Origin of the sequence: Brucella cytisi (assembly GCF_038433355.1) — a bacterium.
Taxonomy (GTDB): Bacteria; Pseudomonadota; Alphaproteobacteria; order Rhizobiales; family Rhizobiaceae; genus Brucella; species Brucella cytisi.
This window is the reverse complement of the sequence record NZ_JBCAUP010000002.1, coordinates 1-56,009: the sequence shown is the minus strand read 5'-3', so window position 1 is coordinate 56,009 and position 56,009 is coordinate 1. Positions and strand designations below refer to the sequence as shown.

The following is a 56,009-nucleotide window of genomic DNA, read 5'->3' as shown; positions in this document are numbered from 1 at the left end:
CCGGTTCAGTTGAGTAGATAAAATGATCAAGAAAATTCTCATTGCCAATCGCGGCGAAATCGCATGCCGTGTGATCAAGACCGCAAAGAAGATGGGCATTGCGACGGTCGCGGTTTATTCCGACGCCGACCGCAATGCCCTGCATGTCAAAATGGCTGACGAAGCAGTCCACATCGGACCAGCGCCGTCCAATCAGTCCTATATCGTCATCGACAAGATTCTGGCTGCGATCAAGGAAACCGGCGCAGATGCCGTGCATCCCGGCTATGGCTTTCTGTCGGAAAATCCGCGTTTCGCTGAAGCACTGAAAGCCGCCAACGTCACCTTCATCGGCCCACCGGTGAACGCAATTGAGGCCATGGGCGACAAGATCACCTCGAAGAAGCTTGCCTCCGAAGCCGAAGTTTCCACCGTACCTGGTCATATGGGTTTGATCGAAGACGCCGACGAGGCGGTTCGCATTTCCACATCCATCGGGTACCCGGTCATGATCAAGGCTTCAGCCGGCGGCGGCGGTAAGGGCATGCGTATCGCGTGGAACGACGACGAAGCCCGCGAAGGTTTCCAGCTTTCGCGCAATGAGGCCAAGTCTTCTTTCGGCGACGACCGCATCTTCATCGAAAAATTCGTTACCCAGCCGCGCCATATTGAAATTCAGGTTCTGGGTGACCAGCACGGCAATGTTGTCTATCTCGGCGAACGCGAATGTTCCATCCAGCGCCGTAATCAGAAGGTCATTGAAGAAGCACCTTCGCCATTCCTTGATGAAGCCACCCGCAAAGCCATGGGCGAGCAGGCAGTGGCTCTCGCAAAGGCCGTTGGTTATTACTCTACAGGCACGGTGGAATTTATCGTTGATGGCAGCCGCAACTTCTACTTCCTTGAAATGAATACGCGTTTGCAGGTTGAGCATCCGGTGACGGAGCTCATTACCGGCATCGACCTCGTGGAAGAAATGATCCGCGTTGCATCGGGTGAAAAGCTCCGTTTCGACCAGAGCGACGTGAAGCTCAACGGTTGGGCTATGGAAAGCCGCCTCTATGCGGAAGACCCATATCGCAACTTCCTGCCCTCTATCGGCAGGTTGACCCGCTATCGCCCACCAGCCGAAGGCCGCAATTCGGATGGTACGATCGTGCGCAATGACACTGGCGTGTTCGAAGGCGGCGAAATTTCGATGTATTATGATCCGATGATCGCAAAGCTCTGCACCTGGGGGCCGGATCGCACCAGCGCCATCGATGCGATGGGAGATGCTCTGGACGCATTCGAGGTTGAAGGCATCGGTCACAACCTGCCCTTCCTGTCGGCAGTAATGGATCATCCGCGTTTCCGCGAAGGTGCACTCACAACCGCATTCATTGCCGAGGAATATCCGGACGGCTTTGTCGGCGTCCCGGTTTCGGAAGATGATGCGCGGGTGCTTGCTGCGGTTGCTGCCCAGATCAATCTGGCGATCGAACAGCGCAACATGCAGATTACCGGACGGATTTCCAGCGAAAAGCAATCGGTCGCGACTGATTGGGTGGCGACACTTGGCGGGTTCACCCTGCCGGTTCGCATTGTGGAAGGCGAAGGCGGAACGACGATCAATTTCGTGGATGGCGGTAGCCTGCCAGTTGCCAGCGACTGGCATCCCGGTAGCCATCTGGGCTCATTTACCGTTGGCGGCAAGCCCATTGCCATCAAGGTTTCGCGCGTGGGCACTGGCTGGCGCCTGCGCTGGCGCGGCATGGATATGGTCGCTCACGTCCGCAAGCCACGTGTCGCAGAACTCGCAAAACTCATGCCGGTAAAGCTGCCACCAGATACGTCGAAAATGCTGCTCTGCCCGATGCCGGGCGTCATCACATCGATCCTCGTCAAGGATGGTGAAACTGTCGAAGCCGGTCAGCCACTGGCCACCGTAGAAGCCATGAAGATGGAAAACGTGCTGCGTGCGGAACGCCGTGCTACCGTAAAGCGCATCACAGCGGAGGCTGGCTCCAGCCTTGCCGTAGACGAACTGATTATGGAATTTGAGTGAGGTCGATATGAGCGAGCGCCCCACAACCCGAGCAGACTGGGAAGCATTGGCCGAGAAGGAACTGAAGCGGCCAGCTGACAGCCTCATTTGGCAAACGCCAGAAGGCATTGACGTCAAGCCGCTCTATACGGAAGATGACCTTCAAGGCATCGACCATCTGGGCACCCTGCCCGGCTTCGAGCCTTTCTTGCGCGGTCCTCGTGCGACCATGTATGCGGGTCGTCCATGGACGATCCGGCAATATGCGGGATTTTCGACGGCCGAAGAATCCAACGCCTTCTATCGCAAGGCTCTCGCTGCCGGTCAGCAGGGCGTTTCGGTTGCCTTCGATCTTGCCACGCATCGCGGCTATGATAGCGACCATCCGCGTGTTGAAGGCGATGTGGGCAAGGCTGGCGTTGCCATCGATTCCGTCGAGGATATGAAGATCCTTTTCGACGGCATTCCGCTGGAACAAATTTCCGTTTCCATGACCATGAACGGCGCGGTGATCCCGATCCTCGCCAATTTCATCGTGGCGGGCGAGGAACAGGGCGTGCCCCGCGCCCAGCTTTCCGGCACGATCCAGAACGACATCCTCAAGGAGTTCATGGTCCGCAACACTTATATCTATCCGCCGGAACCCTCCATGCGGATCATTGCGGATATCATCGCCTATACGGCAGGCGAAATGCCGAAGTTCAACTCGATTTCCATTTCCGGCTACCATATGCAGGAAGCGGGCGCGACACTGGTTCAGGAACTCGCCTTCACGCTTGCCGATGGGCGTGAATATGTGCGTGCCGCCCTGAACAAGGGCCTGAATGTCGATGAATTTGCGGGACGACTGTCATTCTTCTTCGCCATCGGCATGAATTTCTTCATGGAAATCGCCAAGCTGCGCGCCGCGCGCCTGCTCTGGTCGCGCATCATGAAGGAATTCGATCCGAAGAAGCCCGGCTCGCTGATGCTACGCACGCATTGCCAGACTTCGGGCGTATCGCTTCAGGAACAGGATCCCTACAACAATATCGTCCGCACCGCATTCGAGGCCATGTCAGCTGCTCTTGGCGGTACGCAATCGCTGCACACCAATTCCTTCGATGAAGCCATTGCTTTGCCAACCGAATTTTCGGCTCGTATCGCTCGCAATACGCAGCTCATCCTCCAGAACGAAACCGGCGTAACCAAAGTGGTCGATCCGCTGGCAGGTTCTTATTACATCGAAAACCTCACCAACGAGCTGGCCGAAAAGGCCTGGGCGCTGATCGAGGAAGTCGAAGGTCTGGGCGGCATGACCAAGGCGGTCGAAAGCGGCCTTCCGAAGCGCCTCATCGAAGAAGCAGCGACCAAACGGCAGGCGGCGGTCGATAAGGGCGAAGAGATCATTGTCGGGGTCAACAAGTTCCGGCTGGAACAGGAAGACGAAATCGACATTCTGGAAATCGACAATTCGGCTGTTCGCCAGTCGCAAATTGCACGTCTCAATCGCATCAAGGAAACGCGCAACAAGGCAAAAGTCGAAGCAGCTCTGGCAGAACTGGAAAAAGTTGCAAAGACCGGCGAAGGCAATCTTCTCGCCGCCGCTGTTGAAGCCTCCCGTGCTCGCGCCAGCGTCGGAGAAATTTCCGACGCCATGCGCCGCGCATTCGGCGATCATGCTGCAGTTCCGAAGGTCGTCAAGAAGGTTTACGGCGCGGCCTATAAGGACGAGCCCGAATATCAGACGCTGGTTGAGCGGCTTGGCGATTTTTCAAAGCAGATCGGCGAAACGCCGAAAGTGATGGTGGCAAAGCTCGGCCAGGACGGGCATGATCGCGGTGCCAAAATCATTGCGTCAGCCTTCGGCGATATCGGCTTCGAGATACTGGCCGGGCCACTGTTCCAGACGCCGGATGAAGCTGCCGATATGGCGATCAAGTCCAAGGTGCATGTTCTTGGAGTTTCGTCGCTAGCAGCCGGTCACAAGACACTTCTGCCTCAGCTTGTGGATACGCTCCGCAGGAAGGGCGCGGAAAATATCATTGTCGTCTGTGGTGGCGTCGTTCCCCGTCAGGATTATCAGTATCTGTTCGACCACGGTGTGGCGGCGGTTTTCGGCCCCGGCTCGAATGTGCTTGATTGTGCCCGCGCCGTGCTCGACCTGATGGAAGGCAAACGTCGTAATCTGTAGTATTCTCAGATGGATATGCCCTTTACAGGACTCATTTTCTGAACAACTTCAGAAGCCGGGTGAATAGCCCGGCTTCTTGCGTGGAGCATTTCCAGCAAAAGTGCGAAGCGTCTACGCGGGGAAATCAGTTCACTGGACTGATTTCTGATCCCGCCTCGATGCGTCACATAATGCGACGCAACAAATACACAGAACGGTTCCAGCGACTCCGTTTTAACCGAAACCGCTCTAGGACCATCATTCAGTTTTTCGGTCCGGCAAAACCGGCAATCGTGGAACTGGTAACCGAGACCGGATCGCTGGCCGGGAACGTATCTTCCAAGCCCTCTTCAAGCTGGCGCTCCAGCTCTGCCCGGTCACCCGCGCGGCGCGCGCTGGGGCGTGTCAACAGGTTTTCAGGCTGAATGCCGCATTCCATACATGCAACGCCCAGCGCTTCGCCGAGCTTGATCGCGGCACGACGTATCACTTCATCGCGCGCCAGTTCCGCTTCCGTCTCGTTCTCAACCTTGACAGTGATCTTCTCTTCGCCCTCGGTGACGAACTCCACCATATAGAGCTTGAAGCCCCCAACCGAACTGATGCGGGTTTCGACAATTTCCATCGCTTGACCTCCGCGTTTTCTATGAGGATCAAACGTCGACCAGCGCCTGAAAGTTCCGCATATCTATGCAATTACGGAACCCCGCCCCTCCATCAAGCGTTTCTCGCCTGTCGTCTGGAGGTTGCGATGTCACAGTTCTTCACAAAGCTCAGCGAAAAAGCCGCCGAACTTGCAGGCCATTATCTGGCATTCGGGCTGGCAACCTTGTTCATCCTGTTATGGGGCATTAGCGGGCCTTTCTTTGACTTCTCGGATACTTGGCAACTGGTGGTGAATACATCGACCACAGTCATCACATTCCTGATGGTGTTCCTTATCCAGAACGCACAGGATCGCGAAGCAAGCGCGACACAGGCAAAACTCGATGAAATTTTGACCATCGTCTCAACAGCCAGGAGTGAGACCATAGGTGCGGAACACCTTCCTCTCGACAAGCTGAAGGCAATCTTGAAGCACCTTGAAGAGCAGAGCAAAAAAACCTCGACCGAAGAACCAGAATAAGCAACCCGATCTTTCCGGTGGAATGTTCACGCCTATATCCCCTCCGGAGAATTCTTATCATTAGCAGAAAGGATGTCCCATGGCCGTCACCAAGAAGCAGGAAGCTCGCGCTCTCAATGCCGACGAAAAAGAGCTGGTGGAAAAGTCGCACCATCCTTTTTTGCAGAACGTCCCCGACGAAGAACTTTCTCATCTGGCGAAACTGATCCGCGAACGCCGCAAGAAGGCAAAAGATCAGGCCCACCAGCGCAGGCGCGAAGTGCGCGGAAAGGGAGCCGCTCGTGGCGCGACACCCTCCAAGGCGGATGAAGGTTCACATCTGAAAGTATCCGTTCTGGCTATGGCGGTGCGTCGCATCAACACCGAAGTTGAACGCCGTCGTCGCATGTCAGCCAGCGCCGAACTGATCGCCAATGCCCGAAAAGCGCTTGCGACCAAGGAAGCAAACGAAAAGAAAGGCAAGGATTTCAACACGCGTCATGCGCTGAACGGCATGCGTAACATCCCGAACGAGAAATACGACAGCCTTGTCCGCCCTGCAGAGCGTGGACGACTCCGTAAGGCCGCAAGTGTCGCTCAGGCGAAGAAGGACACTCGCCAGAAAGACGCGGGTTAGAGCATTTCCAACGCCGTCTTTCGGGATGGGGGTGCGAAAGCCCGGTCCAGACGTTTCAATTGATCTTCGGAAAGCCGCAAGTCTGCGGCTTTTCTGTTATCCCGCACATGATGCAGGTTGGACGACTTTGGAATTGCTATGACATTGCCGCTGCGCATTGCCCACGCAAGCGCAACTGAGGCTGGCGTTCCTCCCGTCTCGCTTGCAATTTCCGCCAGTACGGAATTGCCCAGCAATCGACCTTGCTCGATAGGCGAATAAGCCATCAGCGGAATTTTACGCCCGGCACACCATGGCATCAGATCAAATTCTGGGCCGCGCCGCGTCAGATTGTAAAGTATCTGGTTCGTTGCAACGGCATTGCCGCCAGCTATACCGACGAGTTCTTTCATGTCATCCGTATCGAAATTGCTGACGCCCCAGCTCACTATCTTTCCAGCATGCTGTAATTCATCGAACGCAGCGACAGTCTCCTCAAGCGGATATCGCCCACGCCAATGCAGCAAATACAGATCAATGTGATCCGTGCGAAGGCGCTGCAGGCTCCTCTCGCAGGCCTCGATTGTACCCTTCCAGGACGCATTGAACGGCAATACCTTGCTGACGAGAAACACATCATCGCGACGGCCCGTAATGGCTTCGCCAACAACGTCTTCCGCCTCTCCATCAGCATACATTTCCGCCGTATCGATCAGCGTCATCCCGAGATCGATGCCGCTTCTCAGTGCTTCGATTTCATAGCGGCGTTGCGTGCTATCCTCACCCATATACCAAGTGCCCTGCCCGAGCGCTGGAACCGTCTGGTCCGAAGGCAGGGTGATCTGTGATATGGTTCCCGTCATTGCATCTTCCCCTATGAAACGACCATTGCCATGATCGCTACATAGCCGGAAAATTCAAGACCTTGAGAACAAGGGCTCAAGCAAAATGCAGACCGAAACCCTGCATGAGCCTGCGGATGGCATAGTCCGGATTGCGGGATGTCACGACCGCCAGATCGTTGTGATGATGCAGCTCTTCATCGGCGCAGCGTGGTTTCAGCAGCGAGACGGTACGCCGGGCGATCGCTTCCGCAGGATCGAGCCAGTCAACCGGCCATGGCGCAAGACGGCGAAACACATTGGCAAGGAACGGATAGTGCGTGCAGGCCAGCACGACAATGTCGGTCCGGTTACCATCCTGCTCAATGAAGCAGGGAGCGATCTGTTCCACGATCAGCGCCTCGTCGATCTTTTCGCCGCGAATATGGGCTTCCGCTACTGTCGCAAGCTGATCGGCACCAACGAGACGAACATGGCACTGGGTGGCGAAAGATTGAATGAGATCGCGCGTATAAGCACGCCTGACGGTACCGGGGGTCGCCAGCACGGAAACAAGTCCCGACGATGTTCTTTCGGCAGCGGGCTTGATTGCTGGCACTGTGCCGACAAACGGCACCGAAGGATAGGCTTGCCGCAAATCATCCAGCACCAGCGTGGAGGCCGTATTGCAGGCAATGACCGCGATCTCGGGGTCATAGGCGGCAATGAGCTTGCCGAACAGCTCGACAATCCTCTCCCTCAACGCATCCTCTTCCCATCCGCCATAGGGAAACCCGGCATCGTCGGCAACGTAGACAAAGCGGCGATCCGGCATAAGCACCCGCGCTTCGCGCAAAACCGTCAGGCCTCCGATACCGCTGTCGAAAACCAAAATAGGTCTTTCGACATCGGCAGAAGGCATGGCGGCAAAGCTTACAGCGGGTGCGTTTTTCATTCGTCCTCGTCCTTCATTGCCGGAGCCTCGCTCGCAGGCTTACGCGCACGTCCTTCCGGGGCACCGGAACCGCGTGGTTTCTTCGGCGTGAACACGTCAAGCGACGTGACAACACCGCGCAGCAACTTGAGTTCTGCGGATGCGAAACCAGCACGCGTCAACACGGCGCGCAGATTGTTGACCATGATTTCCTTGCGGGCTTCCGGACGGAAATATCCCCGAACATCAAGGGCTTCTTCGAGATGATTGAAGAGCCCCTGCAACTCCTGTTTTGGCGCCATCTCAAGCTCCGGCCCGCGGAACACGGTCTCCGTTTCCGTCTCAAGGCCCGACTTCATCCATTCATAGGACATCAGCAAAACGGCCTGAGCGATATTCAGCGATGCGAAAGCCGGATTGACCGGAAACGTCACCAGTTCATCCGCAAGACCGACCTCTTCATTGCTGAGACCGAAGCGTTCACGGCCAAACAGGATGCCGGTCTTCTCACCAGTCCGGAAACGACGGCGCAGTTCGCCCCCCGCTTCCACGGCGCTGCGAACCTGCTTGAAGCCATCACGTTCACGTGCCGTCGTCGCATAGACGAAATTGAGATCGGCGATAGCGGACGGCAGGTCGTCATAGACTACCGCATTGTCGATCACATGATCGGCCTTGCTGGCTGCCGCCCTTGCCTTCTCACTCGGAAACTCTTCGCGCGGATTGACGAGGCGCAATTCAGCCAGACCAAAATTCGCCATGGCGCGCGCCACCATGCCGATATTCTCCGGCAATTGCGGCTCCACCAGCACGATTGCCGGTCCTTCCGCGATGAAGGGGCGCTGTTTATCTGTTCCTGCCATGATCTCTTCCGCATTAGCTATCGTATCGTGGCGTTTCCCTTACATAATTGACGCAGAATCGCAAAGATTCCCCTTACGTGTTTTAGGGAAAAGCCTGTGTAGTAGCCCGATAACACCTATTTGCTGCCCATTCATGCCAGACTGTCCACCAGATACAGGATCAAAGGGAGGAAACCATGTCCGGTAAGAAGATACTCATGCTTTGCGGCGACTTTGGTGAGGACTATGAAACCATGGTCCCGTTCCAGACGCTTTTGACTGTTGGTCATACGGTTCATGCGGTCTGCCCCGGCAAGAAGGCTGGCGATCATATCGCGACAGCCATTCACGACTTCGAAGGCCACCAGACCTATACAGAAAAGCCCGGCCATAACTTCACGCTGAACGCGACCTTCACCGATGTTAAGCCTGAGAACTATGACGCTCTGGTCATTCCTGGGGGTCGGGCACCGGAATATCTGCGTCTCGACGATAAGGTTATCGCCGTGGTGAAGCATTTCTTTGAAGCGAACAAGCCAGTCGCTGCAGTCTGCCACGGCGCGCAATTGCTGGCCGCAGCGCGCGTTCTGGAAGGTCGCACCTGTTCTGCCTACCCGGCCTGTCGCCCGGAAGTTGAACTCGCCGGTGGCAAATATGCTGATATTCCGGTTGATCAGGCGGTTACGGATGGCAATCTCGTCACGTCGCCCGCATGGCCCGCCCATCCGGCGTGGCTGTCACAGTTCCTTACTGTGCTCGGCACCAGGATCACCCACAGCTGATCGCAACGCCCTGCCTGTTTCCCAACAAGGTTGCAGGCAGGGCGAAACTGCGCGACAGTAAGTTTGGGAGAATGATCCGGAGGAAATCATGTGCAGGCTGTTCATCGGTGCCGATCCTGAGCTCTGGCTGAGCGTAACACGTTCGCTGCGCATCGATGGCGTCGTGACAAGCGTCCGGCTTGAGAATTTCTTCTGGTGGGCTCTCGAAGATATTGCAGCACGCGATGATCTCACGGTCAGCCGTCTTATCGGCAAACTTTACGATGAATCCCGGAATGAGGGGCACGACCTCGACAATTTCGCGTCGTTCCTGCGGGTCTGCTGTGGACGTTATCTTTCGTTGCAGCTGAACGGCCTTGTTCCCACAGACAAGTCGACCGCCATCTCTACACTGGATGCAGACACCATTCTGGTCAGGGAACAGGAAAACTATCGCCAGCGGCAATCTTCCTGGGAGAAATCTCGTGATGACAATCGCACTGCACACCGCGCCGCATAATCGGTGCCGTCAAAAGCCATTTCACGCTTTTCGCAAGTCTCTCCCGAAATTTTGACCGCCTAAACGCTCTATAGGCCAAAGAATAAGCCTCTTACGCTTTGCCTTATTCGTCGTGAGTGCTATACGGGCGCGACGCATTGAAAAAGAGGCTTCATCCATGGCAAAAATCAAGGTTGCGAACCCGGTCGTTGAACTCGACGGCGATGAAATGACCCGCATCATCTGGCAGTTCATCAAGGACAAATTGATCCATCCCTACCTCGACATTGATCTGAAATATTACGATCTGTCAGTCGAGCACCGCGATGCCACCAATGACCAGGTTACCATTGATGCGGCTAATGCCATCAAGGAACACGGCGTTGGCGTAAAATGCGCAACCATCACCCCGGACGAAGCCCGCGTTGAAGAATTCAAGCTCAAGAAGATGTGGAAGTCGCCAAACGGCACGATCCGCAACATTCTCGGCGGCGTGATCTTCCGCGAGCCGATCATCTGCAAGAACGTTCCGCGCCTCGTGCCGGGCTGGACCCAGCCGATCATCGTTGGCCGTCATGCTTTCGGCGATCAGTACCGCGCGACCGATTTCAAATTCCCGGGCAAGGGCACGCTGTCGATCAAGTTCGTCGGTGAAGATGGCGAGACCATCGAACACGAAGTCTATCAGGCTCCGGCGGCTGGTGTGGCAATGGCCATGTACAACCTCGACGAATCGATCCGCGAATTTGCCCGTGCTTCGCTGAACTACGGCTTGCAGCGCAACTACCCGGTCTATCTCTCGACCAAGAACACTATCCTCAAGGCTTATGACGGTCGCTTCAAGGACATCTTCGAAGAAGTTTACCAGACCGAATTCGCTGACAAGTTCAAGGCTGCAAAGATCTGGTACGAACATCGCCTCATCGACGACATGGTCGCTTCGGCGCTCAAGTGGTCCGGCGGCTATGTTTGGGCTTGTAAGAACTACGACGGCGACGTGCAGTCGGACATCGTGGCTCAGGGTTTTGGCTCGCTCGGCCTGATGACCTCGGTTCTGATGACGCCGGATGGCAAGACCGTTGAAGCAGAAGCTGCACACGGCACCGTTACCCGTCACTACCGCCAGCATCAGAAGGGCGAGGAAACCTCGACCAACTCGATCGCTTCGATCTTCGCATGGACGCGTGGTCTCGCACACCGCGCCAAGCTCGACGACAATGCCGAGCTTAAGCGTTTTGCCGACACGCTGGAAAAGGTCTGCGTCGACACCGTTGAAAGCGGCTACATGACCAAGGATCTGGCTCTGCTCATCGGTCCAGATCAGCCTTGGCTCTCGACCACCGGTTTCCTCGACAAGATCGACGAGAACCTTCAGAAGGCCATGGCCGCCTGATAAAATATTCGACGCTTATCGTCGATATGGAAAACCCGGCAGCCTCGCTGCCGGGTTTTTTCATTTCCTTTTCAAGGGAAAAAGCGCATCCTGCCACCGCTTACAGGGAGGATGAAATGGCTGAGTTGAAGCTCTATACCAACCCGATGTCGCGCGGACGCATCGCGCGCTGGATGCTGGAGGAGATCGGCAAACCCTATGATGTGGAAATTCTGGATTTCGGGCCACCGATGAAGGGGCCTGACTACTGCACAATCAATCCGATGGGCAAAGTTCCTGCCCTGCGCCACGGCGATGCGGTGGTGACGGAAGTGGCTGCAATCTGCGCCTATCTGGCAACAACATTTCCCGAAGCTGGTCTGGCGCCTCACCCCAATGAGCGCGCGGATTTCTTCCGCTGGCTGTTCTTTACATCTGGTCCTGTGGAAGCCGCCTTGTCCAACCATGCGCTCGGCTTTGAAATCCCCGCAGACAAGCAGGGAATGGTCGGCTACGGCAATTACGATACAGTGGTCAACACATTGGAGAAAGCGGTTTCGCACCATCCATACATCACCGGCGACCGCTTCACGGCGGCTGACGTTTATGTCGGCTCGCACATCGGCTGGGGCCTGCGCTTCGGCACGTTGCCGGCCAGAGGAGCGTTCGTCGCCTATTGGGACCGACTAAAAGATCGTCCTGCCATGAAGCGCGCCACGGAACTGGACGAGGCAGCAGCCGCAGCCACACAGCATTAACAACATAATGCTGGCTGTTCAGGTCACGTAATCTGGCCAGCCAGCTCAAACGTGTGTGAGAATGCCTGTGCACCTTTTGGCGAGAACGCGATGACACGCCCCGCTTCGCGGCGTGCCCAGCCCTTTGAAATGAAATGGTTCAACAGCGCTGCACCGAGCGCTCCGCCCAGATGGTTGCGACGTTCACTCCAGTCGAGGCAGTGACGACAGACCGGGCGCTTGCCCTGCTCCAGAGTGGTCACATCAACGCCAAGGCAACTGAAAAACGACTTGCCCTTTTCTGTCAGCACCGGCTCATTGTCATCAACAATCAGCCCGAGCCGATGCGAGGCATCAAGCATTTCCACCCCACGCTCACCGGCCAGATGGTCATAGCAGATGCGTGCCTTGCGTAGTGCCTGATCTTTCGGGCCGGTCCGCACCCGCACAGCGCCGGTGCGTTGCGCAAGCCCCATCAAACCTTCCAGGACCTGCGCCACATCTGTTCCTGAAAGCCGGAAATAGCGGTGGCGCCCCTGCTTCTCCGCGACCAGCAGATTGGCCGCATCGAGCTTTGCAAGATGCCCGCTGGCGGTTTGCAGCGTCACGCCTGCGGCTGACGCGAGTTCACTGACAGTCAGCGCACGACCATCCATTAGCACCGTGAGCATGTTTGCACGCGCCGGATCACCAAGGAGCGCGGCAACAGAAGCTATGATCGGGCCATCTTTCATACTTCGATACTAACCGAACTATGGAGAAATTTCAATTGCTACATTGTCAGCATCGAAGACATGCTTTTGAAGGAGACACGCATGATTACCTGTTTCATCCGCTATCAGATCGACCCGTTCAAAGCGGATGCCTTTGCAGAATATGCACGCAATTGGGGACAGGCGATTCCGCGCTGCGGCGCTGATCTCATCGGCTATTTCGGGCCGCATGAAGGTTCGTCGACCACAGCCTACGGCGTCTATTCAGTCGAAAACCTTGCCGCGTATGAAGCATATCGGGCACGGCTTGCCGCCGATCCGCTGGGACGCGAGAATTACGAGTTTGCGCGCAGAGAACAATTCATCCGATCCGAAGACCGCATCTTCCTTAAACTCCAATCCGCACCGCATGAGGAGTTCATCAAGCCATGATTGCCGTCATATTCGAAGTCTGGCCAGCCGATGACAACAGGCGTGAACAGTATCTGGATATTGCCGCAAGCCTGCGCGAAGATCTTTCCAGGATTGACGGTTTTCTGTCGATCGAGCGTTTTCAAAGCCTGGCCGATCCCGACAAATTGCTTTCGCTCTCGTTCTGGCGCGACGACGATGCGGTGCGTGAATGGCGCAACCTGCCATCTCATAGGGTAGCACAGGGGCAAGGCCGCAATGGTGTTTTTGAAAACTACCGTTTGCGTGTAGCCAGCGTCATGCGTGACTATGGTCTGGATGAACGAAGCGAAGCGCCTGACGACAGCCGCACAATTCATGCGGCTTAATTCCACCGATAAAAAAGGCCGGGTTAACCCGGCCTTTTGAATTAGATGATCAGTGCCTTGACTGCTGCAATCGCGGCGTCGGCCTTATCGCCATCCGGCCCGCCGGCCTGCGCCATGTCCGGGCGACCGCCGCCACCTGCGCCACCGAGGGCCGCAGAAGCAGCGCGAACCAGATCAACCGCACTAAAGCGACCAACCAGATCTTCCGTCACCGCGGCCACCGCGCTGGCCTTGCTATCTTCGCCGATACCAATGAACAGCACCACACCGGAGCCGACCTGCTTCTTGCCTTCGTCGGCAAGCGGCTTGAGATCACGCGGGGAAACGCCAGTTACGATCTTGCCGAGGAAGTTGACGCCATTCACAGCTTCAACGGCGCAGCCGCCATCTGCCGAACCACCGCCAAGCGCAAGCTTCTTGCGCGCATCAGCAAGTTCGCGTTCCAGCTTCTTGCGTTCATCAAGCAATGCGTTGACACGTTCCAGCGCTTCAGACGGTGTCGTCTTCAATGCACCGGCGATGGCCTTTACGCGCTCGTCCTGCTCTTCAAGGTAAAGACGTGCTGCCTCACCCGTCAGCGCTTCCATACGACGAACGCCAGCGGCAACCGCGCCTTCCGAAACAATGCGGACGAGACCTATATCGCCGGTCTGGCGCACATGCGTACCGCCGCAAAGTTCCACCGAATAGGCCTTGCCTTCCTTCGAACCGTGCTTGGCGGTGCCCATGGAAACAACACGAACTTCATCGCCATATTTTTCACCGAACAGTGCCATGGCACCCTCGGCAATGGCATCGTCAACGGCCATCAGGCGGGTGCTGACAGGAGCGTTCTGCAGAATGATTTCGTTGGCGAGAGTTTCCACCTGCGTCAGCTCTTCAGCCGAGATCGGCTTCGGATGCGAAAAGTCGAAACGCAGACGATCCGGTGCAACGAGCGAACCCTTCTGTGCAACATGACTGCCGAGCGTTTCACGCAGCGCCTCATGCAGAAGGTGCGTCGCCGAATGGTTAGAGCGGATGCGCGTGCGGCGTACCGAATCCACTTTCAGCTCGACCGCATCGCCGGTCTTCGCCGTCCCCTTGGTGACTTCGCCGATGTGAACGAAGACGCCCTCGCCCTTCTTCTGCGTATCCTTGATTGCGATAGCAAAACCTTCTCCGGAGATCGTGCCGGTATCGCCCTGCTGGCCGCCGGATTCTCCGTAGAACGGGGTCTGGTTGACTACGACCGAAACAACATCGCCTTCAGCAACGGACGGTACTTCCGCGCCATCGCGGACAAGCGCAGTGATAACGCCTTCGGCAACCTCAGTCTCGTATCCGAGAAATTCCGTCGCACCGACCTTATCCTTGATACCGAACCATATCGTTTCGGTTGCAGCTTCACCAGAACCAGCCCAGTTCGCACGGGCCTCGGCCTTCTGGCGCTCCATGGCGGCACTGAAGCCATCCGTATCGACGGCAATACCGCGCTGACGAAGTGCATCCTGCGTCAGATCCAGCGGAAAGCCATAGGTGTCGTAAAGCTTGAAAGCGGTTTCGCCGTCGAGGCGATCCCCTTCAACAAGGCTTTCCGTCGCATCCGACAGGAGGCCAAGACCGCGATCCAGCGTCTTGCGGAAACGGGTTTCCTCAAGCTTGAGCGTTTCGGAGATCAAGGCATCGGCGCGGATCAGTTCCGGATAGGCCTGTCCCATCTCGCGGATCAAGGCTGGCAGCAGGCGCCACATCAACGGCTCTTTGGCGCCCAAGAGCTGGGCATGACGCATTGCGCGGCGCATGATGCGACGCAACACATAGCCGCGACCTTCGTTGGACGGCAGAACACCGTCAGCGATCAGGAAGCTCGAAGCGCGCAGATGATCAGCAATCACACGGTGGCTGGCGCGGAATTCGCCCTCAGCCTTCACGCCGGTTGCTTCTTCCGAAGCGCGGATCAATGCCTTGAAGAGATCGATATCGTAATTGTCGTGCACGCCCTGCAGAACCGCAGCGACGCGCTCCAACCCCATTCCGGTGTCGATAGACGGACGCGGCAGGTCGATGCGCTGTTCGGGCGTAATCTGCTCGAACTGCATGAAAACGAGGTTCCAGATTTCGATGAAACGGTCACCGTCTTCGTCAGCCGATCCGGGAGGTCCGCCCCAGATATGGTCGCCGTGGTCGAAGAAGATTTCAGAGCATGGACCGCACGGGCCGGTATCGCCCATAGCCCAAAAGTTATCACTTGTAGCGATGCGGATAATGCGGTCATCGGAAAGACCAGCAATCTTTTTCCAGTAATTCGCAGCGTCGTCGTCCGTGTGATAAACGGTGACGAGCAATTTGTCCTTCGGAAGTCCGAATTCCTTCGTGATCAGGTTCCAGGCGAAGCTGATGGCATCTTCCTTGAAATAGTCGCCAAACGAGAAATTGCCGAGCATTTCAAAGAATGTATGGTGACGAGCGGTATAGCCGACATTGTCCAGATCGTTGTGCTTGCCACCGGCACGCACGCACTTCTGGGAAGTCGTCGCGCGATTGTAGGAACGGTGTTCAAGACCCGTAAAAACGTTCTTGAACTGAACCATACCCGCATTGGTGAACATCAGCGTCGGATCGTTGCGTGGGACAAGTGGGCTCGATGGAACGACCTCATGCCCGTTCTTGCGGTAATAATCGAGGAATGTGGACCTAATCTCGTTGACGCCAGCCATAAGTCACCCTTGGGCTTTTTTGCCCTGCACGGATACAGCTCTGCAGAAAGCTGTATCAATTATCCTGTTCAAACTCCCATAGCCGCCAACCGTTATTGAAGGCCCGAGGCTCTCCCGCACTGCCAGGAGGTGAAGTGGAGTTTTCGGTTGACCGCTTTTAGCGGTGCCTTGCTTTTCTGTCCAGATAAGTACGCTGCGCCATAAAAGCAATTTCTGCCGGAAAGCGATAAAACCAGCACCATTCACTTCGCAAAAACACCCACTGCTAAACAAAAAGCCCCATGCAATTGCACGGGGCTTCGATAATTCATTCGATGCTGGCGATCTTACATTTCGGCAGCGTCACTCGCATCGTCTTCTGGTCCGCCATCTTCGAGGAACTGTTCGGCAATCAAACCGGCATTCTGACGAAGCGTGGTTTCGATCTCGCGGGCCACTTCCGGGTTGTCCTTGAGATATTGCTTGGCGTTTTCACGGCCCTGTCCCAGTCGCTGTGAATTATACGAGAACCACGCACCGGACTTCTCGACGACACCGGCCTTTACGCCAAGATCGACCAGCTCGCCGGTCTTGGAAACGCCAGCACCGTACATGATGTCGAATTCGACCTGCTTGAAGGGCGGCGCAAGCTTGTTCTTGACGACCTTCACGCGGGTCTGGTTGCCAACAACTTCGTCGCGCTCCTTGATCGAACCGATACGGCGAATATCGAGACGAACCGAAGCATAGAACTTGAGAGCGTTACCGCCAGTCGTCGTTTCCGGCGAACCGAACATCACACCGATCTTCATACGAATCTGGTTGATGAAGATCACCATACAGTTCGACCGCGAGATCGAAGCAGTAAGCTTGCGCAGCGCCTGGCTCATGAGACGAGCCTGAAGGCCAGGCAAGGAGTCACCCATTTCGCCTTCGATTTCCGCACGTGGCGTCAAGGCTGCGACGGAGTCGACGACGAGAACGTCGATGGCGCCCGAACGCACAAGCGTGTCGGTGATTTCAAGTGCTTGCTCACCCGTATCTGGCTGCGAAATCAGCAGGTTTTCCAGATCGACACCCAGCTTGCGTGCATAGACAGGATCAAGCGCATGTTCCGCATCGACGAATGCACAGATACCGCCCTTCTTCTGTGCTTCCGCAATCGTGTGCAGCGCGAGTGTCGTCTTACCGGAGCTTTCCGGTCCGTAAATCTCAACAATACGTCCTTTGGGCAAGCCGCCGACACCCAGCGCGATGTCCAGAGAAAGCGAGCCGGTCGGAACAGTTTCGATCTCGATAACCGGGGCATTTTTCCCCAGACGCATGATCGAGCCCTTACCGAACGCCCTTTCGATTTGCGACAATGCCGCATCGAGAGCCTTAGTCTTGTCCACTGAATTTTCCTCAACAAGTCGCAATGAATTCTGAGACATCTTACACCATCCTCTTGTCTCGCTAGAAGCCCGGCAGGCTCGTTGCTATGATCTATTTGTATTCGTTTTGTTCTCATTTGACAATAGGGCTAACTCATTGATTAAAAACAGTTCCGAAATTTTGTTCTATAATCGTTCTCTAACATCAGCAATTACGAAAATAATCGAACTATCCACGAATTAACTTAATTCAAACCAAACTGCCCATCCACCGATTCGGAAAAGCAAAGAAAAACGCAGCCCTTCTATCGAAGAACTGCGTTGTTTGAAGCCTATTAACCCTTGGAAGGGAATCAGCTGGCGGCGCGAAGCGGAGAAATCTGGATTTCCACGCGACGGTTCTGCGCACGGCCTTCCGATGTTGCGTTAGTGGCAACGGGCTGGCTCGCGCCATAGCCGATAACGGCGAAGCGACGCGGATCGATACCCTGCGAACCGAGATAGCTCGCGACCGACGCGGCGCGGCGCTGCGAAAGAGCCTGATTGTGGCTGACGCTACCGGTCGAATCGGTGTGGCCATAAACGTCCACAAGTGTCTGGTTGAATTTGCGCAGTACAATCGCGACCGAATTAAGCGTCGGGTAGAACTGGCTCTTCACCTGATCCTGATCGGTATCGAAAGTGATGCTGGACGGCATATTAAGGATGATCTGGTCGCCGTTACGGGTCACAGACACGCCAGTGCCCTGCAACTGTGCACGGAGCTCGTTTTCCTGACGATCCATGTAATTGCCGATTGCGCCGCCGCCAAGTGCACCGATACCGGCACCAATCAGAACGGCATTGCGCTGTGCACGGCTGGAACCGCCGACCATCAGGCCACCAAGAGCGCCCACAGCCGCGCCAATCGCAGCACCACCTGCGGTGTTCGACATCTTCTGTTCCCCGGTATAGGGGTCGGTGGTGCAGCCTGCCAGAAATGTGGCGGCGAAAAGGGCAATACCGATCTTCTTCAGCATGAAATGGTCATCCTCAATTAGCGAATCCGTCGCATGATAATAGCGATTAAGGCCGGATGGTGTCTCAAATGCGAGTTTGAATCCAGCCTTTCGCTTTTTAACTGAAGCCTCCGCAACTGCGCAACTGCGTGGCGTAACGATTGGCCATGGATTGGGCACGTTTTGCGCCATTGAGCGCTGTAGCATTCCCGCGCCAGACACCACGAGCGTAACCGCCGTGACCCGAATAGTAAGCGAGATAAAGGCTATATGCATCGGCGCGATTGATGCCGTTTTTCAGATAGCTTTGATAGTGATACCAGCCAATGAAATGGATAGCGTCCGCGAAATTGGTGCGCGATGCAGTCCAGCGACCGGTTTCCCGCTTGTAACGATCCCACGTGCCGTTCAGCGCCTGGGAATAGCCATAGGCGCTGGAAGCCCGCTTCCACGGTATGATCCAGAGAATCTTGGTCCGTGGCGGGCGTGCATAGGGCTGGAAGCCGGATTCGGTATAGATTGTGGCCATCAGAACCGGAACCGGCACGCCGAACTCGCGCGAAACCCGCGTGGCAGCCGTCTGCCAGTTATTGAACCAACCGTCGCGTTGATCGAAGACCGCACACACATTGTTGACCTGCCGTGGGGCAGTCGCGCAGCCTCCTAGGATCACGAGCGCGACGAGAAACAAAACGCGCATCATGGAAAACCTCGTCTCTTTGCAAAGATTGATAAAGCGTAAAAATTAAGAAGACCTTTCTAACGACAGGTCACCCCTTTCCGGGGCCTTCAAACTCGCGTGAAGAAGCAAAGTAAAAGCCGCTGCCAACACTACAGCGGCCCGAACTGTGGATGAATGTGGATAACTATGGGGATAGCGCATTTTCAACGGTCGAAACTGCGTGAAAACCAATGGTTAGAGCGATTGCGCCGGAACAGAACTGCTCCAAACTTCAACGGCGTCCCTGGCGCTCCTGTCGCAACCGCGCCCAGTATTCGAGGCGCTTGCGGATATCTCGCTCAAAACCCCGCTCCGGCGGATCATAGAATTTTTGCCTGCCCATGCTTTCCGGGAAATAATCCTGTCCTGAAAACGCGTCTGGCTGGTCGTGGTCATAGGCATAGCCATCGCCGTAGCCCTCGTTCTTCATAAGCTTGGTTGGCGCGTTGAGAATATGCTTCGGCGGCAGCAGTGAACCGTTCTCCTTGGCCGCACGCATTGAGGCTTTATAGGCCACATAGACGGCGTTCGATTTCGGAGCCGTTGCAAGATAAACACAGGCCTGTGCGAGCGCCAGTTCGCCTTCCGGCGAACCAAGATAGTCATAGGCATCCTTGGCGGCGTTGCAGATGACCAGTGCCTGCGGGTCAGCCAAGCCGATATCTTCCACCGCCATGCGCACCAGCCGCCGCCCAAGATATAACGGATCTTCGCCCGCATCGAACATACGAGAAAGATAGTAGAGCGCTGCGTCAGGGTCCGATCCCCGCACGGATTTATGCAGCGCCGAAATCAGATTGTAATGCCCGTCCTGCCCCTTGTCATAAACCGGGGCGCGACGTTGCACGACATCCTGCAGCTTTTCGGCAGTAAACACTTCATCGGGACGGGCCGCACGCCAGACTTCCTCGGCAAGCGTCAGCGCAGCACGTCCATCGCCGTCAGCCATGCGAACAAGGCTTACCCGTGCTTCCTCGTCCAGCGGCAATGGACGTTCTTCTTGCTCTTCGGCACGGGTCAGAAGTGTTGCAATGCTCTCGCCATCATGGGGATGAAAAGTAAGCACCCTCGCCCGGGACAAAAGAGCAGCATTGAGCTCGAAAGACGGGTTTTCCGTCGTGGCGCCGATCAGGATAACAGTGCCGTCTTCCATGACCGGCAAAAACGAATCCTGCTGGGCGCGATTAAAGCGATGAATTTCGTCTACGAAAAGCAGTGTCTGCCGGCCCGACATACGCCGCGCACGAGCAGTCTCGAAAACCTTCTTGAGATCGGCAACGCCGGAGAAGATCGCCGAAATCTGCTCAAACGCGAGATCAGTTTCTCCGGCAAGCAGGCGGGCAACGGTCGTCTTGCCGGTTCCCGGAGGTCCCCAGAAGATCATGGAACCGAGCGAACCGGATGCAATCATGCGCGTCAGCACACCTTCTGGTCCGGTCAAATGTTCCTGACCGGTTACTTCCGACAAATGCTTCGGGCGCAGACGGTCAGCAAGCGGCCGGTTGCGGTCCGCGTTCGGGTCTGCCGCTGCTGAGAAAAGGTCGCTCATTTCATTCGCTCGATCGATAAATTAAATGCCGCTTCAGGCATAATCCTACCCGAAGCGGCATGCAACTTTTGGCGATATACTGGCCGACAGTTTTAACGCACGAACTGACGCAACAACGTTCCGTTGCGTTCCACCTCAAGCCGCCAGGCAAGACCACGTCCCCCATCCAGAATCGCGGTCATCTCCTCCACGGAGCGGATAGGATTTCCGTTGATGCTTCGAACAATGTCGCCCGGGCGCAATCCGAGCCGTGCCGCCGGCGAGCCGGAATAGACGTCAACAACGACCACCCCCTGGCTTTCACTCTTGAGACGCAGCTTTTTAGCGGTGGATGGCGTCAGCACAAGAACAGCTGCACCGGCGAAGGGATTATCGCCCTTGATCACCTGCGGCGCAGTTTCCTTGACTTCAGGCGCTTTGGAAAGCTTCACCGGAATGGTCTGGTTCTTTCCATCCCGCATGATTTCGACCGACACGGTGTTACCAATGCCAGCCGTCGATAGACGATAACCAAGCACATCCTGATTATCGACACGAACGCCCTGAACGGACAGAACCACATCGCCGATCTTCAGCCCTGCGGCTTCTGCAGGACCACCTTTTGCAACTGCCGTGATCAGGGCACCGTAGGGCTTTTCCATTCCAAGCCCTTCGGCCAGATCGGAGGTGACCCCTTGGAAAGTCGCGCCGATATAGGGGCGCTCGAAACTTTTGCTGCCATTCTGCGCAGCTTCCACGACAGCGCGGACCATATTGGACGGAATAGCAAAGCCGATGCCCACGGAACCGCCAGAACGTGAATAGATCGCTGTGTTGATACCTATCAGGCGTCCGCGCATGTCAATCAATGCGCCACCGGAGTTGCCGGGATTGATAGCCGCATCCGTCTGGATAAAGAAATCAAAATCGGAAATGCCAACCTGTGTTCGGGATTGCGCCGACACGATACCGCTCGTCACAGTCTGTCCGACGCCGAACGGATTGCCGATGGCCAGCACCAGATCGCCAACTTCGACTTCGTCGGAATTGCCGAGGCCCAACACTGGAAACTTGTCCTTGGCTTCAATTTTCAACACGGCAAGGTCCGTGGTTTCATCACGCAGAAGCAGCTTGCTTTCGAACTCGCGACCGTCCGACAAGGCGACTTTGATTTCGTCGGCATCCTTGATGACGTGATTGTTCGTCACGACAATGCCTGAACTATCGACAATCACGCCGGACCCGAGCGACTGCTGGATACGTGGCTTGCTTTCCCCGAACTGCCGCCCGAAAAACTGCTCGAAGAACGGATCGCCTGCAAATGGCGATTGTGCCCGTGCCTGCACCTGTCGCGCCGCATAGACATTCACAACAGCTGGTGTCGTCTCTTTCACGAGAGGAGCGAAGGAAAGTTGCATATCAGCGCGGCTGAGCGGCACTTCTTTGGGAGGTGTTGCAGGCGCATCCTGCGCCATTGCCTGCGGCATAACCAGCCCGATGGATGTCAGCATAAGACCCAATACACCTAAACGTCGCCAATTCATGCACATACTCCGCGCTTTCCGAGGGCACTCATATCTTCCGTGAAAAAATATGAGATTCGTCGTCCATATGTAGTCAACTGAGGACAAGGATAAAGGGCCACATTGTGACCTTGAAGTGCAGCACGGCAATTTTTCGTGAAACATATCGATCCGAAAGAGCCGAACAGCAGCAAGAACAAACAAAAAGGGCCGCTCAAGGCGGCCCTTTTCAATAATCAGAAACAGTGCAGATTATGCTGCGTCTGCTTCAGCAGCCTGTTCGGCTTCGACGCGGGCGCGGTCAGCCTTGCCCTTTGCATCGACGTCGCGTTCCACGAATTCAACAACCGCCAGAGGCGCGTTGTCGCCAGCGCGGAAGCCAGCCTTCATGATGCGGATGTAGCCGCCGTTGCGGGTTGCATAGCGAGCAGCCAGCGTATCGAACAGCTTTGCAACGAGCTTAACGTCGCGAATAGCTGAGATAGCCTGACGGCGTGCATGCAGATCGCCGCGCTTGCCGAGAGTGACAAGCTTTTCTACGATCGGACGGATTTCCTTAGCTTTAGGAAGCGTGGTCACAATCTGTTCATGCTCGATGAGCGAAGCCGCCATGTTGGCGAACATTGCCTTGCGATGCGAGGCAGTGCGGTTCAGCTTACGCTGTCCATTACCGTGGCGCATGGCCTTCTCCTTAATTAGTTCTAGCCGGATTGCCGGTCTTAATATTGGTCTTCGTAGCGCTTTGCGAGATCTTCGATGTTTTCTGGCGGCCAGGACGGGATTTCCATACCGAGATGGAGACCCATCGATGCCAGAACTTCCTTGATCTCGTTGAGCGACTTGCGGCCGAAATTCGGAGTCCGCAGCATCTCGGCTTCCGTCTTCTGGATCAGATCGCCGATGTAGACGATGTTGTCGTTCTTCAGGCAGTTTGCCGAACGGACGGACAGTTCGAGTTCGTCGACCTTCTTGAGCAGAGCCGGGTTGAAAGCCAGTTCCGCAACCTGTTCCTGCGGAGCTTCCTTCTGGGGCTCTTCGAAGTTGACGAAGATCGCCAGCTGGTCCTGGAGAATACGAGCAGCATACGCCACTGCGTCTTCACCGCTGACCGAGCCGTTTGTCTCGATGTTCAGCGTCAGCTTGTCATAATCGAGAACCTGACCTTCACGGGTGTTCTCGATCTTGTACGACACCTTGCGAACCGGAGAGTAGAGGCTGTCAACCGGGATAAGCCCGATCGGAGCATCTTCCGCACGGTTGCGGTCGGCAGGCACATAGCCCTTGCCTGTGTTGACGGTGAATTCCATGCGGATTTCAGCGCCTTCGTCCAGCGTGCAGATGACGTGATCCGGGTTAAGGATCTCGACATCGCCGACAGTCTGAATGTCGCCAGCCGTAACAACGCCTGGGCCTTCCTTGCGGACGACCATGCGCTTCGGGCCCTCGCCTTCCATGCGGATGGCGATTTCCTTGACGTTCAGAACGATATCCGTAACGTCTTCGCGGACGCCCGGGATCGAAGAGAATTCATGCAGAACGCCATCGATCTGAATGGCGGTCACGGCAGCGCCGCGAAGCGACGACAGAAGCACGCGACGCAGAGCATTACCGAGCGTCAGACCGAAACCGCGTTCCAGCGGCTCAGCAACGACGGTTGCATGCGTGCGGGAGCCGTTGGTGATGAAATCCACCTTATTCGGCTTGATGAGTTCCTGCCAGTTCTTCTGGATCATGTAAGTATCCCTCTATCAATCGTCGCTACCATCCTATCGTAGCGATCAAGTGTAGAAACCGCAGAGGAACCCCGAACTTGAAAAGCCCGAGGCTCGTACGGCATGTGAACGAGGATTAGACCCGGCGCTTCTTGCGCGGACGGCAACCGTTGTGCGGGATCGGCGTAACATCGCGGATCGACGTAATCACAAAGCCGGCAGCCTGAAGGGCGCGCAGCGCGGATTCACGGCCAGAACCCGGTCCGCAAACCTCGACTTCGAGGGAGCGCATACCGTGTTCCTGAGCCTTCTTGGCGCAATCTTCGGCAGCGATCTGAGCGGCGAACGGGGTCGACTTACGCGAACCCTTGAACCCCTGAGCACCGGCAGACGACCAGGCAATCGCATTGCCCTGAGCATCCGTGATGGTGATCATGGTGTTGTTGAACGTCGAATTTACGTGGGCAACGCCCGACGAGATGTTTTTACGCTCGCGACGGCGAACGCGCGTGGCTTCCTTGGCCATGACAGTCCTTTCAATCGATCTCTACACCGCCGTAATTCCAGCGGCTACACCGGTCCTCAAGAAAGGACCAGCATCAAACCCAACCGGCGCACCGGAAAGGCCCGACGGAACATATGTCCCGTCGAAATTACTTCTTCTTGCCTGCGATTGCCTTCGCCGGACCCTTGCGGGTGCGTGCGTTGGTGTGCGTGCGCTGGCCGCGAACCGGCAGCGAACGACGATGACGCAGACCACGGTAGCAGCCCAGGTCCATCAGGCGCTTGATGTTCATCGAAACTTCACGACGCAGGTCACCTTCGACCTGGTAGTCAGCATCGATTGCTTCGCGGATCTGAAGGACTTCAGCATCCGACAGCTGGTTAACGCGACGATCGTCAGCAATGCCGACCTTCGTTACGATTTCCCGAGCAAATTTCGGTCCGATCCCGTGAATGTACTGAAGCGCAATAACAACGCGCTTGTTCGTCGGGATGTTGACGCCAGCGATACGTGCCACGTCTGTTCTCCTTGAGTTATAAAAATTTCCATCTGGCAGATGCGATCAACCAGACAGCATTAAACGACCGGTACCGGCCTCTTTCGATTTCCGCCGATACCCGCCATTCAAAACCAGTTGAAGTGGCGCAGTCTTTGACGGAATCGCCCGAAAAAGTCAACTCTTAACTGTCCGTAAAGCCATCAAACCGGCCTGACAGGCAACTCAAGCAACTTCTGGAAGCAATAAACGGGCAGAAAACGCTTCACGCTTTCCCTGCCCGTATTGGAATGAGGCTTCTTCAAGCCCCTTCAATTTTCATGCCGGAACCAGAATTCTCTCGATTTCGGCAGTAACTTCTTCAACCGGCGCCATGCCATTGATGACGCGCAGTTCACCAGTTCCGGCATAATAGCTCGAAAGCGGCGAAGTCTTTTCGCGGTATTCCACGAGACGCTTGCGGAACGCTTCAGGATTGTCGTCCGAACGGACCTGACCACCCTTGGCAATCGTTTCAGCCACGCGGCTCTCCATCCGCTTGACCAGAGCATTCTCGTCAACCTTCAGCTCAATGACTGCATCGAGCTTTAGGCCCTTCCCCGCCAGCATGGTTCCCAGAGCCTGAGCCTGTGGAACCGTGCGTGGATAACCGTCAAGGATGAAACCGTTCGCGCAGTCAGGCGCATCGATGCGCTCCGAAACGATCTGGTTCACGATCTCATCGGAAACCAATTGCCCGGCGTCCATCACGGCCTTGGCGCGCTTCCCGATCTCGCTCTGCTGGGCGACTGCTGCACGCAGCATGTCGCCGGTCGAGAGCTGAGGAATTCCATGCTTCTTGGTAAGAAGTCCAGCCTGCGTCCCCTTACCTGCTCCGGGCGGCCCAAGAAGTATCAGTCTCATTTATTGCGTTTCCCACCTCTGAGTTTGGACTTCTTGATCAGCCCTTCATACTGATGGGCGATCAGATGCCCCTGAATTTGCGCAACCGTGTCAAGCGTTACGCTCACAACGATCAGCAGCGAGGTGCCACCAAGATAGAACGGCACACCGGTTGCGGAAATCAGGAATTCCGGCAGGAGACAGACAAGCACGATATAGATGGCGCCGACAACAGTGATGCGTGTCAGCACATAGTCTATGTATTCGGCGGTACGCTCACCCGGACGAATGCCCGGAATAAAGCCGGAATGCTTCTTGAGCTGGTCAGCAGTGTCCTTGGGATTGAACACAATGGCCGTGTAGAAGAAGCAGAAGAATGCCATCAATGCGGCATAGAACAGCATGTAAAGCGGCTGACCATGACCGAGTGCATTGAGAACGGTAGTAGCCCAGGCCGGCATTTCCGTCGTGTTGGCGAAACCGGCAACCGTCGCAGGCAGAAGCAACAACGACGAGGCGAAAATCGGAGGAATGACGCCTGCGGTATTGAGCTTCAACGGCAGATGCGACGTATCGCCCTGGAACATGCGGTTGCCGACCTGACGCTTCGGATACTGGATCAGAAGGCGACGCTGCGCACGTTCAACGAATACGATGACCGCAATCAGCACGATAGCAAGAATGATAACGCCCAGAATGAGACCGGTCGACAGCGCGCCGGTACGGCCAAGTTCCAGCGTGCCGGAAATAGCGTGCGGCAGGTTGGCCACGATACCGGAGAAGATGATCAGCGAGATACCGTTGCCGATACCGCGTGCAGTGATCTGCTCGCCGAGCCACATCAGGAACATCGTGCCGCCAACAAGGGTGATCACCGACGAAACGACGAAGAACGGTCCCGGATTGGTGACAATACCGTTGCCCGACTGCAAGCCGACAGAAATCGCGTAGGCCTGAACAAGCGCCAGAAGCACCGTGCCGTAACGCGTATACTGATTGATGATCTTGCGACCTGCCTCGCCTTCCTTCTTCAGCGCTTCAAGAGACGGAACAACCGACGTCATGAGCTGCACGATGATGGAGGCAGAGATATAAGGCATGATGCCGAGCGCGAAAATGGCCATACGACCGACGGCGCCACCGGCGAACATGTTGAAAAGCCCGAGCACACCCTGGCTATGCTGCTGGAAAGCCTGCGCAAGCGCGTCAGGATTGATGCCGGGAAGCGGAATATAGGTGCCGAACCGGTATACGAGCAAAGCACCCAGCGTGAACCAGATGCGCTTCTTGAGTTCTTCTGCTTTCGAGAAAGCTGAAAAATTGAGATTGGAAACTAGCTGTTCAGCAGCCGATGCCATTAAATTTCTCCGGTGAAAAGTCTCCGGTCCTCCGCCCCCGTCAGCGCAATCTATTGCGGTCGCGCCTCGAGACTAAAAAGACCCTACCCAGATATGCGCATTGGCATAAATGTGCAAGCGGCGGCACTGAGGCCGCCGCTTTTTATTTTTGTATCGAAGCCTTATTCGGCAGCGGCTTCAGGAAGCTTGATGCTACCGCCAGCCTTTTCGATCTTTTCGACCGCAGCCTTGGAAGCACCGGCTACCTCGAAAGCAACCTTTGCCTTCAGCTCGCCGTCCGAAAGGATGCGAACGCCGTCTTTGGCACGACGAATCACGCCAGCAGCCTTCAGCGAATCGAGGTTCACAACTGCCTTGGCATCAAGCTTGCCTGCATCGATAGCGGCCTGAACACGGCCGAGCGACACAACGTTGAAGCTCTTTGCGAAGATGTTGGTGAAGCCGCGCTTCGGCAGACGGCGGTAGATTGGCATCTGGCCGCCTTCGAAGCCGTTGATCGCGACGCCCGAACGGGACTTCTGCCCCTTGACACCACGACCACCGGTCTTGCCGGTGCCCGAACCGATACCGCGGCCAACACGCTTGCGTGCTTTGACCGAACCTGGCTTGTCACGCAGATCGTTGAGTTTCATATCTCTATCTCCTGCGCTATCACACCTCGTCCACAACTCGAACGAGGTGTGGAAGCTTGGCGATCATGCCACGAACTGCCGGAGTATCTTCCAGCGTGCTGCGGCGGTGCATTTTATTAAGACCCAGACCGATCAGCGTTGCGCGCTGCTCGGCTGGACGACGGATTGGGCTTCCGATCTGCTCGACCGTAACCGTCTTGCCCTTCTTCTCAGCCATCACTCAAATCCCTTGTCTATGGCGTATCCGGTGGCCTGAGCGGCCCCGGACGAACACAAACTATCGGCTACTCTTCCGAACCGACCACATCATGGCGGCGAGCCTGAAGGGTCGAGTACTTGATGCCGCGCTGTGCAGCGATGTCCTTCGGATGCATCTGATGCTTCAGAGCATCGAACGTCGCACGAACCATGTTGTAAGGGTTCGACGAACCGAGCGACTTGGCGACAACGTCCTGAACGCCGAGCGTCTCGAACACTGCACGCATCGGACCACCGGCGATGATACCCTTACCAGCAGGAGCTGCGCGGAGCAGAACCTTGCCAGCGCCGTGACGGCCTTCAACATCGTGGTGCAGCGTACGGCCCGAACGCAGCGGTACGAAGATCATGTCGCGCTTGGCAGCTTCCGTAGCCTTACGGATAGCTTCCGGCACTTCACGAGCCTTGCCATGACCGAAGCCTACGCGGCCCTTCTGGTCGCCAACAACGACGAGCGCAGCAAAACCGAAGCGACGGCCGCCTTTGACGACCTTGGCAACGCGGTTGATGTGAACGAGCTTATCGACGAATTCGCTGTCGCGCTCCTCACGGCCGCGATCTTCGCGGTTACGTTCTCTCTGTGCCATATCCTGATTTCCTTTTTCTTTTCCGGAAGCACAAAATGCTATTAGAAGCTCAGTCCGCCTTCGCGGGCAGCTTCGGCGAGAGCCTTCACACGGCCGTGGTAAATGAATGCACCACGGTCGAACACTACTTCGCTGACGCCTGCTTTAACGGCACGCTCGGCAACCAGCTTGCCAACTGCAGCTGCTGCTGCGGAGTCGGCGCCAGTCTTGAGCTTGCCCTTCAGGTCGCCATCCAGGGTCGAAGCAGCAGCGATGGTAACACCGCGAACGTCGTCGATAACCTGAACGTAGATGTTCTTGGAAGAGCGGTGCACGCTGAGACGCGGACGGCCGTTTGCAACAGCCTTGACCTGACGGCGTACACGAGCAGCGCGACGCTGCAAAGTTTCTTTTGGCGATGCCATGACGCGCTTCCCTTACTTCTTCTTGCCTTCTTTGCGGACGATCTTCTCGCCAGCATACTTGACGCCCTTGCCCTTGTAAGGCTCGGGGCCGCGATATTCGCGGATCTCAGCCGCGACCTGACCGACCTGCTGCTTGTCGATACCGGTGACGACGATTTCCGTCGGCTTCGGAACGGCAACAGTGATGCCAGCAGGCACGTCGTAGACCACTTCGTGGCTGAAGCCGAGCGAAAGCTGCAGGTTCTTACCCTGCATGGCAGCGCGGTAACCGACGCCGCTGATTTCGAGCTTCTTTTCGAAGCCGTCCTTCACGCCAACAAAAATGTTGGAGATCATCGTGCGGGACATGCCCCACTTCGAACGAGCTTCCTTCGACTGGTCGCGCGGATCGACGCTGACAGCGCCGTCTTCCATCTTGACCAGAACTTCATCGTGCACGACGAAGGAGAGTTCACCCTTCGCGCCCTTGGCCTTGACGATCTGCCCATCAACACTGGCGGTCACGCCTGCCGGGACCGGCACGGGTTTTTTACCGATACGAGACATTTTAATACCTGTCTTTTATCTGTTCGCTGTCAACCGCATCAGAAGATGCGGCAGAGCAGCTCACCACCAACGTTTTGTTCACGGGCTTCATGATCAGCCATCACACCCTTAGGGGTGGACAGGATCGAGATGCCAAGACCATTCGCAACCTGCGGGATCGACTTGACCGACACGTATACACGGCGGCCAGGCTTCGAAACGCGGGTCAGTTCACGAATGACTGGAACGCCTTCATAGTACTTCAGTTCGATTTCGATCTCGGCTTTGCCGTTCACGAATTCACTCTGCGTGTATCCGCGGATGTAACCTTCAGACTGAAGAACATCAAGAACGCGAGCGCGCAACTTGGAAGCCGGGGTCGAAACCTTGGTCTTCTTGCGGCCTACTGCGTTACGAATACGGGTCAGCATGTCGCCGATAGGATCTGACACAGACATATGCTACTCCTTACCAGCTCGACTTGACGATGCCCGGGATCTGACCGAGCGAACCCAACTGACGGAGCGCAATACGCGACATCTTCAGTTTACGGTAATAACCACGCGGACGGCCCGAAACTTCGCAACGATTGCGAATACGAACCTTCGATGAATTGCGCGGCAGTTCGGCAAGCCGGATAGTGGCGCGGAAGCGCTCCTCCAGCGGAAGGCCCTGATCCATTACGATCGCCTTCAGACGTGCACGCTTGTCAGCATGACGCTTAACCAACTTTTCGCGGCGCTTGTTTTTTTCGACTGCGCTAGTCTTGGCCATATTATTATACCTCGCTACGCTTGCCGTTACTGCCGGAAGGGGAAGTTGAATGCACGCAGAAGAGCGCGCGCTTCATCATCCGTCTTGGCGGTCGTGCAAACGATGATGTCCATGCCCCAGATCTGATCAACCTTATCGTAGTTGATTTCCGGAAACACGATGTGCTCCTTGATACCCATGGCATAGTTGCCACGTCCGTCAAAGCTCTTCGGGTTCAGGCCGCGGAAGTCGCGAACGCGAGGAAGAGCGATCGTGATGAAACGATCAAGGAATTCGTACATGCGGTCCTGGCGAAGGGTGACCTTCGTGCCGATCGGCATGCCTTCACGCAACTTGAATGTTGCGATCGAGTTACGGGCGCGGGTGATAACAGCCTTTTGACCAGCAATCAAGCCAAGGTCTTCAGCAGCTACAGCCGGCTTCTTGGAGTCGCCAGTGGCTTCGCCAACGCCCATGTTGAGGACAACCTTGGTGATGCGTGGGATCTGCATCTCGTTGTCGTATTTGAATTCTTCAAGCAGAGCCTTACGAATGTTTTCGTTGTAAAGCTTCTTGAAGCGGGGAAGTGCCTTAGCTTCAGCCATCGATCAGCGCTCCAGAACGTTTTGCGACACGAACCTTCTTGCCGTCCTCGACGCGGAAACCGACGCGGGTCGGCTTACCGTCCTTGGGATCAGCAATTGCCAGGTTGGACAGGTGGATCGGCGCTTCCTTGGAGATAATGCCGGCTTCCTGGGTCTGGGTCTGACGCTGATGACGCTTCACAACGTTGATACCGCGAACGAGCGCCTGCTCGTCCTTAGGCATAACCTTGAGAACTTCGCCTTTACGGCCCTTGTCCTTACCGGACAGCACGACAACGCTGTCGCCTTTGCGAATCTTCTGCATCGTCTTGCTTCCTTACAGAACTTCCGGGGCCAGCGAGATGATCTTCATGTGGTTCTTTGCGCGAAGTTCGCGCGGAACCGGTCCGAAGATACGCGTGCCGATCGGCTCTTTCTTGTTATCGATGAGAACGGCTGCATTGTTATCGAAACGAATAACGCTGCCGTCCGGACGACGGATGTCCTTGGCGGTGCGTACAACAACCGCCTTCATCACATCACCCTTTTTGACGCGACCGCGCGGAATAGCTTCCTTGATCGACACCACAATGATGTCGCCAACGGAAGCGTAACGCCGCTTCGAGCCGCCCAGCACCTTGATGCACATGACACGACGTGCGCCGGAGTTATCCGCCACGTCGAGGTTTGTTTGCATCTGAATCATGACTGGCCGCCTTCTTTCCTCTCAGCTGGTTAAGGGCTCCTGCCCTACCTAAGCTGCGTGTTTATAATTTAGCCTGCTGCTTCGTTCGTGAGAACGACCCAGCGTTTGTCCTTCGAGATTGGAGCCGATTCCTGAATGGAAACGAGATCGCCAACCTTGAACTGGTTGTTTTCGTCATGCGCCTTGTACTTCTTAGACTGACGCACGGTCTTCTGGAGGAGCGGATGCGAATAGCGGCGCTCAACCTTGACCACAACAGTCTTGTCATTCTTGTCGCTGACGACAACGCCCTGCAGAACGCGTTTAGGCATTATATTTTTCCTTATGCCTTGCTTGCGGCCGCCTTCTGGCGGGCAATAGTCTTAATACGCGCGATGTCGCGGCGAACCTGCTTCACGCGCGCGGTTTTTTCGAGCTGGCCGGTGGCCTTCTGAAAGCGCAGGTTGAACTGCTCTTTCTTCAGGGTGCCCAGCTCGTCATTCAGTTGATCGAGGCTCTTCGCCCGAACGTCTGCGGCTTTCATAGTTGCCTCTCTCTTATTCAGCAATGCGCTGGATAAAGCGCGTCTTGATCGGCAACTTTGCTGCGCCGAGTCTGAGGGCTTCGCGTGCCACATCTTCGGGTACGCCGTCAAGCTCAAACATCACGCGACCTGGTGCCACACGGCATGCCCAGTAGTCAACCGAACCCTTACCTTTACCCATACGGACTTCGGTAGGCTTCGACGTAACTGGCAGGTCAGGGAAGATGCGGATCCACACGCGGCCGGCACGCTTCATGTGACGGGTGATCGCGCGGCGGGCCGCTTCGATCTGACGTGCAGTGACGCGTTCCGGCTCAACGGCCTTCAAACCGAATGCACCGAAATTCAGATCCGTGCCGCCTTTCGAGTTGCCGTGAATACGGCCCTTGAACTGCTTGCGGAACTTGGTGCGCTTAGGCTGCATCATTGTTCTCTACTCCAAATTTCTCGCCCGCGGCCCGCTTTTTAAGCGTTTTCGCGGCGGCGGTTCGACGAGGAACCCTGATTGTCACCCTCGACCGCACGACGCTCGGAAGCCATCGGATCGTGTTCAAGAATCTCGCCCTTGAAGACCCAGACCTTCACGCCGCAGATACCATAAGCGGTCTTCGCTTCTGCCGTGCCGTAGTCGATATCGGCGCGAAGCGTATGAAGCGGAACGCGACCTTCACGGTACCATTCCATGCGAGCGATCTCCGCGCCACCCAGACGACCCGAGCAGTTGATACGGATACCTTCGGCTCCAAGACGCATTGCCGACTGAACGGCACGCTTCATGGCGCGACGGAATGCCACACGGCGTTCGAGCTGCTGAGCGATCGACTGAGCGATCAGCGTAGCGTCGATTTCCGGCTTGCGAACTTCAACGATGTTGAGCGACGTATCGGCATTGGTCATCTCGGAAAGCTTCTTGCGGAGCTTTTCGATGTCTGCACCCTTCTTGCCGATGATGATGCCCGGACGAGCCGAATGGATCGTCACGCGGCACTTCTTGTGCGGACGCTCGATTACGATCTTGGAGATCGCAGCCTGCTTCAGTTCCTCGGTGAGGAATTCGCGGATCTTGACATCTTCATGCAGCAGCTTGCCGTACTCACCGGTATTCGCGTACCAACGCGAATCCCAGGTGCGGTTGATGCCGAGACGAAGACCGATCGGATTAATCTTCTGACCCATTATGCGGCCTCCCCTTTTTCCGCGACTTCGCGGACAACAATGGTGAGATGCGAAAACGGCTTCTCGATACGGCTCGCGCGGCCACGGCCACGGACGTGGAAGCGCTTCATGACGATCGACTTACCTACATAGGCTTCGGCGACGATCAGAGAATCAACGTCGAGGTCATGGTTGTTTTCTGCGTTCGCAATTGCGGACTGGAGCGTCTTCTTAACCGTATCGGCGATCCGCTTACGCGAGAACGTCAGATCGGCAAGAGCCGCATTCACCTTCTTGCCGCGGATCATGCTCGCAACAAGGTTCAGCTTCTGCGGGCTGACGCGCAGCGTACGGGCAACAGCTTGCGCTTCGTTGTCCTTGAGCTGACGGGGAGCTTTAGCCTTGCCCATCGTTACTTCCTCTTCGACTTCTTGTCCGCGCCGTGACCGTAGTAGGTACGTGTAGGCGCGAATTCACCGAACTTGTGTCCGACCATTTCTTCCGAAATCGACACCGGCACATGCTTGTTGCCGTTGTAGACGCCGAAAGTCAGACCGACAAACTGCGGCAGGATGGTGGAGCGACGGCTCCACATCTTGATAACTTCATTACGACCGCCTTCGCGTACCTTCTCAGCCTTCGTGAGAAGATAGCCATCGACGAACGGACCTTTCCAAACTGAACGAGCCACTTCAGACTACCTCTCTTACTTCTTGCGCTGATGGCGCGAACGCATGATGAACTTGTCGGTCGACTTGTTCGAGCGCGTCTTCTTGCCCTTCGTAGGCTTGCCCCACGGAGTGACAGGGTGACGACCACCCGACGTACGACCTTCACCACCACCATGCGGGTGATCAACCGGGTTCATTGCAACGCCGCGAACGTGCGGACGCTTGCCACGCCACACCGAACGACCGGCCTTACCGTCGTTGATGTTGCCGTGGTCCGGGTTGGACACTGCACCGACCGAAGCGAAGCAGGCACCTGGAACCAGACGCTGTTCACCGGAGTTGAGGCGCAGAATGGCCATGCCCTGATCGCGACCAACCAGCTGGGCGTAGGTGCCAGCCGAACGAGCGATCTGACCGCCCTTGCCAGGCTTCAGTTCGACGTTGTGAACGATCGTACCAACCGGCATGGAAGCGAGCGGCATTGCGTTGCCCGGCTTCACGTCAACGGAGTTGCCTGCAACAACCTTGTCACCAACAGCCAGACGCTGCGGAGCCAGGATGTATGCCAGTTCACCGTCTTCGTAACGGATCAGCGCGATGAACGCGGTGCGGTTCGGATCGTATTCCAGACGTTCGACAGTGCCGACGACGTCAAGCTTGCGACGCTTGAAATCGATGAAACGGTACGTACGCTTGTGACCACCGCCCTGAAAGCGAACAGTGATACGACCGGTGTTGTTACGGCCACCCTTCTTGGACAGACCTTCGGTCAGGGACTTGACCGGCTTGCCCTTGTAGAGTCCCGAACGGTCCACGATGACCAGCTGACGCTGGCCTGGCGTGATCGGATTAAAATGCTTGAGTGCCATTGTCTCTTACTCCATGGCCTCTCAGAGACCGGTCGAAACGTCGATGCTCTGGCCTTCGGCCAAAGTAACGATCGCTTTCTTGACGTCGCTCTGGCGCCCGATAAGGCCGCGGAACCGCTTAACCTTACCCTTGCGCACTGCAGTGTTGACTGCGGTAACCTTGACGCCGAACAGCGCTTCGACTGCAGCCTTGATTTCCGGCTTCGTTGCCTTGCGGGCTACGTTGAAGACAACCTGGTTGTGTTCGGAAACCATGGTGGACTTCTCGGTGATAACCGGGCTGACGATCACGTCGTAATGGCGAAGATCAGTCATTTGAAACGCTCCTCGAGGGCTTCGACAGCCGCCTTGGAAAGAACGAGCTTGCCGCGGCGAAGGATGTCGTAAACATTGATGCCCTGCACCGGCAGAACGTCGATGTTCGGGATGTTCGAAGCCGCGCGCTGGAAGTTCACGTCGATCTCTGCACCGCCGATGACGAGTGCATTTTCAAGACCGAGCTTGGCGAACTGCGAAACAAGCTGCTTCGTCTTGGCTTCCGTTGCAGCCAGATCATCGATGATGATCAGGTCAGATGCCTTTGCCTTTGCAGACAGGGCATGACGCAGGCCAAGAGCGCGAACCTTCTTCGGCAGATCGTGATCGTGCGAACGGACAACCGGTCCGTGAGCCTGACCACCACCGCGGAACTGCGGAGCGCGAGCCGAATGGTGACGAGCGCGACCCGTACCCTTCTGCTTGTACATCTTTGCGCCGGTGCGGCTTACGTCGCCACGGCCCTGAGCCTTATGGGAGCCCTGCTGGCGGCGAGCCAGCTGCCAGCGCACAACGCGCTGAAGAATGTCGTCACGCGGGTCGAGGCCGAAGATTTCTTCGTTCAGCTTGACCTTGCCGGCATCCTTGCCTTCAAGAGTGGTAATCGTGAGATCCATTATTCGGCTCCCTCAGTCGCGACAGCTTCAGCCTTCGCGGCACCTGCACGCAGAGCGGCCGGCTTCGGCGCGTTCTCAGGCAGCGAGACCTTTACCGCATCGCGCACGATGATCCAGGCGCCCTTGGAGCCAGGAACCGCACCGCGAACCAGAATGAGGCCGCGATCGCTGTCCGTCGAGACAACTTCAATATTCTGCGTGGTTACGCGGGTCTGGCCCATGTGACCAGCCATCTTCTTGCCCTTGAACACCTTACCCGGGTCCTGACGCTGACCGGTCGAGCCGTGAGCGCGGTGGGTAATGGAGTTACCATGGGAAGCGCGATGACCGGCGAAGTTATGACGCTTCATAACACCAGCAAAGCCCTTACCAATCGAAGTACCCGTCACATCGACCTTCTGGCCAGCGACGAAGTGTTCGGCGGTGATTTCAGCGCCGACTTCGAGGAGGTTGTCCGGCGAAACGCGGAATTCCGCGACCTTCGCCTTTGGCTCGACCTCGGCCTTCGCGAAATGACCGCGCATAGCCTTGGACGTGTTCTTTACCTTGGCAAGTCCAACGCCAAGCTGAACAGCCGTGTAACCATTCTTTTCAACTGTACGCTGAGCTACCACGTGGCAATTCTCCATGCGGAGAACCGTCACCGGCACATGCTCGCCGGCGTCGTTATAGACGCGGGTCATGCCCAGCTTCTGTGCAATAACACCTGAACGCATCGGGTTCGTTCCTTCCGTCCTCAAGCCGATTAAAGCTTGATCTCGACATCGACACCGGCGGACAGATCGAGCTTCATCAGCGCGTCCACCGTCTGCGGGGTCGGGTCAACGATATCGAGAAGACGCTTGTGCGTGCGCATCTCGAACTGCTCGCGGCTCTTCTTGTCGATGTGCGGCGACCGGTTAACCGTGAACTTCTCGATCCGCGTAGGAAGCGGGATCGGTCCGCGCACATTTGCACCGGTACGCTTGGCAGTCGACACGATTTCCCGCGTCGAAGCGTCAAGGATCCGATGATCAAACGCCTTGAGGCGAATGCGGATGTTTTGACCGTTCATTTCATCTGTTCCTTGTTACGCGGGAACGCTCGCTCCAAAGCGAGCGTTCCTGCACAAACCTTCATTACTCGATGATCGAGGAGACGATGCCTGCACCGACGGTGCGGCCGCCTTCACGGATAGCGAAGCGGAGCTTCTCTTCCATGGCGATCGGCACGATCAGGGTGACGTCCATAGCGACGTTGTCGCCAGGCATAACCATTTCCGTGCCTTCCGGCAGCGTGACAACACCGGTCACGTCCGTCGTGCGGAAGTAGAACTGCGGACGGTAGTTCGTGAAGAACGGCGTATGACGGCCACCTTCGTCCTTGGTCAGAATGTAGGCTTCTGCCTTGAACTTGGTGTGCGGCTTCACAGAACCCGGCTTGCAGAGAACCTGGCCGCGTTCAACGTCTTCACGGCCAACACCACGGATCAGAGCGCCGATGTTGTCGCCAGCCTGGCCCTGATCGAGCAGCTTGCGGAACATTTCAACGCCGGTAACCGTCGTCTTCGCCGTCGCCTTGATGCCGACGATTTCAACTTCTTCACCAACCTTGACTATACCGCGCTCAACGCGACCCGTCACAACCGTACCACGGCCCGAGATCGAGAACACGTCTTCGATCGGCATCAGGAACGGCTGGTCGATCGGACGTTCCGGGGTCGGAATGTAGTCGTCAACAGCGGCCATCAGCGAACGAACGGCGTCTTCGCCCAGTTCCTTCGAAGAATCTTCCAGAGCAGCAAGAGCCGAGCCCTTGATGATCGGAACTTCGTCGCCCGGGAAGTCGTACTTCGACAGAAGTTCGCGTACTTCCAGTTCAACCAGTTCGAGCAGTTCTGCATCGTCAACCTGGTCGCACTTGTTCAGGAACACGACGATTGCCGGAACGCCAACCTGACGAGCGAGCAGGATGTGCTCACGGGTCTGCGGCATCGGGCCGTCAGCGGCCGAAACAACCAGAATTGCGCCGTCCATCTGGGCAGCACCGGTGATCATGTTCTTCACATAGTCAGCGTGACCTGGGCAGTCGACGTGTGCATAGTGACGGTTCGGCGTTTCGTACTCGACGTGTGCCGTCGAGATCGTGATGCCGCGGGCGCGCTCTTCAGGAGCGGCGTCGATCTGGTCATACGCCTTGAACTCGCCGAAAAACTTCGTGATCGCTGCAGTCAGCGACGTCTTGCCATGGTCAACGTGACCAATCGTGCCGATGTTAACGTGGGGCTTCGTACGTTCAAACTTACTCTTTGCCATTTGAGCTCTCCGTAAATTTAGCCTGCTCAGGCATTCTTTTAATTGGGAGCGTGACCCTTAGGTCACGCAAACTTCTTCTGGATTTCCTGTGCGACCGCCGTCGGAACCGGCTCATAATGGTCGAACTGCATCGTGTACTGTGCACGGCCCTGGGACATCGAACGCAGGTTGTTCACGTAACCAAACATGTTGGCGAGTGGAACATTTGCATTGACGACCGTGGCGATGCCGCGGGCTTCGGTGCCGGAAATCTGACCGCGACGCGAGTTCAGATCGCCGATAACGTCACCAACGTAATCTTCCGGCGTGACAACCTCGACCTTCATGATCGGCTCGAGGAGCTGAGCGCCTGCCTTCTGCGCACCTTCACGGAACGCTGCACGGGACGCGATTTCGAAGGCGAGAACAGACGAGTCAACGTCATGGTATGCGCCGTCGATCAGGGTGGCCTTCACGCCGAGCATCGGGAAGCCAGCCAGCGGGCCTGCACCCATGACGCTTTCGATACCCTTCTGGACACCCGGAATGTATTCCTTCGGCACCGAGCCACCAACGATCTTCGATTCGAAGATGAAATCGTCGCCATCATGCGGTTCGAAGATGATCTTAACGCGAGCGAACTGACCCGAACCACCCGACTGCTTCTTGTGGGTGTAATCGATTTCAGCCTGGCGGGTGATCGATTCACGGTAAGCAACCTGCGGGGCACCGACGTTGGCTTCAACCTTGAATTCGCGCTTCATGCGATCGACGAGAATGTCGAGGTGAAGTTCGCCCATGCCGGCGATGATGGTCTGACCGGATTCTTCGTCCGACTTGACGCGGAAAGAAGGATCTTCGGCAGCCAGACGATTGAGCGCAATGCCCATCTTTTCCTGGTCGGCCTTGGTCTTCGGCTCGATAGCGATTTCGATAACCGGATCCGGGAATTCCATGCGCTCGAGGATAACCGGCTTCAGCGGATCGCAGAGCGTATCGCCAGTGGTGGTTTCCTTGAGGCCAGCCAGAGCAACGATGTCGCCTGCAAAGGCTTCTTCGATGTCTTCACGGCTGTTGGAGTGCATCTGCAACATACGGCCGATACGCTCACGCTTGCCCTTGACGGTGTTTTCGAGCGAAACGCCCTTGGTCAGCTTGCCCGAGTAGATACGAGCAAAGGTCAGCGAACCAACGAACGGGTCGTTCATGATCTTGAATGCGAGCATCGAAAGCGGTGCTTCATCCGAAGATTCACGGGTGGTTTCGGTTTCCGTCTTGACGTCGATGCCCTTGATCGCTGGCACGTCGGTCGGAGCCGGAAGGAATTCCACAACAGCGTCGAGAAGCGGCTGAACGCCACGGTTCTTGAACGCGGTACCGCAAAGGATCGGGTGGAACTTGACCTCGATGGTGCCCTTACGGATCAGCGCACGGAGCTGTTCGTTCGTAGGCATCGTGCCTTCGAGGTAAGCTTCCATGGCAGCTTCGTCGATTTCCACAGCCAGCTCGATGAGCTTTTCGCGGTATTCTTCAGCCTGATCCTTGAGGTGCTCAGGAATTTCACCAACGGTCGCAGCTGCGCCGATCGTGCCATCCCAAGTCAGTGCCTTCATTTCGATCAGGTCGATGACGCCTTCGAACTCGTTTTCAGCGCCGATCGGCAGCTGAACCGGAAGTGCTACTGCGCCAAGACGCGAACCGACCATTTCTACGCAACGGTAGAAATCGGCACCGATCTTGTCCATCTTGTTGACGAAGACCATACGCGGGACGTGGTACTTTTCAGCCTGACGCCACACGGTTTCGGTCTGAGGCTCAACGCCAGCGTTGGCGTCGAGCAGTGCAATTGCGCCGTCGAGAACGCGGAGCGAACGTTCAACTTCAATCGTGAAGTCAACGTGGCCCGGCGTGTCGATGATGTTGAAGCGGCGCTTCTTGCCATCCTGACCCTGCCAGAACGTGGTCGTGGCAGCGGACGTGATGGTGATACCGCGTTCCTGCTCCTGCTCCATCCAGTCCATGGTCGACGCACCATCGTGGGTTTCGCCGATCTTATGGTTCTTACCGGTATAGAACAGAATGCGCTCGGTCATCGTCGTCTTACCGGCGTCGATGTGAGCCATGATACCGAAATTGCGGTAGTCTTCGATTTTATATTCGCGGGCCATGATAGTCGCTCTTTGAATAGGTTTCGACGATTACCAGCGGTAATGCGAGAAGGCGCGGTTGGCTTCAGCCATGCGGTGCGTGTCTTCACGCTTCTTCACAGCAGAACCACGGTTGTTAGCAGCGTCAAGCAGCTCACCGGAAAGACGATCGATCATCGTCGTCTCGTTACGGCCACGAGCAGCATTGATGAGCCAACGGATGGCAAGTGCCTGGCGGCGTTCTGGACGCACATCAACCGGAACCTGATAGGTTGCACCACCAACGCGGCGCGAACGGACTTCGATGTGCGGAGCTACGTTGTCGAGCGCCTGATGGAACAGCGCGACCGGCTCGGACTTGGCCTTGGCTTCGATTACATCGAGCGCACCGTAAACGATGCTTTCAGCAACCGACTTCTTGCCATGAAGCATGACTGCATTCATGAACTTCGTGATAACGAGATCGCCGAACTTCGGATCCGGATTGATCTCACGCTTCTCAGCCTTATGGCGTCTGGACATTTCGTCTCTTCTTTCAATTACATCGGGCTCAGCTCGCCTTCTGGCGGCCGGTATCCCCGGAAAATCTTACTTCGGACGCTTTGCACCGTACTTCGAACGGCGCTGCTTGCGGTTCTTGACACCCTGGGTATCGAGAACGCCCCGGATGATGTGGTAACGCACACCCGGCAAGTCCTTTACACGACCGCCGCGGATCATGACGACGGAGTGCTCCTGCAAGTTATGCCCTTCACCAGGGATATAACCAATGACTTCGAAGCCGTTCGTCAGACGAACCTTGGCAACCTTACGGAGAGCCGAGTTCGGCTTCTTCGGGGTCGTCGTGTAAACGCGGGTGCAAACGCCGCGCTTCTGAGGGTTTGCCTGCAGTGCAGGAACCTTATTACGCTTTACCGGCGCAATGCGCGGCTTGCGGATAAGCTGGTTTACGGTTGGCATACAACCTTCCTCTATAAAAAATCTCGTATCCACGCCCATACGGGCCGTTTCACCGCCATGCTGATGCACGAATTCGGGACAAGTCACGACAACCGGTGACCACCCCGAACAAAAGCAGAGGAAGCTGACGCTTCATGCGAACGGCAAGTTGCATTTCGATCGTAAAACGAACCCTGTTTGAGATGAACTTCAGGGCGCGTCGCCCCGAAAAAGCTTGTCTCACATCGGCTCAGATGGGGTGCTGATACGTCTTTAGCGACGTTTCGTCAAGGGCAGCGGCTCAAGTTTCTTCAATGGACGGTCCGAAACCAGCGTTTTGGCTTCGCCCGGACAGGTTATTGCGCCGCATTTGACGTCTATTCGCTAATATTTCGCGATCAAAACCGTCATTTTCCTATGCAAGCATGGCGCAGCCACTTGGTAAAGGTTATTGAAGCACATCTGAGTCGAAACGCAACAGAATATTAAGGGTTTCTCAATGTCTTCCACATCCCCAACAGCCGGCGACGATTCGCCAACCGTCCATCTCGTCATTGCTGACGTCTGGAACGAAGGTGAAGAATCTCCGGTTGAAGTGCACCTGCTTTTGAAATCGGACGAGAATGAAGATCTCGTCCAGACGGTCCTAAGCATTCTTGCCGAAGAAGGCTACCATGAAGCCGAGCTTCTCGAGATGGGCACGCTGACCGAAGAACCGGAAGAAGAGCCGCACAAGAGTGCCTGGGCCACCGCGCTCAGCGGCGAAGTCGCGCTGATCGAATTCGACGGCGACGACGAAGAAGAAGAATAAGCATCAGAAGAAAGTGCCGGTTCCGACCGGCATTTTTTTTAACCAGCATCAAGCCGCACCCGCTTTTGCAGGAAATATCGAAATACAAAAAGGCCGCCTCGAAAGGCGGCCTTTTTCAGTTTCATATCTGTCGATCTTACTCGGCAGCGTTGTTGGTCATATCGACCAGCATTGCATTGGCTTCGGTAGAACCCGAAGACTTGCGGCGCTCATCGATGATCAGCTCGTCGCGTGCAGTTGCGATGCGACGGATCTGGTTGGTCATGCCGCCAGTACCGGCCGGAATGAGACGGCCGACGATGACGTTTTCCTTGAGACCCTGCAGCGTGTCCATCTTGCCGGCAACCGCAGCTTCGGTAAGCACGCGGGTCGTCTCCTGGAACGACGCAGCCGAGATGAACGAAGGCGTCTGCAGCGAAGCCTTGGTAATACCGAGGAGGACAGGATTGCCGGAACCCGGCTTCTTGCCTTCTTCGATAAGACGTTCGTTGATCTCTTCCAGCTCGATGCGGTCGACGTGGTCGCCCGGAATGTAACCGGTATCGCCGGATTCCGTGATTTCCACCTTCTGCAGCATCTGACGGACAATCACTTCGATGTGCTTGTCGTTGATCAAAACGCCCTGCAAACGATAGACTTCCTGGATTTCGTTCACGAGGTACGAAGCCAGAGCTTCGACACCCTTGATCGCCAGAATGTCATGCGGTGCCGGGTTGCCGTCGAGGATGTACTCACCCTTTTCGATGACGTCACCGTCCTGAAGATGGAACGGCTTGCCCTTCGGAATGAGGTACTCGACCGGCTCGATCGTGTCGTCGTTCGGCTCGATGATGATGCGACGCTTGTTCTTGTAGTCGCGACCGAAACGAACGGTACCATCGATCTCGGCGATGACGGCATGGTCCTTCGGACGACGTGCTTCGAACAGTTCCGCAACGCGCGGCAGACCACCGGTGATGTCCTTGGTCTTGGCGCTTTCCATCGGCAGACGAGCGATAACGTCACCAGCCTTAACATGCGCGCCCGGCTCGACCGAAAGGATCGATTCCACGGAGAGCATGAAGCGGGCATCGCCACCCTTCGACAGCTTCAGGATCTTGCCAGCCTTGTCCTTGATGACCATGGCAGGCTTGAGGTCCGAACCGCGAGGGGTTGAACGCCAGTCGATAACGACGCGCTTGGTGATACCGGTCGACTCGTCAGCCGATTCCGAAACCGAGAGACCATCGACGAGATCTTCGAACTCAACGTAGCCTTCAACTTCGGTCATGATCGGACGGGTGTACGGATCCCACTCGGCAATACGCTGGCCGCGCTTGACCGTATCGGCCTCATCAACAAACAGACGCGAACCGTAGGTCACGCGATGGACCGCACGTTCCTTGCCCGTATTGTCGAGGATCAGCACAGCCATGTTACGGCCCATCACCACGAGGTTGCCATCGGAGTTGCGAACCACATTGCGGTTACGCAGCTTGACGGTGCCCTCATACGAAGCTTCGAGATACGAGCTGTCAACAACCTGTGCAGTACCGCCAAGGTGGAAGGTACGCATGGTGAGCTGAGTGCCCGGCTCGCCGATCGACTGAGCAGCGATAACGCCGACAGCTTCGCCCTGGTTGACCGGAGTACCGCGTGCAAGGTCGCGACCATAGCACTTGGCGCAAACGCCGTTGCGGGTTTCGCAGGTCAGGGCCGAGCGGATGCGGATCGACTGGATGGCAGCCTTCTCGATGATCTCGACGTCCTTTTCCTCGATCATGCGGCCAGCCTCGACGATGACTTCGCCGGTGGTCGGATGCAGGATCGGATCGAGAGCCGTACGGCCCAGAACGCGCTGGCCAATCGAAGCCACGATCTGGCCGGCATCGACGATCGGCTGCATGGTGAGACCGATTTCGGCGCCGCAATCGACTTCCGAAATGATCGCATCCTGTGCAACGTCAACGAGACGACGGGTCAGGTAGCCCGAGTTAGCAGTCTTCAAGGCGGTGTCTGCCAGACCCTTACGGGCACCGTGGGTCGAGTTGAAGTACTCGTTAACGGTCAGGCCTTCCTTGAAGTTCGAGATGATCGGGGTTTCGATGATTTCACCTGACGGCTTGGCCATAAGGCCACGCATGCCGCCCAGCTGACGCATCTGGTTGACCGAACCACGGGCACCCGAATGCGACATCATGTAGACCGAGTTCATCTGCTTCTGGCGACCGGTCACCGGATCGAATTCGACGGCCTTCAGGCGCGCCATCATCTCTTCGGTGATCTTGTCGGTTGCCTTACCCCAGGCGTCGACGACCTTGTTGTACTTTTCGCCCTGAGTGATCAGGCCGTCATTGTACTGCTGTTCGTATTCGGTCGTAAGCGCTTCGGTGTCGGCAACGATCTTCGCCTTCGTATCCGGAATGACCATGTCATCCTTGCCGAAGGAAATGCCTGCACGGCAGGCATGCGCGAAGCCGAGCTGCATGATGCGATCGCAGAAGATAACCGTCTCTTTCTGACCGCAATGGCGGTAGACGTGATCGATCATCTTGGAGATGTTCTTCTTTGTCATCTCCTGATTGCAGATGTCGAAAGGCACGTTGACGTTCTTCGGCAGCAGCTCACCGGTGATCATGCGGCCAGGCGTCGTGTCGTAGATCTTCGACACAGGCTTGCCTTCGGCATCGACCGTCTTGAAACGGCCCTTGATCTTGGTATGCAGCGTAACGACCTTGTTTTCAAGCGCATGCTGCAGCTCGCCCATATCGGCGAACATCATGCCCTCGCCCGGCTCCTTGTCTGCCACGATGGACAGATAATAGAGGCCGAGAACCATGTCCTGCGAAGGAACGATGATCGGTGCGCCGTTGGCAGGGTGCAGGATGTTGTTGGTCGACATCATCAGCACGCGTGCTTCAAGCTGGGCTTCGAGCGACAGCGGAACGTGAACAGCCATCTGGTCACCGTCGAAGTCGGCGTTGAACGCCGTACAAACGAGCGGATGCAACTGGATAGCCTTGCCTTCGATCAGCGTGGGTTCGAAGGCCTGGATACCAAGACGGTGCAGCGTAGGCGCGCGGTTCAGAAGAACCGGATGCTCACGGATCACTTCGTCGAGGATATCCCAGACTTCCGGACGTTCCTTTTCAACCAGCTTCTTCGCCTGCTTGACGGTCGAGGAGTAACCCTTGGCGTCAAGACGTGCGTAGATGAATGGCTTGAACAGTTCGAGCGCCATCTTCTTCGGCAAGCCGCACTGGTGCAGCTTGAGTTCCGGACCGGTCACGATGACCGAACGACCGGAATAGTCGACGCGCTTGCCGAGCAGGTTCTGACGAAAGCGACCCTGCTTGCCCTTGAGCATGTCGGACAGCGACTTCAACGGACGCTTGTTAGCACCGGTGATGACGCGACCACGACGGCCGTTATCGAACAGCGCGTCCACAGCTTCCTGCAGCATGCGCTTTTCGTTACGGATAATGATGCCCGGAGCGCGCAGTTCGATCAGGCGCTTCAGACGGTTGTTGCGGTTGATGACGCGGCGATAGAGATCGTTCAGATCCGACGTCGCGAAACGACCGCCATCCAGCGGCACGAGCGGACGCAGATCTGGCGGAATAACCGGAACGATCTTCATGATCATCCATTCCGGGCGGTTTCCCGACTCCAGGAAGTTTTCGACGATCTTCAGACGCTTCATCAGCTTCTTCTGCTTCAGGTCCGAGGTGGTCTCGGCAAGATCGACGCGCAGATCGGCGGCAATCTTTTCGAGTTCCATCGAAGCCAGAAGCTCGTAGATGGCTTCAGCACCAATGAGGGCCGTGAACTGATCTTCGCCGAATTCATCGACGGCGATCATGTATTCCTCTTCCGAAAGAAGCTGATGCTCCTTCAGCGAGGTCAGGCCCGGTTCGGTAACAATGTAGTTCTCGAAGTACAGGACGCGCTCGATATCCTTGAGCGTCATGTCCAGGAGCGTGCCGATACGGCTCGGCAGCGACTTCAGGAACCAGATGTGGGCAACCGGGGCTGCGAGTTCGATGTGGCCCATGCGCTCGCGACGAACGCGCGAGAGCGTGACTTCCACGCCGCACTTTTCGCAGATGATGCCCTTGTATTTCATACGCTTGTACTTGCCGCACAAGCATTCATAGTCCTTGATCGGGCCAAAGATGCGCGCGCAGAAGAGACCATCGCGTTCAGGCTTGAACGTGCGGTAGTTGATCGTCTCCGGCTTCTTGATCTCGCCGTATGACCAGGACAGAATCTTCTCAGGGCTGGCAATCGAGATTCTGATGGAATCGAACGTCTGTGCCGGAGCCTGAGGATTGAAAAGATTCATGACCTCTTGGTTCATGCCGTTCTCCTTGAGGGCGATCCGTCGCCCTGTGTCGTCGATGACAAGCTGAAAATCCTTGCCATCCTGAAAAGAAATCGCGGTACTACGCAGTTATGAACTGGCTTGCCGTAGTTTCGTTTCCGGTGCGGAACCGTGTTCCGCATATTCTGGAAACGATTATACGGGCGCGCCGCGGCAATACCGTGGCGCGCCCTTGAGCTTTATTCCGCTGCGTCAGGCAGGGCCTGCTGCTGTTCGTCGCGTGTATCGTCCAGCTCGACATTGAGACCGAGCGAACGCATTTCCTTTACGAGAACGTTGAAGCTCTCCGGAATGCCTGCTTCGAACGTATCGTCGCCGCGCACGATCGCTTCGTAGACCTTGGTACGGCCTGCCACGTCGTCCGACTTGACGGTCAGCATTTCCTGCAGCGTGTAAGCCGCACCGTATGCTTCCAGAGCCCAGACCTCCATTTCGCCGAAGCGCTGGCCACCGAACTGGGCCTTGCCGCCCAGAGGCTGCTGCGTAACGAGCGAGTAAGGTCCGATCGAACGAGCGTGGATCTTGTCGTCGACCAGGTGGTGGAGCTTCAACATATAGATGTAGCCCATGGTCACCTGACGGTCGAACGGCTCACCCGTACGGCCATCGTAAAGCGTCGACTGACCAGACGTTGCAAGACCCGCATCCGTCAGCATCGCGTTGATGTCGGCTTCCACCGCACCGTCGAAGACCGGCGTTGCGATCGACACGCCACGCTTCACCTGGTTGGCCAGCATGAGGACGGAATCGTCGTCATAAGACCGGACCGGTTCGTTGCGGTCGTTGTCCGGATAGATGTGCTCCAGCGTATCGCGCAGCGGCTCGATATTGGCCGTCTTGCGATAAACGTCGATGAGCTCACCGATCTTCTTGCCCATGCCAGCGCATGCCCAGCCGAGGTGGGTTTCCAGAATCTGGCCCACATTCATACGGCTCGGAACGCCAAGCGGGTTCAACACGATGTCGGCATGCGTACCGTCTTCGAGGAACGGCATATCCTCGACCGGCAGAATGCGGGAAACCACACCCTTGTTGCCGTGACGGCCAGCCATCTTGTCGCCTGGCTGGATCTTGCGCTTCACAGCGACAAAGACCTTGACCATCTTCATGACGCCTGGAGGCATCTCGTCGCCGCGCTGTACCTTCTCGACCTTGTCCATGAAGCGTGCTTCGAGCAGCTTCTTGGATTCGTCATACTGGCCACGCAGAGCTTCGAGTTCGCCCTGGAGCTTCTCGTCGTCGACAGCAAACTGCCACCACTGCGACCGCGGATATTCGGTCATCAGTTCACGGGTGATCGTCGAGCCCTTCTTGAAGCCCTTCGGACCCGCTGCAGCGACCTTGCCATCGATCATGTCGGCAAGACGGCCATAGACGTTGCGATCCAGGATAGCCTGTTCGTCGTCACGGTCTTTGGCGAGACGCTCGATTTCCTCGCGTTCGATAGCCATGGCGCGTTCGTCCTTTTCAACGCCGTGGCGATTGAAAACGCGAACTTCCACAACCGTACCGTAGGTTCCGGGCGGCATACGCATGGAGGTGTCACGGACGTCCGATGCCTTTTCACCGAAGATGGCGCGCAGGAGCTTCTCTTCCGGCGTCATCGGGCTTTCACCCTTCGGCGTGATCTTGCCGACAAGAATGTCGCCAGGATGCACTTCGGCACCGATGTACACGATACCGGCTTCGTCGAGATTCTTCAGCGCTTCTTCCGAAACGTTCGGAATGTCACGAGTGATTTCCTCAGGTCCAAGCTTGGTGTCGCGGGCAGCTACTTCGAATTCCTCGATATGGATCGAAGTGAACACGTCGTCCGAAACGATCTTCTCGGAAAGAAGGATCGAATCTTCGTAGTTGTAGCCGTTCCACGGCATGAACGCGACGAGCACGTTACGGCCGAGAGCCAGATCGCCCAGATCCGTCGACGGACCGTCAGCGATGATGTCACCCTTCTGGATGGGATCACCAACGCGTACGAGCGGACGCTGATTGATGCAGGTGTTCTGGTTCGAACGCTGGAACTTCATCAGGCGATAGATATCGACGCCCGACTTGGACGGATCGAGATCTTCAGTCGCACGGATAACGATACGCGTTGCGTCAACCTGATCGACCACACCGCCACGGCGTGCTGCAATAGCGGCACCGGAGTCACGCGCAACGACAGCTTCCATGCCCGTACCGACGAACGGCGCTTCAGCGCGAACGAGCGGCACAGCCTGACGCTGCATGTTCGAGCCCATGAGAGCGCGGTTGGCGTCGTCGTTTTCAAGGAACGGGATGAGAGCCGCAGCAACCGAAACGAGCTGCTTCGGCGACACGTCCATCAGATCCACGTTTTCACGCGGAGCCATCATTACTTCGCCTGCATGACGGCAGATGACGAATTCGTCAACGAAACCGCCCCGCTCGTCCAGCTCGACGTTAGCCTGCGCAACCGAGTGCTTGGCTTCTTCCATCGCCGACAGATAGACAACGTCGTTCGTTACCTTGCCGTCGACAACCTTGCGGTACGGGCTTTCAATGAAGCCGTACTTGTTGACGCGGGCAAAAGTTGCAAGCGAGTTGATCAGACCGATATTCGGGCCTTCCGGCGTTTCAATCGGGCAGATACGGCCATAGTGGGTCGGATGCACGTCGCGGACTTCGAAGCCAGCGCGCTCGCGGGTCAGACCGCCCGGTCCAAGAGCCGAGAGACGGCGCTTGTGGGTGATTTCCGAAAGCGGGTTGGTCTGATCCATGAACTGCGACAGCTGCGAGGAACCGAAGAACTCGCGCACGGCTGCAGCAGCCGGCTTCGCGTTGATCAGATCCTGCGGCATGACCGTGTCGATTTCGATCGAGGACATACGTTCCTTGATCGCGCGCTCCATACGGAGCAGACCGACGCGATACTGATTTTCCATCAGTTCGCCGACCGAACGCACACGGCGGTTGCCGAGATTGTCGATGTCGTCGATTTCGCCGCGACCGTCGCGCAGTTCCACCAGCATCTTGACCACGGCCAGGATGTCTTCCTTGCGCAGAACGCGCACGGTGTCTTCCGCGTCGAGATCCAGACGCATGTTCATCTTGACGCGACCAACGGCCGAAAGGTCGTAGCGCTCAGCGTCGAAGAACAGCGAGTTGAACATCGATTCGGCGGAATCCATCGTAGGCGGTTCGCCCGGACGCATGACGCGATAGATGTCGAACAGGGCTTCCTGACGGCTTTCGTTCTTGTCGACAGCCAGCGTGTTGCGGATGTAGCCACCGATGTTGATATGATCGATGTCGAGAACGTTGATTTCCGTCTCGCCGGTGTCGATCAGAGTCTTGAGGACCTTTTCGTCGATTTCGTCACCGGCTTCGAGATAGATCTCGCCGGTTGCGTAATTGACGACATCTTCCGCAAGATACGAACCGAACAGATCGTCTTCCGTCGCCTTGATGGCCTTGAGGCCCTTTTCAGCAAGCTGCTTGGCCGAACGGGCGGTCAGCTTCTTGCCAGCTTCAAGAACGACTTCACCGGTGTCCGCATCGATGAGATCGGAGATGATCTTCATGCCCTTGAAGCGGTCAGCCGAATACGGGATGCGCCAGTTGTCGCCGTCACGCGTATAGGTGACAGTCTTGTAGAACGTCGACAGAATGTCTTCGCCGTCCATGCCGAGAGCCATCAGCAGCGTGGTGGCTGGCAGCTTGCGGCGGCGGTCGATACGTGCGTAGACGATGTCCTTGGAATCGAATTCGATATCAAGCCAGGAACCGCGGTAAGGGATGACGCGCGCGGCGAACAGGAGCTTGCCCGAAGAATGGGTCTTGCCCTTGTCGTGGTCGAAGAAGACGCCCGGCGAACGGTGCATCTGCGAAACGATCACGCGCTCGGTGCCATTGACGATGAAGGTGCCGTTGTCGGTCATGAGCGGCATATCGCCCATGTAGACATCCTGCTCTTTGATGTCCTTGATCGACTTCGCGCCGGTATCTTCGTCAATATCGAACACGATAAGACGCAGCGTCACCTTGAGTGGCGCCGAATACGTCAGATCGCGCTGACGGCATTCGTCAACGTCGAATTTTGGTGCGTCGAACTCGTAGCGAACGAATTCGAGCATTGAAGCGCCGGAGAAATCCTGAATTGGGAAAACAGACTTGAAAACCGCCTGCAAACCCTCGTCAGAACGCCCACCGGATGGTTCTTCAACCATAAGGAACTGGTCGTAAGATGCCTTCTGAACCTCGATAAGGTTCGGCATCTCGGCGACCTCTGGGATCTTGCCGAAAAATTTGCGTACGCGCTTGCGACCATTGAATGAATGGGTCTGAGCCATCGTCGCTCCTCGTTCTATAGCCTTGCGGCTTGCTCACGCCTTGCGGCCTTTATCATGCGCCGCCCTTCGGCGGTCCTTCGAGCACATGGTCCTTCAGATCGGCCCCTTCAGATCGGATGGATCGAAAAGGATCACGTGCAAACTTTCCAGAGCTGCCTTCCGCATCGTTACCGGCACGCGGCGCTCTTAACGGGCTAAAACCCGTTTCCTGAAAGCCGTTCCGGCACTCAGGAAAAGGGTTCCAGTTATCCGACCCACCAGGAAAGTCCGGCGGGAACTGACGGATGGAAAACCATCCGCCAGAATAGTCCGAACTTACTTGAGTTCGACCTTGGCGCCAGCAGCTTCGAGCTGTGCCTTGATCTTCTCAGCTTCGTCCTTCGAAGCGCCTTCCTTGACAGCCTTCGGAGCGCCTTCGACCAGGTCCTTGGCTTCCTTGAGGCCGAGACCGGTGATTGCGCGCACTTCCTTGATCACGTTGATCTTGTTAGCGCCGCCGTCAGCGAGAACGACGTCGAATTCGGTCTTCTCTTCAGCAGCAGCAGCCGGAGCAGCGCCACCAGCAGCAGCAACTGCAACAGGAGCAGCAGCCGAAACGCCCCACTTCTCTTCGAGAAGCTTCGAAAGCTCTGCAGCTTCGAGAACGGTCAGTGCCGACAGGTCGTCAACGATCTTTGCGAGATCAGCCATTTTGGTATTTCCTTAGTTTCAAGGTTTGAACAATTGACAGCGAAAAACGGCCTTACGCCGCCTCGTTCTTCCGGGCGTGCGCGCCAATAACGCGAGCGATCTGGCCCGCTGGTGCGCTGGTAAGTACTGCGAGACGCTGAGCCGGGGTCTGGATCATTCCAACCAGCTTTGCGCGCAGTTCGTCGAGCGATGGGAGCGAAGCAAGCGACTTGACGCCATCGGCGTTAAGCGTCGTTGCACCCATTGCACCACCGAGGATAACGAGCTTGTCGTTAGCCTTGGCGAATTCGACGGCTACTTTCGGAGCAGCAATCGGGTCGTTTGCATAAGCAACAACCGTCTGACCTGTAAACAGATCAGAAATGCCTTCCGATTCCGTGCCCTGAAGAGCGATCTTGGCAAGGCGGTTTTTCGCGACTTTAACGGACCCACCTGCATCACGCATCTTCGAGCGAAGATCGCTCATCTGCGCAACGGTGAGACCGGTATAGTGGGCCACGACGACCGAACCGGACTCTTTAAAAGCGCCGTTCAGCCACGAGACAAATTCGCGTTTTTCCGCTCTATCCACTGTCTCTCTCCAGTAGGCAGGACCACATGGCCCTGCCGGGTTGCCTTTGCCGGACGAACTTCACAGTCAGCCCGACGTTCGAGGATCCTGTCCCCTTCAGCTATCCTGGAAGCCAGGCGTCACTCAAAGGCAACTACGGTTCAAACCTTGCATGCGTATTCACGCGAAACAGGGTTATTCCACGTCTCATGCAGGCCACATGTTTAAGGACAATCATCCGAAGATGATGATCCGCCTGCAATCTCGGACAGGATAACCGGACTTTCGTCCGGCTATCCGGATCTTGCGATCCGGAATTTTTGCCTTTCGCCCTGCTTTACAGGACTGGCTGGCAGCCACGCCTCCCCAACCGGAAAGGCTTGGACTCCGGCTAACCGGAGCCCATGAAAACTTAGGCGACGACCTTGACGGTTGCCGGATCGACCTTGACGCCAACGCCCATGGTCGAGGAAAGCGATACGCGCTTGACGTATTCACCCTTAGCAGCCGACGGCTTTGCCTTGATGACGGCGTCAGCGAAAGCCTTGATGTTTTCTTCGAGCTTGGCATTGTCGAAGGAAACCTTGCCGATACCGGCATGGATGATACCAGCCTTCTCGACGCGGAATTCGACTGCACCGCCCTTGGAAGCAGCAACAGCGGCTGCAACGTCGGTGGTGACGGTGCCAACCTTCGGGTTCGGCATCATGCCACGCGGGCCGAGAACCTTACCGAGACGGCCAACGAGCGGCATCATGTCCGGGGTTGCAATGCAGCGATCGAAGTCGATCTTGCCGCCATTGACGATTTCGAACAGTTCTTCCGCACCGACGATGTCGGCGCCAGCCTTCTTGGCTTCTTCAGCCTTGTCGCCGCGAGCGAAAACAGCAACGCGAACCGTACGGCCCGTGCCATTCGGCAGGTTGACAACGCCGCGAACCATCTGGTCAGCGTGACGCGGATCGACGCCGAGGTTCATCGCGATTTCGATGGTTTCATCGAACTTGGCGACAGCACGTTCCTTGACGAGGCCGATAGCAGCCGACAGATCGTACAGCTTGTTGCGATCGACGCCTTCACGGATCTTGTTAATGCGCTTGGAAATCTTCGCCATCGTCTCAGCCCACCACTTCCAGGCCCATCGAACGGGCAGAACCTTCGATCATGCGCATCGCTGCTTCAATATCAGCGGCGTTCAGATCCTTCATCTTCGCTTCAGCGATTGTGCGAACCTTGTCGCGGGAGATCGTGCCGGCGCTCGCCTTGCCCGGGGTCTTCGAACCGGACTTGAGGTTAGCGGCCTTCTTGAGGAAGTAGGTCACCGGAGGGGTCTTCATCACAAAAGTGAAAGACTTGTCCTGATAATAGGTGATCACGACTGGAATCGGCGAACCCTTTTCCATTTCCTGCGAGGCAGCGTTGAACGCCTTGCAGAATTCCATGATGTTGATGCCGCGCTGACCCAGGGCCGGACCGATCGGGGGCGACGGATTGGCCGCACCTGCCGCTACCTGGAGCTTAAGCTGGCCTGCAATTTTCTTAGCCATTGCTTTCTGCCTTTTTAATTTGCCGGAAAACCCGGCTTTCTCGATTAATGCCGGAAATTCCAGCTCTCGACTGACGCCAGCTGAACTGGCGGGCAGTTCGGTGGTTCGGAGCTCGACGACCGGCTAAGCCGCCTTCCCTTCCACCATTTCACCCCGCCCGAAATTCGGTCAGGGTGAATGCCCTTGCGGGCAAAACGATCAGAGCTTGTCGACCTGACCGTATTCCAGATCCACAGGCGTTGCGCGCCCGAAGATGGAAACCTCAACCTTGAGACGCGCACGCTCTTCGTCGACTTCCTGAACAATGCCGTTGAACGAAGCGAACGGACCATCGGAAACGCGAACGTTTTCGCCAATCTCGAAGGATACCGAAGTCTTTGGACGCTCGACACCATCCTGAACCTGGTTCAGAATCTGGTCGACTTCCTTCTGGGAAACCGGAACAGGCTTGGAATCACCAAGGAAACCAGTGACTTTCGGGGTATTCTTGATAAGCGAGAAGACGGCATCCGTGAGGGTTGCACGAACCAGCACGTAACCCGGGAAGAACTTGCGCTCTGCGTCAACCTTGCGGCCGCGGCGCACTTCAACGATCTTCTCGGTCGGCACAACGATCTGCTCAATCAGCTCGGACAGACCCTTCTGCTTCGCCTTGGCTTCGATATCCTCGGCGACCTTCTTTTCGAAATTGGAATAGGCGTGAACGATGTACCAGCGCGCCGTCATCTAAAAACTCCCCAATCCTAACTTATCGACCAAGGCCGAGAATAAATTCTACGCCATAGGCCATAAGCTGGTCGGCAAGAAAAAAGAACGCGGCAGCCAGAAACGCCATAATCACCACCATAATGGTGGAGATGACCGTTTCACGCCGTGTAGGCCAGGTCACCTTCGCCGTTTCGGCGCGAACCTGCTGAAAAAAGGTGATCGGATTCGTTTTGGATGCCATCTGCCGCTCTGTCATTGATCCTGCGCTACCCCCAAACCCTAACCCGTCGAAACGAATCAGAAGCCTGAAGTCACGCGTATACGGCACGCAAAGCTGAAAATTCAGCCCCACGCGCCGCGTGTCTGTTGACGCTACATAGAATCGATTCCCGAAAAAAACAAGCCCAAAGGTTAAAAGAATACCATACAGGCTTATCGGAAATCCGGTCCTTGCGAATATCACTCGGCGCACCATCCAATCGTGCGGCGGCGATCCTTCCCTACCCGGCCAACAAATCCCGCAGGGAATTATCATTTTAACGACGTCGCCTTGCCGAAGCCTGCGCCACCGTCGAAAAGGTAAGGCGGCATAGATTGCCACCTAATTTATAATATAGAAAACGGGCGCCCATAGTCAAGCCATGAGCACCCGTTATAAAATGGCAGGGGCAGCAGGGCTCGAACCCGCGACCTACGGTTTTGGAGACCGTCGCTCTACCAACTGAGCTATACCCCTATGCGGCATTGCAATGCCTGATCGGCAGAATGCCAGACTGGCGGCGTAACCGCCAGTCAAATTGATTACTCGATGATCGAGGAGACGATGCCTGCACCGACGGTGCGGCCGCCTTCACGGATAGCGAAGCGGAGCTTCTCTTCCATGGCGATCGGCACGATCAGGGTGACGTCCATAGCGACGTTGTCGCCAGGCATAACCATTTCCGTGCCTTCCGGCAGCGTGACAACACCGGTCACGTCCGTCGTGCGGAAGTAGAACTGCGGACGGTAGTTCGTGAAGAACGGCGTATGACGGCCACCTTCGTCCTTGGTCAGAATGTAGGCTTCTGCCTTGAACTTGGTGTGCGGCTTCACAGAACCCGGCTTGCAGAGAACCTGGCCGCGTTCAACGTCTTCACGGCCAACACCACGGATCAGAGCGCCGATGTTGTCGCCAGCCTGGCCCTGATCGAGCAGCTTGCGGAACATTTCAACGCCGGTAACCGTCGTCTTCGCCGTCGCCTTGATGCCGACGATTTCAACTTCTTCACCAACCTTGACTATACCGCGCTCAACGCGACCCGTCACAACCGTACCACGGCCCGAGATCGAGAACACGTCTTCGATCGGCATCAGGAACGGCTGGTCGATCGGACGTTCCGGGGTCGGAATGTAGTCGTCAACAGCGGCCATCAGCGAACGAACGGCGTCTTCGCCCAGTTCCTTCGAAGAATCTTCCAGAGCAGCAAGAGCCGAGCCCTTGATGATCGGAACTTCGTCGCCCGGGAAGTCGTACTTCGACAGAAGTTCGCGTACTTCCAGTTCAACCAGTTCGAGCAGTTCTGCATCGTCAACCTGGTCGCACTTGTTCAGGAACACGACGATTGCCGGAACGCCAACCTGACGAGCGAGCAGGATGTGCTCACGGGTCTGCGGCATCGGGCCGTCAGCGGCCGAAACAACCAGAATTGCGCCGTCCATCTGGGCAGCACCGGTGATCATGTTCTTCACATAGTCAGCGTGACCTGGGCAGTCGACGTGTGCATAGTGACGGTTCGGCGTTTCGTACTCGACGTGTGCCGTCGAGATCGTGATGCCGCGGGCGCGCTCTTCAGGAGCGGCGTCGATCTGGTCATACGCCTTGAACTCGCCGAAAAACTTCGTGATCGCTGCAGTCAGCGACGTCTTGCCATGGTCAACGTGACCAATCGTGCCGATGTTAACGTGGGGCTTCGTACGTTC

The 56,009-nt window shown here is 56.5% G+C and carries 62 protein-coding genes and 1 tRNA gene; 11 read left to right on the top strand and 52 right to left on the bottom strand.

The window, feature by feature from the left end:
• Nucleotides 1-22: 22 nt before the first annotated feature.
• Both AAE521_RS02505 and scpA read left to right on the top strand, forming a co-directional pair.
• Nucleotides 23-2,026 (top strand): acetyl-CoA carboxylase biotin carboxylase subunit, encoded by a 2,004-nt coding sequence (locus AAE521_RS02505; RefSeq protein WP_342060400.1) that lies wholly within the window; start codon nt 23-25, stop codon nt 2,024-2,026.
• A gap of 7 nt (nt 2,027-2,033) precedes the next feature.
• Nucleotides 2,034-4,178, top strand: coding sequence for a methylmalonyl-CoA mutase (scpA, locus tag AAE521_RS02500; RefSeq protein WP_342060399.1), 2,145 nt, complete (start codon nt 2,034-2,036; stop codon nt 4,176-4,178).
• 241 nt (nt 4,179-4,419) lie between these two features.
• Here scpA and AAE521_RS02495 read toward each other — a convergent pair whose 3' ends face one another.
• A complete protein-coding gene (locus AAE521_RS02495; RefSeq protein ID WP_342060398.1) occupies nt 4,420-4,782 on the bottom strand; it encodes a hypothetical protein in 363 nt (120 codons plus the stop codon).
• 126 nt (nt 4,783-4,908) lie between these two features.
• On the opposite strand from AAE521_RS02495, the gene AAE521_RS02490 reads away from it, so the two are divergent.
• Nucleotides 4,909-5,283, top strand: a complete 375-nt coding sequence (locus tag AAE521_RS02490) for a low affinity iron permease family protein (RefSeq protein ID WP_010659946.1) — start codon at nt 4,909-4,911, stop codon at nt 5,281-5,283.
• Between the two features lie 79 nt (nt 5,284-5,362).
• Complete coding sequence (locus AAE521_RS02485; RefSeq protein WP_010659945.1) at nt 5,363-5,899, top strand: hypothetical protein; 537 nt, start codon at nt 5,363-5,365, stop codon at nt 5,897-5,899.
• Here the strand turns inward: AAE521_RS02485 and AAE521_RS02480 are convergent.
• From AAE521_RS02480 to AAE521_RS02470, 3 genes are all read right to left on the bottom strand, one after another.
• Nucleotides 5,896-6,741 carry an aldo/keto reductase gene (locus AAE521_RS02480; protein WP_071630126.1) on the bottom strand — a complete coding sequence of 282 codons (846 nt, stop codon included), beginning with the start codon at nt 6,739-6,741 and terminating at the stop codon, nt 5,896-5,898. The two genes, AAE521_RS02485 and AAE521_RS02480, sit on opposite strands and share 4 nt — an antisense overlap.
• A gap of 76 nt (nt 6,742-6,817) precedes the next feature.
• A complete protein-coding gene (gene murI, locus AAE521_RS02475) occupies nt 6,818-7,654 on the bottom strand; it encodes a glutamate racemase (protein WP_071630125.1) in 837 nt (278 codons plus the stop codon).
• Nucleotides 7,651-8,496 (bottom strand): RNA methyltransferase, encoded by an 846-nt coding sequence (locus tag AAE521_RS02470; protein WP_010659942.1) that lies wholly within the window; start codon nt 8,494-8,496, stop codon nt 7,651-7,653. The genes murI and AAE521_RS02470 overlap by 4 nt, the downstream gene beginning before the upstream one ends.
• A 176-nt stretch (nt 8,497-8,672) precedes the next feature.
• Here AAE521_RS02470 and AAE521_RS02465 point away from each other — a divergent pair, with 176 nt between their 5' ends.
• From AAE521_RS02465 to AAE521_RS02450, 4 genes are all read left to right on the top strand, one after another.
• Complete coding sequence (locus AAE521_RS02465) at nt 8,673-9,257, top strand: DJ-1/PfpI family protein (protein ID WP_029924622.1); 585 nt, start codon at nt 8,673-8,675, stop codon at nt 9,255-9,257.
• Between the two features lie 88 nt (nt 9,258-9,345).
• Nucleotides 9,346-9,756, top strand: coding sequence for a ribbon-helix-helix domain-containing protein (locus AAE521_RS02460; protein WP_010659940.1), 411 nt, complete (start codon nt 9,346-9,348; stop codon nt 9,754-9,756).
• 157 nt (nt 9,757-9,913) lie between these two features.
• Complete coding sequence (locus tag AAE521_RS02455; protein ID WP_010659939.1) at nt 9,914-11,128, top strand: NADP-dependent isocitrate dehydrogenase; 1,215 nt, start codon at nt 9,914-9,916, stop codon at nt 11,126-11,128.
• Between the two features lie 116 nt (nt 11,129-11,244).
• Nucleotides 11,245-11,865 (top strand): glutathione S-transferase family protein, encoded by a 621-nt coding sequence (locus tag AAE521_RS02450; RefSeq protein ID WP_012091919.1) that lies wholly within the window; start codon nt 11,245-11,247, stop codon nt 11,863-11,865.
• A 23-nt stretch (nt 11,866-11,888) separates the two neighbouring features.
• Here the strand turns inward: AAE521_RS02450 and AAE521_RS02445 are convergent, their stop codons facing one another.
• Nucleotides 11,889-12,578, bottom strand: a complete 690-nt coding sequence (locus AAE521_RS02445) for an ArsR/SmtB family transcription factor (RefSeq protein ID WP_071630124.1) — start codon at nt 12,576-12,578, stop codon at nt 11,889-11,891.
• Nucleotides 12,579-12,659: 81 nt separating this feature from the next.
• On the opposite strand from AAE521_RS02445, the gene AAE521_RS02440 reads away from it, so the two are divergent.
• Together AAE521_RS02440 and AAE521_RS02435 are read left to right on the top strand one after the other, a co-directional pair.
• Nucleotides 12,660-12,989, top strand: a complete 330-nt coding sequence (locus AAE521_RS02440; RefSeq protein WP_029924617.1) for an NIPSNAP family protein — start codon at nt 12,660-12,662, stop codon at nt 12,987-12,989.
• Nucleotides 12,986-13,336: an antibiotic biosynthesis monooxygenase family protein gene (locus AAE521_RS02435; protein ID WP_010659935.1), complete on the top strand. Its 351-nt coding sequence runs from the start codon at nt 12,986-12,988 to the stop codon at nt 13,334-13,336. Before AAE521_RS02440 ends, AAE521_RS02435 begins: the two co-directional genes overlap by 4 nt.
• A 41-nt stretch (nt 13,337-13,377) precedes the next feature.
• On the opposite strand, the gene alaS is transcribed toward AAE521_RS02435, so the two are convergent.
• The 37 genes from alaS to rpsL all read right to left on the bottom strand — a co-directional run bounded on the left by alaS (nt 13,378) and on the right by rpsL (nt 41,089).
• A complete protein-coding gene (gene alaS, locus AAE521_RS02430) occupies nt 13,378-16,035 on the bottom strand; it encodes an alanine--tRNA ligase (protein ID WP_342060397.1) in 2,658 nt (885 codons plus the stop codon).
• A gap of 326 nt (nt 16,036-16,361) precedes the next feature.
• A complete protein-coding gene (gene recA / locus AAE521_RS02425; RefSeq protein WP_010659933.1) occupies nt 16,362-17,447 on the bottom strand; it encodes a recombinase RecA in 1,086 nt (361 codons plus the stop codon).
• 293 nt (nt 17,448-17,740) lie between these two features.
• Nucleotides 17,741-18,406 (bottom strand): YiaD family glycine zipper/OmpA-like lipoprotein, encoded by a 666-nt coding sequence (locus AAE521_RS02420; RefSeq protein WP_342060396.1) that lies wholly within the window; start codon nt 18,404-18,406, stop codon nt 17,741-17,743.
• A gap of 97 nt (nt 18,407-18,503) precedes the next feature.
• Nucleotides 18,504-19,088: a transglycosylase SLT domain-containing protein gene (locus AAE521_RS02415; protein WP_010659931.1), complete on the bottom strand. Its 585-nt coding sequence runs from the start codon at nt 19,086-19,088 to the stop codon at nt 18,504-18,506.
• Nucleotides 19,089-19,338: 250 nt separating this feature from the next.
• The gene (locus AAE521_RS02410) at nt 19,339-20,655 is read right to left on the bottom strand and encodes a replication-associated recombination protein A (RefSeq protein ID WP_012091914.1); all 1,317 of its coding nucleotides are present in this window, start codon (nt 20,653-20,655) and stop codon (nt 19,339-19,341) included.
• Between the two features lie 92 nt (nt 20,656-20,747).
• Complete coding sequence (locus tag AAE521_RS02405) at nt 20,748-22,178, bottom strand: DegQ family serine endoprotease (RefSeq protein ID WP_012091913.1); 1,431 nt, start codon at nt 22,176-22,178, stop codon at nt 20,748-20,750.
• Between the two features lie 231 nt (nt 22,179-22,409).
• Nucleotides 22,410-22,838, bottom strand: a complete 429-nt coding sequence (gene rplQ, locus AAE521_RS02400) for a 50S ribosomal protein L17 (RefSeq protein ID WP_010659928.1) — start codon at nt 22,836-22,838, stop codon at nt 22,410-22,412.
• A gap of 38 nt (nt 22,839-22,876) precedes the next feature.
• Nucleotides 22,877-23,890, bottom strand: a complete 1,014-nt coding sequence (locus tag AAE521_RS02395; protein WP_006467001.1) for a DNA-directed RNA polymerase subunit alpha — start codon at nt 23,888-23,890, stop codon at nt 22,877-22,879.
• Nucleotides 23,891-24,005: 115 nt separating this feature from the next.
• Entirely contained in the window at nt 24,006-24,395 is a 390-nt protein-coding gene (rpsK, locus tag AAE521_RS02390; protein WP_002964339.1) for a 30S ribosomal protein S11, read from the bottom strand.
• A gap of 127 nt (nt 24,396-24,522) precedes the next feature.
• Nucleotides 24,523-24,891, bottom strand: a complete 369-nt coding sequence (rpsM, locus tag AAE521_RS02385; protein WP_006467002.1) for a 30S ribosomal protein S13 — start codon at nt 24,889-24,891, stop codon at nt 24,523-24,525.
• A gap of 297 nt (nt 24,892-25,188) precedes the next feature.
• Nucleotides 25,189-25,773, bottom strand: coding sequence for an adenylate kinase (locus tag AAE521_RS02380; RefSeq protein WP_010659927.1), 585 nt, complete (start codon nt 25,771-25,773; stop codon nt 25,189-25,191).
• A complete protein-coding gene (gene secY, locus AAE521_RS02375) occupies nt 25,770-27,110 on the bottom strand; it encodes a preprotein translocase subunit SecY (protein WP_010659926.1) in 1,341 nt (446 codons plus the stop codon). The genes AAE521_RS02380 and secY overlap by 4 nt, the downstream gene beginning before the upstream one ends.
• 161 nt (nt 27,111-27,271) lie before the next feature.
• On the bottom strand, nt 27,272-27,742 hold the full coding sequence (gene rplO / locus AAE521_RS02370; RefSeq protein WP_012091912.1) for a 50S ribosomal protein L15: 471 nt from the start codon (nt 27,740-27,742) through the stop codon (nt 27,272-27,274).
• 19 nt (nt 27,743-27,761) lie between these two features.
• On the bottom strand, nt 27,762-27,959 hold the full coding sequence (gene rpmD, locus AAE521_RS02365) for a 50S ribosomal protein L30 (RefSeq protein WP_342060395.1): 198 nt from the start codon (nt 27,957-27,959) through the stop codon (nt 27,762-27,764).
• A gap of 67 nt (nt 27,960-28,026) precedes the next feature.
• The gene (gene rpsE, locus AAE521_RS02360) at nt 28,027-28,587 is read right to left on the bottom strand and encodes a 30S ribosomal protein S5 (RefSeq protein WP_006467009.1); all 561 of its coding nucleotides are present in this window, start codon (nt 28,585-28,587) and stop codon (nt 28,027-28,029) included.
• Between the two features lie 41 nt (nt 28,588-28,628).
• On the bottom strand, nt 28,629-28,991 hold the full coding sequence (gene rplR / locus AAE521_RS02355) for a 50S ribosomal protein L18 (RefSeq protein WP_010659924.1): 363 nt from the start codon (nt 28,989-28,991) through the stop codon (nt 28,629-28,631).
• 12 nt (nt 28,992-29,003) lie between these two features.
• Nucleotides 29,004-29,537: a 50S ribosomal protein L6 gene (rplF, locus tag AAE521_RS02350; protein WP_010659923.1), complete on the bottom strand. Its 534-nt coding sequence runs from the start codon at nt 29,535-29,537 to the stop codon at nt 29,004-29,006.
• A gap of 38 nt (nt 29,538-29,575) precedes the next feature.
• Complete coding sequence (gene rpsH / locus AAE521_RS02345; RefSeq protein ID WP_007875325.1) at nt 29,576-29,974, bottom strand: 30S ribosomal protein S8; 399 nt, start codon at nt 29,972-29,974, stop codon at nt 29,576-29,578.
• A 10-nt stretch (nt 29,975-29,984) separates the two neighbouring features.
• Nucleotides 29,985-30,290 (bottom strand): 30S ribosomal protein S14, encoded by a 306-nt coding sequence (gene rpsN / locus AAE521_RS02340; RefSeq protein ID WP_010659922.1) that lies wholly within the window; start codon nt 30,288-30,290, stop codon nt 29,985-29,987.
• A gap of 26 nt (nt 30,291-30,316) precedes the next feature.
• Entirely contained in the window at nt 30,317-30,874 is a 558-nt protein-coding gene (gene rplE, locus AAE521_RS02335) for a 50S ribosomal protein L5 (protein WP_010659921.1), read from the bottom strand.
• Nucleotides 30,867-31,178, bottom strand: a complete 312-nt coding sequence (gene rplX, locus AAE521_RS02330) for a 50S ribosomal protein L24 (RefSeq protein ID WP_010659920.1) — start codon at nt 31,176-31,178, stop codon at nt 30,867-30,869. Before rplX ends, rplE begins: the two co-directional genes overlap by 8 nt.
• A gap of 12 nt (nt 31,179-31,190) precedes the next feature.
• Nucleotides 31,191-31,559, bottom strand: coding sequence for a 50S ribosomal protein L14 (gene rplN, locus AAE521_RS02325; RefSeq protein WP_004683923.1), 369 nt, complete (start codon nt 31,557-31,559; stop codon nt 31,191-31,193).
• 68 nt (nt 31,560-31,627) lie between these two features.
• Complete coding sequence (rpsQ, locus tag AAE521_RS02320; RefSeq protein WP_010659919.1) at nt 31,628-31,870, bottom strand: 30S ribosomal protein S17; 243 nt, start codon at nt 31,868-31,870, stop codon at nt 31,628-31,630.
• 11 nt (nt 31,871-31,881) lie between these two features.
• A complete protein-coding gene (rpmC, locus tag AAE521_RS02315) occupies nt 31,882-32,082 on the bottom strand; it encodes a 50S ribosomal protein L29 (RefSeq protein WP_006467022.1) in 201 nt (66 codons plus the stop codon).
• A 13-nt stretch (nt 32,083-32,095) separates the two neighbouring features.
• Complete coding sequence (rplP, locus tag AAE521_RS02310) at nt 32,096-32,509, bottom strand: 50S ribosomal protein L16 (RefSeq protein ID WP_006467023.1); 414 nt, start codon at nt 32,507-32,509, stop codon at nt 32,096-32,098.
• Between the two features lie 38 nt (nt 32,510-32,547).
• Complete coding sequence (rpsC, locus tag AAE521_RS02305) at nt 32,548-33,258, bottom strand: 30S ribosomal protein S3 (RefSeq protein ID WP_006467024.1); 711 nt, start codon at nt 33,256-33,258, stop codon at nt 32,548-32,550.
• A complete protein-coding gene (gene rplV / locus AAE521_RS02300) occupies nt 33,258-33,647 on the bottom strand; it encodes a 50S ribosomal protein L22 (RefSeq protein ID WP_010659918.1) in 390 nt (129 codons plus the stop codon). Before rplV ends, rpsC begins: the two co-directional genes overlap by 1 nt.
• A 2-nt stretch (nt 33,648-33,649) precedes the next feature.
• Nucleotides 33,650-33,928, bottom strand: a complete 279-nt coding sequence (rpsS, locus tag AAE521_RS02295) for a 30S ribosomal protein S19 (protein ID WP_010659917.1) — start codon at nt 33,926-33,928, stop codon at nt 33,650-33,652.
• 15 nt (nt 33,929-33,943) lie between these two features.
• Nucleotides 33,944-34,777 (bottom strand): 50S ribosomal protein L2, encoded by an 834-nt coding sequence (rplB, locus tag AAE521_RS02290; RefSeq protein ID WP_010659916.1) that lies wholly within the window; start codon nt 34,775-34,777, stop codon nt 33,944-33,946.
• A 21-nt stretch (nt 34,778-34,798) separates the two neighbouring features.
• Nucleotides 34,799-35,092: a 50S ribosomal protein L23 gene (locus AAE521_RS02285; RefSeq protein ID WP_006467028.1), complete on the bottom strand. Its 294-nt coding sequence runs from the start codon at nt 35,090-35,092 to the stop codon at nt 34,799-34,801.
• A complete protein-coding gene (gene rplD, locus AAE521_RS02280; RefSeq protein ID WP_010659915.1) occupies nt 35,089-35,709 on the bottom strand; it encodes a 50S ribosomal protein L4 in 621 nt (206 codons plus the stop codon). The genes AAE521_RS02285 and rplD overlap by 4 nt, the downstream gene beginning before the upstream one ends.
• Nucleotides 35,709-36,425: a 50S ribosomal protein L3 gene (gene rplC / locus AAE521_RS02275; protein ID WP_012091910.1), complete on the bottom strand. Its 717-nt coding sequence runs from the start codon at nt 36,423-36,425 to the stop codon at nt 35,709-35,711. The genes rplD and rplC overlap by 1 nt, the downstream gene beginning before the upstream one ends.
• Before the next feature lie 29 nt (nt 36,426-36,454).
• The gene (rpsJ, locus tag AAE521_RS02270; RefSeq protein WP_002964363.1) at nt 36,455-36,763 is read right to left on the bottom strand and encodes a 30S ribosomal protein S10; all 309 of its coding nucleotides are present in this window, start codon (nt 36,761-36,763) and stop codon (nt 36,455-36,457) included.
• A 64-nt stretch (nt 36,764-36,827) separates the two neighbouring features.
• Nucleotides 36,828-38,003 (bottom strand): elongation factor Tu, encoded by a 1,176-nt coding sequence (gene tuf, locus AAE521_RS02265; protein ID WP_012091906.1) that lies wholly within the window; start codon nt 38,001-38,003, stop codon nt 36,828-36,830.
• A 62-nt stretch (nt 38,004-38,065) separates the two neighbouring features.
• Nucleotides 38,066-40,150, bottom strand: coding sequence for an elongation factor G (gene fusA, locus AAE521_RS02260; RefSeq protein ID WP_010659911.1), 2,085 nt, complete (start codon nt 40,148-40,150; stop codon nt 38,066-38,068).
• 30 nt (nt 40,151-40,180) lie between these two features.
• On the bottom strand, nt 40,181-40,651 hold the full coding sequence (gene rpsG / locus AAE521_RS02255; RefSeq protein ID WP_010659910.1) for a 30S ribosomal protein S7: 471 nt from the start codon (nt 40,649-40,651) through the stop codon (nt 40,181-40,183).
• A 66-nt stretch (nt 40,652-40,717) separates the two neighbouring features.
• Complete coding sequence (gene rpsL / locus AAE521_RS02250; RefSeq protein WP_006471111.1) at nt 40,718-41,089, bottom strand: 30S ribosomal protein S12; 372 nt, start codon at nt 41,087-41,089, stop codon at nt 40,718-40,720.
• 478 nt (nt 41,090-41,567) lie between these two features.
• Here rpsL and AAE521_RS02245 point away from each other — a divergent pair, with 478 nt between their 5' ends.
• Nucleotides 41,568-41,879 carry a hypothetical protein gene (locus AAE521_RS02245; protein ID WP_010659909.1) on the top strand — a complete coding sequence of 104 codons (312 nt, stop codon included), beginning with the start codon at nt 41,568-41,570 and terminating at the stop codon, nt 41,877-41,879.
• A gap of 136 nt (nt 41,880-42,015) precedes the next feature.
• Here the strand turns inward: AAE521_RS02245 and rpoC are convergent, their stop codons facing one another.
• From rpoC to tuf (AAE521_RS02195), 10 genes are all read right to left on the bottom strand, one after another.
• The gene (gene rpoC / locus AAE521_RS02240) at nt 42,016-46,218 is read right to left on the bottom strand and encodes a DNA-directed RNA polymerase subunit beta' (protein ID WP_012091907.1); all 4,203 of its coding nucleotides are present in this window, start codon (nt 46,216-46,218) and stop codon (nt 42,016-42,018) included.
• 203 nt (nt 46,219-46,421) lie between these two features.
• Complete coding sequence (gene rpoB, locus AAE521_RS02235; RefSeq protein ID WP_342060394.1) at nt 46,422-50,555, bottom strand: DNA-directed RNA polymerase subunit beta; 4,134 nt, start codon at nt 50,553-50,555, stop codon at nt 46,422-46,424.
• Nucleotides 50,556-50,870: 315 nt separating this feature from the next.
• Nucleotides 50,871-51,245, bottom strand: a complete 375-nt coding sequence (rplL, locus tag AAE521_RS02230) for a 50S ribosomal protein L7/L12 (protein WP_010659906.1) — start codon at nt 51,243-51,245, stop codon at nt 50,871-50,873.
• A gap of 52 nt (nt 51,246-51,297) precedes the next feature.
• Nucleotides 51,298-51,816, bottom strand: a complete 519-nt coding sequence (rplJ, locus tag AAE521_RS02225) for a 50S ribosomal protein L10 (RefSeq protein WP_010659905.1) — start codon at nt 51,814-51,816, stop codon at nt 51,298-51,300.
• 391 nt (nt 51,817-52,207) lie between these two features.
• On the bottom strand, nt 52,208-52,909 hold the full coding sequence (rplA, locus tag AAE521_RS02220) for a 50S ribosomal protein L1 (RefSeq protein ID WP_010659904.1): 702 nt from the start codon (nt 52,907-52,909) through the stop codon (nt 52,208-52,210).
• Between the two features lie 4 nt (nt 52,910-52,913).
• Nucleotides 52,914-53,342 (bottom strand): 50S ribosomal protein L11, encoded by a 429-nt coding sequence (rplK, locus tag AAE521_RS02215; RefSeq protein WP_010659903.1) that lies wholly within the window; start codon nt 53,340-53,342, stop codon nt 52,914-52,916.
• Nucleotides 53,343-53,540: 198 nt separating this feature from the next.
• Nucleotides 53,541-54,068 carry a transcription termination/antitermination protein NusG gene (gene nusG / locus AAE521_RS02210; RefSeq protein WP_006467043.1) on the bottom strand — a complete coding sequence of 176 codons (528 nt, stop codon included), beginning with the start codon at nt 54,066-54,068 and terminating at the stop codon, nt 53,541-53,543.
• 22 nt (nt 54,069-54,090) lie between these two features.
• Nucleotides 54,091-54,291: a preprotein translocase subunit SecE gene (secE, locus tag AAE521_RS02205; RefSeq protein WP_002964376.1), complete on the bottom strand. Its 201-nt coding sequence runs from the start codon at nt 54,289-54,291 to the stop codon at nt 54,091-54,093.
• Nucleotides 54,292-54,710: 419 nt separating this feature from the next.
• Nucleotides 54,711-54,786: transfer RNA gene (locus tag AAE521_RS02200), tRNA-Trp, on the bottom strand.
• A gap of 65 nt (nt 54,787-54,851) precedes the next feature.
• Nucleotides 54,852-56,009, bottom strand: a 1,158-nt coding sequence (gene tuf / locus AAE521_RS02195) for an elongation factor Tu (protein WP_036579028.1), incomplete at its 5' end; no start/stop codon positions are given.

Bases quoted from the DNA above. Each gene is read 5' to 3' on its own strand.
- AAE521_RS02505 (WP_342060400.1), top strand. From the start codon at position 23: ATGATCAAGAAAATTCTCATTGCCAATCGCGGCGAAATCGCATGCCGT.
- scpA (WP_342060399.1), top strand. From the start codon at position 2,034: ATGAGCGAGCGCCCCACAACCCGAGCAGACTGGGAAGCATTGGCCGAG.
- AAE521_RS02495 (WP_342060398.1), bottom strand. From the start codon at position 4,782: ATGGAAATTGTCGAAACCCGCATCAGTTCGGTTGGGGGCTTCAAGCTC.
- AAE521_RS02490 (WP_010659946.1), top strand. From the start codon at position 4,909: ATGTCACAGTTCTTCACAAAGCTCAGCGAAAAAGCCGCCGAACTTGCA.
- AAE521_RS02485 (WP_010659945.1), top strand. From the start codon at position 5,363: ATGGCCGTCACCAAGAAGCAGGAAGCTCGCGCTCTCAATGCCGACGAA.
- AAE521_RS02480 (WP_071630126.1), bottom strand. From the start codon at position 6,741: ATGACGGGAACCATATCACAGATCACCCTGCCTTCGGACCAGACGGTT.
- murI (WP_071630125.1), bottom strand. From the start codon at position 7,654: ATGAAAAACGCACCCGCTGTAAGCTTTGCCGCCATGCCTTCTGCCGAT.
- AAE521_RS02470 (WP_010659942.1), bottom strand. From the start codon at position 8,496: ATGGCAGGAACAGATAAACAGCGCCCCTTCATCGCGGAAGGACCGGCA.
- AAE521_RS02465 (WP_029924622.1), top strand. From the start codon at position 8,673: ATGTCCGGTAAGAAGATACTCATGCTTTGCGGCGACTTTGGTGAGGAC.
- AAE521_RS02460 (WP_010659940.1), top strand. From the start codon at position 9,346: ATGTGCAGGCTGTTCATCGGTGCCGATCCTGAGCTCTGGCTGAGCGTA.
- AAE521_RS02455 (WP_010659939.1), top strand. From the start codon at position 9,914: ATGGCAAAAATCAAGGTTGCGAACCCGGTCGTTGAACTCGACGGCGAT.
- AAE521_RS02450 (WP_012091919.1), top strand. From the start codon at position 11,245: ATGGCTGAGTTGAAGCTCTATACCAACCCGATGTCGCGCGGACGCATC.
- AAE521_RS02445 (WP_071630124.1), bottom strand. From the start codon at position 12,578: ATGAAAGATGGCCCGATCATAGCTTCTGTTGCCGCGCTCCTTGGTGAT.
- AAE521_RS02440 (WP_029924617.1), top strand. From the start codon at position 12,660: ATGATTACCTGTTTCATCCGCTATCAGATCGACCCGTTCAAAGCGGAT.
- AAE521_RS02435 (WP_010659935.1), top strand. From the start codon at position 12,986: ATGATTGCCGTCATATTCGAAGTCTGGCCAGCCGATGACAACAGGCGT.
- alaS (WP_342060397.1), bottom strand. From the start codon at position 16,035: ATGGCTGGCGTCAACGAGATTAGGTCCACATTCCTCGATTATTACCGC.
- recA (WP_010659933.1), bottom strand. From the start codon at position 17,447: ATGTCTCAGAATTCATTGCGACTTGTTGAGGAAAATTCAGTGGACAAG.
- AAE521_RS02420 (WP_342060396.1), bottom strand. From the start codon at position 18,406: ATGCTGAAGAAGATCGGTATTGCCCTTTTCGCCGCCACATTTCTGGCA.
- AAE521_RS02415 (WP_010659931.1), bottom strand. From the start codon at position 19,088: ATGATGCGCGTTTTGTTTCTCGTCGCGCTCGTGATCCTAGGAGGCTGC.
- AAE521_RS02410 (WP_012091914.1), bottom strand. From the start codon at position 20,655: ATGAGCGACCTTTTCTCAGCAGCGGCAGACCCGAACGCGGACCGCAAC.
- AAE521_RS02405 (WP_012091913.1), bottom strand. From the start codon at position 22,178: ATGAATTGGCGACGTTTAGGTGTATTGGGTCTTATGCTGACATCCATC.
- rplQ (WP_010659928.1), bottom strand. From the start codon at position 22,838: ATGCGCCACGGTAATGGACAGCGTAAGCTGAACCGCACTGCCTCGCAT.
- AAE521_RS02395 (WP_006467001.1), bottom strand. From the start codon at position 23,890: ATGATCCAGAAGAACTGGCAGGAACTCATCAAGCCGAATAAGGTGGAT.
- rpsK (WP_002964339.1), bottom strand. From the start codon at position 24,395: ATGGCCAAGGAAGCCACGCGCGTTCGCCGTCGCGAGCGTAAAAACATC.
- AAE521_RS02380 (WP_010659927.1), bottom strand. From the start codon at position 25,773: ATGAGACTGATACTTCTTGGGCCGCCCGGAGCAGGTAAGGGGACGCAG.
- secY (WP_010659926.1), bottom strand. From the start codon at position 27,110: ATGGCATCGGCTGCTGAACAGCTAGTTTCCAATCTCAATTTTTCAGCT.
- rplO (WP_012091912.1), bottom strand. From the start codon at position 27,742: ATGAAACTCAACGATCTGCGTGACAAGCCAGGTTCGGTCAAAGCACGC.
- rpmD (WP_342060395.1), bottom strand. From the start codon at position 27,959: ATGGCTGAGAAGAAGGGCAAGACGGTTACGGTCGAGCAGATCGGAAGC.
- rpsE (WP_006467009.1), bottom strand. From the start codon at position 28,587: ATGGCACAGAGAGAACGTAACCGCGAAGATCGCGGCCGTGAGGAGCGC.
- rplR (WP_010659924.1), bottom strand. From the start codon at position 28,991: ATGGCATCGCCAAAAGAAACTTTGCAGCGTCGCGCTGCTCGTGTACGC.
- rplF (WP_010659923.1), bottom strand. From the start codon at position 29,537: ATGTCTCGTATCGGTAAAAAACCCGTGCCGGTCCCGGCAGGCGTGACC.
- rpsH (WP_007875325.1), bottom strand. From the start codon at position 29,974: ATGTCTGTGTCAGATCCTATCGGCGACATGCTGACCCGTATTCGTAAC.
- rpsN (WP_010659922.1), bottom strand. From the start codon at position 30,290: ATGGCCAAGACTAGCGCAGTCGAAAAAAACAAGCGCCGCGAAAAGTTG.
- rplE (WP_010659921.1), bottom strand. From the start codon at position 30,874: ATGGCTGAAGCTAAGGCACTTCCCCGCTTCAAGAAGCTTTACAACGAA.
- rplX (WP_010659920.1), bottom strand. From the start codon at position 31,178: ATGCAGAAGATTCGCAAAGGCGACAGCGTTGTCGTGCTGTCCGGTAAG.
- rplN (WP_004683923.1), bottom strand. From the start codon at position 31,559: ATGATTCAGATGCAAACAAACCTCGACGTGGCGGATAACTCCGGCGCA.
- rpsQ (WP_010659919.1), bottom strand. From the start codon at position 31,870: ATGCCTAAACGCGTTCTGCAGGGCGTTGTCGTCAGCGACAAGAATGAC.
- rpmC (WP_006467022.1), bottom strand. From the start codon at position 32,082: ATGAAAGCCGCAGACGTTCGGGCGAAGAGCCTCGATCAACTGAATGAC.
- rplP (WP_006467023.1), bottom strand. From the start codon at position 32,509: ATGATGCAGCCTAAGCGCACCAAGTTCCGCAAGCAGTTCAAGGGCCGT.
- rpsC (WP_006467024.1), bottom strand. From the start codon at position 33,258: ATGGGTCAGAAGATTAATCCGATCGGTCTTCGTCTCGGCATCAACCGC.
- rplV (WP_010659918.1), bottom strand. From the start codon at position 33,647: ATGGGCAAGGCTAAAGCTCCCCGTCAGCTCAAGGACAACGAAGCGCAA.
- rplB (WP_010659916.1), bottom strand. From the start codon at position 34,777: ATGGCACTCAAGCATTTTAATCCGATCACGCCAGGCCAGCGTCAGCTG.
- AAE521_RS02285 (WP_006467028.1), bottom strand. From the start codon at position 35,092: ATGACTGATCTTCGCCATTACGACGTGATCGTCAGCCCGGTTATCACC.
- rplD (WP_010659915.1), bottom strand. From the start codon at position 35,709: ATGGATCTCACGATTACCACTCTTGAAGGCAAGGATGCCGGCAAGGTC.
- rplC (WP_012091910.1), bottom strand. From the start codon at position 36,425: ATGCGTTCAGGTGTTATTGCACAGAAGCTGGGCATGACCCGCGTCTAT.
- rpsJ (WP_002964363.1), bottom strand. From the start codon at position 36,763: ATGAACGGTCAAAACATCCGCATTCGCCTCAAGGCGTTTGATCATCGG.
- tuf (WP_012091906.1), bottom strand. From the start codon at position 38,003: ATGGCAAAGAGTAAGTTTGAACGTACGAAGCCCCACGTTAACATCGGC.
- fusA (WP_010659911.1), bottom strand. From the start codon at position 40,150: ATGGCCCGCGAATATAAAATCGAAGACTACCGCAATTTCGGTATCATG.
- rpsG (WP_010659910.1), bottom strand. From the start codon at position 40,651: ATGTCCAGACGCCATAAGGCTGAGAAGCGTGAGATCAATCCGGATCCG.
- rpsL (WP_006471111.1), bottom strand. From the start codon at position 41,089: ATGCCAACCGTAAACCAGCTTATCCGCAAGCCGCGCATTGCGCCGGTA.
- AAE521_RS02245 (WP_010659909.1), top strand. From the start codon at position 41,568: ATGTCTTCCACATCCCCAACAGCCGGCGACGATTCGCCAACCGTCCAT.
- rpoC (WP_012091907.1), bottom strand. From the start codon at position 46,218: ATGAACCAAGAGGTCATGAATCTTTTCAATCCTCAGGCTCCGGCACAG.
- rpoB (WP_342060394.1), bottom strand. From the start codon at position 50,555: ATGGCTCAGACCCATTCATTCAATGGTCGCAAGCGCGTACGCAAATTT.
- rplL (WP_010659906.1), bottom strand. From the start codon at position 51,245: ATGGCTGATCTCGCAAAGATCGTTGACGACCTGTCGGCACTGACCGTT.
- rplA (WP_010659904.1), bottom strand. From the start codon at position 52,909: ATGGCGAAGATTTCCAAGCGCATTAACAAGATCCGTGAAGGCGTCGAT.
- rplK (WP_010659903.1), bottom strand. From the start codon at position 53,342: ATGGCTAAGAAAATTGCAGGCCAGCTTAAGCTCCAGGTAGCGGCAGGT.
- nusG (WP_006467043.1), bottom strand. From the start codon at position 54,068: ATGACGGCGCGCTGGTACATCGTTCACGCCTATTCCAATTTCGAAAAG.
- secE (WP_002964376.1), bottom strand. From the start codon at position 54,291: ATGGCATCCAAAACGAATCCGATCACCTTTTTTCAGCAGGTTCGCGCC.